The organism is Streptomyces sp. NPDC006872, from assembly GCF_040635845.1.
Classification (GTDB): Bacteria; Actinomycetota; Actinomycetes; order Streptomycetales; family Streptomycetaceae; genus Streptomyces.
Genome location: NZ_JBEYIL010000028.1, coordinates 1 through 55,710, shown reverse-complemented (window position 1 = coordinate 55,710; position 55,710 = coordinate 1). Strand labels below are relative to the sequence as shown.

54 protein-coding genes and 2 pseudogenes (1 of these 56 only partly in view) are annotated in these 55,710 nt (G+C 69.3%); 22 read left to right on the top strand and 34 right to left on the bottom strand.

The window, feature by feature from the left end:
- The 3 genes in view from ABZ725_RS47940 to ABZ725_RS47930 are tightly spaced (at most 44 nt apart) and all read right to left on the bottom strand, a layout consistent with a single transcriptional unit that may run on beyond the window.
- Window positions 1-286, bottom strand: partial view of a PaaI family thioesterase gene (locus ABZ725_RS47940; protein WP_358808672.1) — the beginning only. The gene continues 398 nt to the left of window position 1, outside the view; only the first 286 of its 684 coding nucleotides appear in the window; the start codon lies at window positions 284-286; the stop codon falls past the left edge of the window.
- A gap of 44 nt (window positions 287-330) precedes the next feature.
- Window positions 331-1,341, bottom strand: a complete 1,011-nt coding sequence (locus tag ABZ725_RS47935; RefSeq protein ID WP_358808671.1) for an alcohol dehydrogenase catalytic domain-containing protein — start codon at window positions 1,339-1,341, stop codon at window positions 331-333.
- Window positions 1,334-1,765, bottom strand: coding sequence for a tautomerase family protein (locus tag ABZ725_RS47930; RefSeq protein WP_358808670.1), 432 nt, complete (start codon window positions 1,763-1,765; stop codon window positions 1,334-1,336). The genes ABZ725_RS47935 and ABZ725_RS47930 overlap by 8 nt, the downstream gene beginning before the upstream one ends.
- A 103-nt stretch (window positions 1,766-1,868) precedes the next feature.
- Here ABZ725_RS47930 and ABZ725_RS47925 point away from each other — a divergent pair, with 103 nt between their 5' ends.
- Window positions 1,869-2,462, top strand: a complete 594-nt coding sequence (locus ABZ725_RS47925) for a TetR/AcrR family transcriptional regulator (protein WP_358808669.1) — start codon at window positions 1,869-1,871, stop codon at window positions 2,460-2,462.
- Window positions 2,463-2,485: 23 nt separating this feature from the next.
- Here ABZ725_RS47925 and ABZ725_RS47920 read toward each other — a convergent pair whose 3' ends face one another.
- Window positions 2,486-2,962, bottom strand: a complete 477-nt coding sequence (locus tag ABZ725_RS47920; protein ID WP_358808668.1) for a tautomerase enzyme — start codon at window positions 2,960-2,962, stop codon at window positions 2,486-2,488.
- A gap of 180 nt (window positions 2,963-3,142) precedes the next feature.
- Between ABZ725_RS47920 and ABZ725_RS47915 the strand changes: the two genes are divergently transcribed.
- The 3 genes and pseudogenes from ABZ725_RS47915 to ABZ725_RS47905 all read left to right on the top strand — a co-directional run bounded on the left by ABZ725_RS47915 (window position 3,143) and on the right by ABZ725_RS47905 (window position 4,454).
- Entirely contained in the window at window positions 3,143-3,346 is a 204-nt protein-coding gene (locus ABZ725_RS47915) for a hypothetical protein (protein WP_358808667.1), read from the top strand.
- A gap of 33 nt (window positions 3,347-3,379) precedes the next feature.
- Window positions 3,380-3,823 (top strand): annotated as a pseudogene (locus ABZ725_RS47910) (hemerythrin domain-containing protein); the annotation flags it as partial.
- Window positions 3,824-3,953: 130 nt separating this feature from the next.
- Complete coding sequence (locus tag ABZ725_RS47905; protein ID WP_358808666.1) at window positions 3,954-4,454, top strand: SRPBCC family protein; 501 nt, start codon at window positions 3,954-3,956, stop codon at window positions 4,452-4,454.
- A 45-nt stretch (window positions 4,455-4,499) separates the two neighbouring features.
- Here ABZ725_RS47905 and ABZ725_RS47900 read toward each other — a convergent pair whose 3' ends face one another.
- The 12 genes from ABZ725_RS47900 to ABZ725_RS47845 all read right to left on the bottom strand — a co-directional run bounded on the left by ABZ725_RS47900 (window position 4,500) and on the right by ABZ725_RS47845 (window position 17,994).
- A complete protein-coding gene (locus ABZ725_RS47900; protein WP_358808665.1) occupies window positions 4,500-4,670 on the bottom strand; it encodes a hypothetical protein in 171 nt (56 codons plus the stop codon).
- Window positions 4,671-4,703: 33 nt separating this feature from the next.
- Window positions 4,704-5,066, bottom strand: coding sequence for a PRC-barrel domain-containing protein (locus ABZ725_RS47895; RefSeq protein ID WP_358808664.1), 363 nt, complete (start codon window positions 5,064-5,066; stop codon window positions 4,704-4,706).
- Window positions 5,067-5,460: 394 nt separating this feature from the next.
- Window positions 5,461-6,282: an RNA polymerase sigma factor SigF gene (locus tag ABZ725_RS47890; protein WP_358808720.1), complete on the bottom strand. Its 822-nt coding sequence runs from the start codon at window positions 6,280-6,282 to the stop codon at window positions 5,461-5,463.
- A gap of 264 nt (window positions 6,283-6,546) precedes the next feature.
- A complete protein-coding gene (locus ABZ725_RS47885; RefSeq protein WP_358808719.1) occupies window positions 6,547-7,587 on the bottom strand; it encodes an acyl-CoA desaturase in 1,041 nt (346 codons plus the stop codon).
- A gap of 214 nt (window positions 7,588-7,801) precedes the next feature.
- Window positions 7,802-9,736 (bottom strand): glycoside hydrolase family 9 protein, encoded by a 1,935-nt coding sequence (locus ABZ725_RS47880; RefSeq protein WP_358808663.1) that lies wholly within the window; start codon window positions 9,734-9,736, stop codon window positions 7,802-7,804.
- Window positions 9,733-11,070, bottom strand: coding sequence for a HAMP domain-containing sensor histidine kinase (locus tag ABZ725_RS47875; RefSeq protein ID WP_358808662.1), 1,338 nt, complete (start codon window positions 11,068-11,070; stop codon window positions 9,733-9,735). Before ABZ725_RS47875 ends, ABZ725_RS47880 begins: the two co-directional genes overlap by 4 nt.
- Entirely contained in the window at window positions 11,067-11,738 is a 672-nt protein-coding gene (locus tag ABZ725_RS47870) for a response regulator transcription factor (RefSeq protein WP_358808661.1), read from the bottom strand. Before ABZ725_RS47870 ends, ABZ725_RS47875 begins: the two co-directional genes overlap by 4 nt.
- Window positions 11,739-11,806: 68 nt before the next feature.
- On the bottom strand, window positions 11,807-13,234 hold the full coding sequence (locus tag ABZ725_RS47865) for a cellulose binding domain-containing protein (protein WP_358808660.1): 1,428 nt from the start codon (window positions 13,232-13,234) through the stop codon (window positions 11,807-11,809).
- A gap of 50 nt (window positions 13,235-13,284) precedes the next feature.
- Window positions 13,285-14,808, bottom strand: coding sequence for a beta-N-acetylhexosaminidase (locus ABZ725_RS47860; RefSeq protein ID WP_358808659.1), 1,524 nt, complete (start codon window positions 14,806-14,808; stop codon window positions 13,285-13,287).
- Between the two features lie 32 nt (window positions 14,809-14,840).
- Window positions 14,841-15,704: a carbohydrate ABC transporter permease gene (locus tag ABZ725_RS47855; RefSeq protein WP_358808658.1), complete on the bottom strand. Its 864-nt coding sequence runs from the start codon at window positions 15,702-15,704 to the stop codon at window positions 14,841-14,843.
- On the bottom strand, window positions 15,701-16,693 hold the full coding sequence (locus ABZ725_RS47850; RefSeq protein WP_358808657.1) for a sugar ABC transporter permease: 993 nt from the start codon (window positions 16,691-16,693) through the stop codon (window positions 15,701-15,703). Before ABZ725_RS47850 ends, ABZ725_RS47855 begins: the two co-directional genes overlap by 4 nt.
- Before the next feature lie 32 nt (window positions 16,694-16,725).
- Complete coding sequence (locus ABZ725_RS47845) at window positions 16,726-17,994, bottom strand: extracellular solute-binding protein (RefSeq protein ID WP_358808656.1); 1,269 nt, start codon at window positions 17,992-17,994, stop codon at window positions 16,726-16,728.
- 285 nt (window positions 17,995-18,279) lie between these two features.
- Between ABZ725_RS47845 and ABZ725_RS47840 the strand changes: the two genes are divergently transcribed.
- The gene (locus ABZ725_RS47840; protein WP_358808718.1) at window positions 18,280-19,119 is read left to right on the top strand and encodes a GntR family transcriptional regulator; all 840 of its coding nucleotides are present in this window, start codon (window positions 18,280-18,282) and stop codon (window positions 19,117-19,119) included.
- A 132-nt stretch (window positions 19,120-19,251) separates the two neighbouring features.
- On the opposite strand, the gene ABZ725_RS47835 is transcribed toward ABZ725_RS47840, so the two are convergent.
- From ABZ725_RS47835 to ABZ725_RS47815, 5 genes are all read right to left on the bottom strand, one after another.
- Window positions 19,252-20,241, bottom strand: a complete 990-nt coding sequence (locus ABZ725_RS47835) for a zinc-dependent alcohol dehydrogenase family protein (RefSeq protein ID WP_358808655.1) — start codon at window positions 20,239-20,241, stop codon at window positions 19,252-19,254.
- Complete coding sequence (locus ABZ725_RS47830; RefSeq protein ID WP_358808654.1) at window positions 20,238-21,125, bottom strand: carbohydrate ABC transporter permease; 888 nt, start codon at window positions 21,123-21,125, stop codon at window positions 20,238-20,240. Before ABZ725_RS47830 ends, ABZ725_RS47835 begins: the two co-directional genes overlap by 4 nt.
- Window positions 21,122-22,087 (bottom strand): sugar ABC transporter permease, encoded by a 966-nt coding sequence (locus ABZ725_RS47825; RefSeq protein ID WP_358808653.1) that lies wholly within the window; start codon window positions 22,085-22,087, stop codon window positions 21,122-21,124. The genes ABZ725_RS47830 and ABZ725_RS47825 overlap by 4 nt, the downstream gene beginning before the upstream one ends.
- Window positions 22,088-22,173: 86 nt before the next feature.
- A complete protein-coding gene (locus ABZ725_RS47820; RefSeq protein WP_351913326.1) occupies window positions 22,174-23,547 on the bottom strand; it encodes a sugar ABC transporter substrate-binding protein in 1,374 nt (457 codons plus the stop codon).
- Between the two features lie 146 nt (window positions 23,548-23,693).
- A complete protein-coding gene (locus ABZ725_RS47815) occupies window positions 23,694-24,455 on the bottom strand; it encodes a DeoR/GlpR family DNA-binding transcription regulator (protein WP_358808652.1) in 762 nt (253 codons plus the stop codon).
- Between the two features lie 522 nt (window positions 24,456-24,977).
- Between ABZ725_RS47815 and ABZ725_RS47810 the strand changes: the two genes are divergently transcribed.
- From ABZ725_RS47810 to ABZ725_RS47800, 3 genes are all read left to right on the top strand, one after another.
- Window positions 24,978-27,281 (top strand): MMPL family transporter, encoded by a 2,304-nt coding sequence (locus tag ABZ725_RS47810; protein WP_358808651.1) that lies wholly within the window; start codon window positions 24,978-24,980, stop codon window positions 27,279-27,281.
- A 95-nt stretch (window positions 27,282-27,376) separates the two neighbouring features.
- Window positions 27,377-28,570 carry a sensor histidine kinase gene (locus tag ABZ725_RS47805; RefSeq protein ID WP_358808650.1) on the top strand — a complete coding sequence of 398 codons (1,194 nt, stop codon included), beginning with the start codon at window positions 27,377-27,379 and terminating at the stop codon, window positions 28,568-28,570.
- A complete protein-coding gene (locus ABZ725_RS47800) occupies window positions 28,567-29,250 on the top strand; it encodes a response regulator transcription factor (RefSeq protein WP_358808649.1) in 684 nt (227 codons plus the stop codon). Before ABZ725_RS47805 ends, ABZ725_RS47800 begins: the two co-directional genes overlap by 4 nt.
- Window positions 29,251-29,364: 114 nt before the next feature.
- On the opposite strand, the gene ABZ725_RS47795 is transcribed toward ABZ725_RS47800, so the two are convergent.
- Entirely contained in the window at window positions 29,365-30,480 is a 1,116-nt protein-coding gene (locus tag ABZ725_RS47795) for an N-acetylmuramoyl-L-alanine amidase (RefSeq protein ID WP_358808648.1), read from the bottom strand.
- A 419-nt stretch (window positions 30,481-30,899) separates the two neighbouring features.
- Between ABZ725_RS47795 and ABZ725_RS47790 the strand changes: the two genes are divergently transcribed.
- The 5 genes and pseudogenes from ABZ725_RS47790 to ABZ725_RS47770 all read left to right on the top strand — a co-directional run.
- Window positions 30,900-32,102: an FAD-dependent oxidoreductase gene (locus ABZ725_RS47790; protein WP_358808647.1), complete on the top strand. Its 1,203-nt coding sequence runs from the start codon at window positions 30,900-30,902 to the stop codon at window positions 32,100-32,102.
- 237 nt (window positions 32,103-32,339) lie between these two features.
- On the top strand, window positions 32,340-32,819 hold the full coding sequence (locus ABZ725_RS47785; protein ID WP_358808646.1) for a hypothetical protein: 480 nt from the start codon (window positions 32,340-32,342) through the stop codon (window positions 32,817-32,819).
- Between the two features lie 108 nt (window positions 32,820-32,927).
- Entirely contained in the window at window positions 32,928-33,779 is an 852-nt protein-coding gene (locus tag ABZ725_RS47780) for a MerR family transcriptional regulator (RefSeq protein WP_358808645.1), read from the top strand.
- A 56-nt stretch (window positions 33,780-33,835) separates the two neighbouring features.
- Window positions 33,836-34,570 (top strand): hypothetical protein, encoded by a 735-nt coding sequence (locus ABZ725_RS47775; protein WP_358808644.1) that lies wholly within the window; start codon window positions 33,836-33,838, stop codon window positions 34,568-34,570.
- Window positions 34,571-34,586: 16 nt separating this feature from the next.
- Window positions 34,587-34,709 (top strand): annotated as a pseudogene (locus ABZ725_RS47770) (IS5/IS1182 family transposase); the annotation flags it as partial.
- Between the two features lie 94 nt (window positions 34,710-34,803).
- Here ABZ725_RS47770 and ABZ725_RS47765 read toward each other — a convergent pair.
- From ABZ725_RS47765 to ABZ725_RS47750, 4 genes are all read right to left on the bottom strand, one after another.
- On the bottom strand, window positions 34,804-35,325 hold the full coding sequence (locus ABZ725_RS47765) for a hypothetical protein (protein WP_358808643.1): 522 nt from the start codon (window positions 35,323-35,325) through the stop codon (window positions 34,804-34,806).
- 222 nt (window positions 35,326-35,547) lie between these two features.
- Window positions 35,548-36,426, bottom strand: a complete 879-nt coding sequence (locus tag ABZ725_RS47760) for a carotenoid biosynthesis protein (RefSeq protein WP_358808642.1) — start codon at window positions 36,424-36,426, stop codon at window positions 35,548-35,550.
- A 272-nt stretch (window positions 36,427-36,698) separates the two neighbouring features.
- A complete protein-coding gene (locus ABZ725_RS47755; protein WP_358808641.1) occupies window positions 36,699-36,866 on the bottom strand; it encodes a hypothetical protein in 168 nt (55 codons plus the stop codon).
- Window positions 36,867-37,420: 554 nt separating this feature from the next.
- Window positions 37,421-37,780, bottom strand: coding sequence for an excisionase (locus ABZ725_RS47750; protein WP_351920824.1), 360 nt, complete (start codon window positions 37,778-37,780; stop codon window positions 37,421-37,423).
- A gap of 68 nt (window positions 37,781-37,848) precedes the next feature.
- Here ABZ725_RS47750 and ABZ725_RS47745 point away from each other — a divergent pair, with 68 nt between their 5' ends.
- The 3 genes from ABZ725_RS47745 (at window position 37,849) to ABZ725_RS47735 (ending at window position 41,730) form a co-directional block, all read left to right on the top strand.
- Window positions 37,849-38,820 carry a Clp protease N-terminal domain-containing protein gene (locus ABZ725_RS47745; RefSeq protein WP_358808640.1) on the top strand — a complete coding sequence of 324 codons (972 nt, stop codon included), beginning with the start codon at window positions 37,849-37,851 and terminating at the stop codon, window positions 38,818-38,820.
- A 364-nt stretch (window positions 38,821-39,184) separates the two neighbouring features.
- Window positions 39,185-40,300: an FAD-dependent monooxygenase gene (locus ABZ725_RS47740; protein WP_358808639.1), complete on the top strand. Its 1,116-nt coding sequence runs from the start codon at window positions 39,185-39,187 to the stop codon at window positions 40,298-40,300.
- A 551-nt stretch (window positions 40,301-40,851) separates the two neighbouring features.
- Window positions 40,852-41,730 (top strand): PhzF family phenazine biosynthesis protein, encoded by an 879-nt coding sequence (locus tag ABZ725_RS47735; RefSeq protein WP_358808638.1) that lies wholly within the window; start codon window positions 40,852-40,854, stop codon window positions 41,728-41,730.
- Window positions 41,731-41,823: 93 nt separating this feature from the next.
- On the opposite strand, the gene ABZ725_RS47730 is transcribed toward ABZ725_RS47735, so the two are convergent.
- The 5 genes from ABZ725_RS47730 to eno form a co-directional block, all read right to left on the bottom strand.
- Window positions 41,824-42,744, bottom strand: coding sequence for a hypothetical protein (locus ABZ725_RS47730; protein WP_358808637.1), 921 nt, complete (start codon window positions 42,742-42,744; stop codon window positions 41,824-41,826).
- Window positions 42,745-42,881: 137 nt separating this feature from the next.
- Entirely contained in the window at window positions 42,882-44,186 is a 1,305-nt protein-coding gene (locus ABZ725_RS47725) for an erythromycin esterase family protein (RefSeq protein ID WP_358808636.1), read from the bottom strand.
- 459 nt (window positions 44,187-44,645) lie between these two features.
- Window positions 44,646-45,662 (bottom strand): DNA-directed RNA polymerase subunit alpha, encoded by a 1,017-nt coding sequence (locus ABZ725_RS47720; RefSeq protein WP_351920991.1) that lies wholly within the window; start codon window positions 45,660-45,662, stop codon window positions 44,646-44,648.
- 217 nt (window positions 45,663-45,879) lie between these two features.
- The gene (locus ABZ725_RS47715) at window positions 45,880-46,011 is read right to left on the bottom strand and encodes a hypothetical protein (protein WP_358808635.1); all 132 of its coding nucleotides are present in this window, start codon (window positions 46,009-46,011) and stop codon (window positions 45,880-45,882) included.
- 135 nt (window positions 46,012-46,146) lie between these two features.
- Window positions 46,147-47,430, bottom strand: coding sequence for a phosphopyruvate hydratase (eno, locus tag ABZ725_RS47710; RefSeq protein WP_358808634.1), 1,284 nt, complete (start codon window positions 47,428-47,430; stop codon window positions 46,147-46,149).
- A 103-nt stretch (window positions 47,431-47,533) separates the two neighbouring features.
- Between eno and ABZ725_RS47705 the strand changes: the two genes are divergently transcribed.
- The 4 genes from ABZ725_RS47705 to ABZ725_RS47690 all read left to right on the top strand — a co-directional run bounded on the left by ABZ725_RS47705 (window position 47,534) and on the right by ABZ725_RS47690 (window position 51,677).
- The gene (locus ABZ725_RS47705) at window positions 47,534-48,403 is read left to right on the top strand and encodes a winged helix-turn-helix transcriptional regulator (protein WP_358808633.1); all 870 of its coding nucleotides are present in this window, start codon (window positions 47,534-47,536) and stop codon (window positions 48,401-48,403) included.
- A 140-nt stretch (window positions 48,404-48,543) separates the two neighbouring features.
- A complete protein-coding gene (locus tag ABZ725_RS47700; protein ID WP_358808632.1) occupies window positions 48,544-49,476 on the top strand; it encodes a LysR family transcriptional regulator in 933 nt (310 codons plus the stop codon).
- Between the two features lie 105 nt (window positions 49,477-49,581).
- Entirely contained in the window at window positions 49,582-50,742 is a 1,161-nt protein-coding gene (locus ABZ725_RS47695) for an NAD-dependent formate dehydrogenase (RefSeq protein WP_358808631.1), read from the top strand.
- Window positions 50,743-50,831: 89 nt separating this feature from the next.
- A complete protein-coding gene (locus ABZ725_RS47690) occupies window positions 50,832-51,677 on the top strand; it encodes an MOSC domain-containing protein (RefSeq protein WP_358808630.1) in 846 nt (281 codons plus the stop codon).
- A gap of 222 nt (window positions 51,678-51,899) precedes the next feature.
- Here ABZ725_RS47690 and ABZ725_RS47685 read toward each other — a convergent pair whose 3' ends face one another.
- Entirely contained in the window at window positions 51,900-52,151 is a 252-nt protein-coding gene (locus tag ABZ725_RS47685; protein WP_358808629.1) for an SUKH-3 domain-containing protein, read from the bottom strand.
- A 365-nt stretch (window positions 52,152-52,516) separates the two neighbouring features.
- Between ABZ725_RS47685 and ABZ725_RS47680 the strand changes: the two genes are divergently transcribed.
- Complete coding sequence (locus ABZ725_RS47680) at window positions 52,517-52,951, top strand: VOC family protein (protein WP_358808628.1); 435 nt, start codon at window positions 52,517-52,519, stop codon at window positions 52,949-52,951.
- A gap of 177 nt (window positions 52,952-53,128) precedes the next feature.
- Here the strand turns inward: ABZ725_RS47680 and ABZ725_RS47675 are convergent, their stop codons facing one another.
- On the bottom strand, window positions 53,129-53,689 hold the full coding sequence (locus ABZ725_RS47675; protein ID WP_358808627.1) for a DUF3291 domain-containing protein: 561 nt from the start codon (window positions 53,687-53,689) through the stop codon (window positions 53,129-53,131).
- A 324-nt stretch (window positions 53,690-54,013) separates the two neighbouring features.
- On the opposite strand from ABZ725_RS47675, the gene ABZ725_RS47670 reads away from it, so the two are divergent.
- Window positions 54,014-54,367, top strand: a complete 354-nt coding sequence (locus ABZ725_RS47670) for a helix-turn-helix domain-containing protein (RefSeq protein WP_358808626.1) — start codon at window positions 54,014-54,016, stop codon at window positions 54,365-54,367.
- Between the two features lie 241 nt (window positions 54,368-54,608).
- Here the strand turns inward: ABZ725_RS47670 and ABZ725_RS47665 are convergent, their stop codons facing one another.
- Window positions 54,609-55,340, bottom strand: coding sequence for an alpha/beta hydrolase (locus ABZ725_RS47665; RefSeq protein WP_358808625.1), 732 nt, complete (start codon window positions 55,338-55,340; stop codon window positions 54,609-54,611).
- Window positions 55,341-55,710 lie beyond the last annotated feature (370 nt).

Below are 55,710 nucleotides of genomic sequence, written 5' to 3'. Positions count from 1 at the left end.
CGGTGACGGGGCTGTACATGCGTACCCCTCCGGGGAACCGGTCCACGGCCGGGATCTCCGCTCGTACGCGTCGGCGGCCCGTCAACTGCCCGGTCAGCCGGCGCACGCCGTCCGTCACGCGGTGCAGGACTTCGGTCGAGGCCGCGGTGCGTACGGTGGCGTCCACCAGTGCTCGCAGTTCGTGGCCGAGACCGGCGATCGCCGCCCGTTGGAGGTCCAGTTCCTCTCCTGTCGGTCGTACGGGGTCGGGGTTCGTCGCGGGGGATTCGGTGGCTACTACGTTCATCAGGTTTCTCGGTCGGGGCGTAGTGGGTCGTGGTCGCGACGCCGTCAGCGGTCGGCGCGGACGAAGACGGGCTTGAGGTGCTTCTCGGGCAGGGCGTCGGGGAGTTGTTCCCAGTCGAAGACGTGGGAGACGACCCGCGCCGGGTCGACCTTGCCCGAGCGGGCGAGGTCGAGGGCGTCGGGGATGTGGTTGCGGACGTTGTCGCGGGCGACGCGCAGGGTGACGCCGGTGAGGTACATGTCGAGGAGGGGCAGTTCGCCGGGGCGGAAGTGGTTGCCGGCGGACTCGCAGATGCCTTCCGGGGCAAGGGACTTGACGGCCAGGGCGAGCTGTTCGACGCGGCCGGTGGCCTCCACGGCGATGTCGAAGCCGTGCCGGACCGGTTCAAGCGTCTCGGCGGTGGCGGCACCGTAGCCCCGGGCGATCTCGCGGTGTCTGGGGTCGGGGTCGACGTACAGGACGTCGGAGGCGCCGAGTGCGCGGGCGATGTCGCACACGTACAGGCCGATGCTGCCGCGGGCGACGACCAGGACGCTGGCGCCGGGCCTGTTCTTCAGGTGGGGTGCGACCAGGCGCCAGGACAGGGACCAGTTGTCGCTGGCCGAGGCCATGGCGACCGGGTCGAGGCCCTCGGGCAGGGGGACGAGCATCGCGTCGGCGAAGGGCACCCGGACCAGGTCGGAGAAGAGACCGCCCCAACTGCCGCCGATCGGCGCGCCGTACATGGCCATGTGGGGTACGGCGGTGCAGTGGGCGGTGAGTCCGGCTCGGCAGTGGTCGCACGCCCCGCAGTTGATGGACCACGGGACGACGACGAGATCGCCGGGGACCACGGTCGTCACGGTGTCGCCGACGTCGACGACCCGGGCGACGCACTCGTGGCCGAGGGCGAACGGCGGGTCGATGAAACCGTGTCCGGCCAGGATCGCGGAGTCCACGTCGCAGGAGGTGGCCGCGACGGGCGCGACGACGGCCTCCTGGTCGGACTGGAGCTTGGGGTCGGGTGCCTCGCGCCATTCGACGGTGCGGCGGGCGACGTAGGTCAGTTCACGCATCGGTGCGCTGCCCCTTCGCCAGGGCGACGAGGTCGGCGTAGCGGATGACGGAGCCGCCCGCGCCCCAGGTGCCGTCGGGCTGTTCGTGCACGAGCACCCACACCCACAGCGCGTCGTCCGGGGTGAGTCCGGCGGCGGCCAGCACGGTCTTCGTCGCGTCCTCGACCAGGCCCGCCTTGCGGCGCTCGGACAGCGCGCCCTGCGGGACGGTGACGTCCACGAGGAAGCGGGGTGCGTCGTCCTCGGCGGTGACCTGCGCCCCTTCGGGCAGCTCGACCAGGTAGCTCCATGCCTGGGCCCGGAAGAACGCGGTGTCGGGTGCCCCCTCCCAGCGCAGCAGTACGGCAGCCAGGTCGCGCTGGACGGTCTTACGGCCCTCCTCGGTCAGCGAAGCGGGCGGGACGGTGAGCCGGATCATCGGCATGACGGAATCTTTCCCTTCAGCGGGCGCACGGTCTATGACGACCGTTATAACCGGGGTTCAAGCTAGACTATGACGAGCGTTATATCCAGAGGGGAGTGCAGCCTTGGCCAAATCCAGCGCGCCGTCGCGCGAGCGCATCGTGGCAGGCGCGGCCGACATGATCAGCAGGCGCGGCCTGAGCGCCACGAGCATCCGGGACCTGGCCAAACACGCCAAGGCCCCGCTCGGCTCGACGTACCACTACTTCCCCGAGGGCAAGCAGCAGTTGGCCACCGAGGCGGTGCGGTATGCAGGCGGAGCGGTCGCCCGCATCCTGCGCGCTGAGCTGCGTGCGGGCGGCCCGGTCGCCGGCCTGCAGGCTTTTCTGGGCCTGTGGCGCGGCATCGTCGTCGAGAGCGACTTCCGCGCCGGCTGTCCCGTGCTGGCCGTCTCCGTCGAGGAACCGCCGGCCGACGAGACCCCGCCCGCCCTCGCCGCCGCCGCTGAGGCGTTCGAGGGCTGGGAGCGGCTGCTCGCCGAGTCGCTGGGGGAGCGCGGGGTGGCCCGCGATCAGGCCGAGGGTCTCGCGGCCCTCATCGTGGCATCGGTCGAGGGTGCCACCGCGATGTGCCGCGCCAAGCGCGGCGCGCAGCCCCTGGATCAGGTCGCGCAGCAGCTCGAAGCGCTGATCGTCGGCGCGATCGACCGTCCGGCCTGACGGTGGGGGAGCGGCTCCGGGGCTCAGCCCTCGATCGCCGCGCGGATCGCCTTGGCCTTCTCCTCGGTGAACACCCCGCTGTCGAGGAGGGAGAGGACGGAGAGCACGCCGCCGCTGGAGCCCCAGCTGCCCTCGTCGATGGCCCGGAAGTTGACCCACCAGGCCGGCGACGGCTCCGGCAATCCGCAGGCTTCGGCCAGTGCGGCCAGGAGGCGCTCGATGACCTCGGCCCGGACCTCCCGGCGCCAGTCCCCGTCCATGACCGCCACGTCGATCACCATGACGTCGAGCCCCGGACCGCTGTCCGCCAGCAGACGGCCGCCGATGGCCATCATGTCGGGCTCGCGCTCCACGAAGTGCACCTGGAACCCGACCCGCGCGGCCGGCGCGAACTGGCCGACCTCCGGGACGAGCACTGCGTCCGTCAGCGTCTCGGCCAGCACGCGGCGCTCCTCGAGGCCCAGGCGTCCCTTTGGGGTGTTCACGGTGATGACGGTCACGACTGCCTCCTATGACGAGTGTTATAACGTGACTCTACATCAGATCTATAACGAGTGTTCTACTCGCTTGGTGAGGTACGGCTCGGGTCACTGGTGTCGTACGCCGAGGCGTGGGTCTCTGCTGGGCCGAGTACTCAGTGCCTGGCGCGAACCCGGGCCCTCGGCCGTCAAGAGGGCGTTGTGAGCGGCTGCGTTCACGCGCCGGCGATCGACCTCGCGCGGTACGACGTCACGGTCAACGCCCTCGCCCCGAGCGTCGTGCGTACCCCGACCACGCTCCGCGAACTCGACGATGACTTCTTCGCGCATCACGTGCAGCTGCAGAACCCCGCCTTCAGCACCGGCCAGGTCATCTTCGTCGACGGCGGACTGATCCACCGCTGACAGTGGTCGAACGACCTCCGCTGGCCCCGGCTCGCGGCACGGACGGCGGGGCAGACCGAGGCGATCGCGCGCATGGAGGAACAGCACCACCGGCTCGAAGAGCTGGTCACGCAGGTGACGGGCGCGCTGGACGGACTGGCCGCCGACCCCCGGCAGCCCCTCTGTGAGCAGGTGGCGGCGCAACTCAGCGAATTGGGCTCGGTGTTGAACGCGCACATGGACGAGGAGGAGAACACCATCCTGCCGTTGGCCGCCGAATGTCTGAGCGTCGCCGAATGGGAGGAACTCGGCGAGGTCAGCCTGGCGAAGCTGGACAAGAAGCATCTGCTGCGCGCCTTCAGCGCGTTGATGGCAGTGGCGACTCCTGAAGAGCAGCGAACGCTTCTCACCAAGGCGCCACTGCCCGCCCGCCTCCTGTGGCGCCTTTCCGGCCGCCGCTCGCACGCCCGTTGGGAGGCCCGCCTGTACAGGGCGTGAGCCGGATGACCGGACCCGTGATCCACGAGCACTCCACAGGACGCAACGTTCAGTGCCTGAATGTCCCCTTTTGGTTGGAAGCCGTCGATGCGGGCACTCGGCGATGGACGTGACGACCCGGGAGGTGCTCGTGGCAGTTCGGCATCGGTTGGTCAAGGCGAGTCCATGGACGGTGTGGGCCGTCCTGTCGGACGGCGACCGCTACACGGAGTGGGTGGTGGGAACCTCGGCGTCACGGGAGAAGCGGGGTCGGTGGCCGGAGGTGGGCGCCGCGCTCTCCTACGAGGTCCGGCTCGGCCCGCTCCGCCTGACCAACGAGACGGTCGTACGGCGGTCCGAGGAGCCGAGCGTTCTGGAGTTGGAGGCGAAGGCGGGCACGGTCGGGACGGCGCGGATCGCGTTCGAGCTGCGCCCCTGGGGCGAGCAGTGTCTGGTCATCGTGGACGAACATCCGCTGCGCGGCATCGGCGGACTGCTGCACAACGCGGCCGCGGAGGTCGTCATCCAGCTCCGGCACCGTGCCGTGCTGGCCCGCCTCGCCCGTATCTGCGAGACGGAAGAGCAGATCACCGAGGCCGGAAACGCGGTCTCGGCGCGAGCAGTGCGGGGAACAGCGCCAGGGATCCCGTAATGGGTCAGGGCCCGCGCCCTCAGTCGACCGCGGCCGGCACTGGTGTCATCGTAGGGGGCGGTCGTGCAGGCGGCGGGAGGACCGCACGCCAAAGAAGGCGATGTCGGCCACCACGATCACGATGCCGATGATCAAGAGATAGAACAGGCCGTCCGCCACCGCGCCGATGAGTCCCAGGACGACGGCCACGAGGAGCAGGAACAGGAAGATCGCCATCGGGGTGCATCTCCTCTGCCGGGGTTTCGGGTGTCAGCGGCGCGCGAGCTGTCGTTCGCCGGCCGCGCCCGGCTGATAGGTCATGTCGTAATGGTGGAAGATCGCTTCTTCCTGCTCGGCGGGCAGGATGTCGTCGGTGCCGATGGCGGGGGCCTTCTTCACCAGCGCCTTGGAGTGCGCGACCTTGACGTAGTCCGGTCCCAGAATCGCCTGGTCGAGGGGGACGAAGACGAGACGGTGTCGAGTGGGCAGCCCGGTGCGGACGGTGGCCATGGCCGGCTGGTCGGTGGCGGTGTCGACGTAGATCGCCTCCAGCGAGCCGATCCTGTGCCCCTTCGGGTCCACGACGTCATGGTCGCGCCACTCGCGGACATCGGCTGAACGGATCTCCGGCATCAGGCGTTCACGTCCTTCGTGTCCGGTTCTGCTGGTGGTCGGTCTCGTGGGATTCGGCGGTTCTTCCCTCCGCCTTCCGAAGTCGGCCGATTTCATGGTCCCGGGTACCCCCATTTTAACCGCCTATCCAATGTGGGAGGGTTTTGGATTTGCGCGTGGTTCGGAGGTCGAAAAAACATGGTTCCCCTGCTTCTCGTCAAAAGGATCCCGGATCCCACGGGGGAGTGAAACCGGGGACGTTGGGCACCCCAACGAAGGCGGTCACGGAAACCGCCGCGAACGACGCACGGAAAAAGGAGGAATGGCGGGGCACTCCCTGCTGCCCTCCGTTTACCCGAGGAGTCCGACCCCACGCACGCCCTGAGCACCGCGGCCCCGCGAACGAGGCCGGCTGTCAAGCGGTGGACGATCCGGGCACGAGACCGCTGCGGAGTTTGGTCAGGGTGCGGGTCAGCAGGCGGGAGATGTGCATCTGGGACACGTTCAGCTCGCGGCCGATGTCCGCCTGGGTCATCTCCTGGCCGAAGCGCATCTCGATGATGGCCCGCTCCCGGTCGTCGAGCCGTTGCAGCAGGGGGCCGAGCGAGTACAGGTCCTCGAACAGGTCCAGGGCCGGGTCGACGTCGCCCATCGTGTCCGCGTATGTCGGCGCGCTGTCGGCTTCGTCGTCGCCGCCCGGGGTGTCGATGGAGCCGGCGATGTAGCCGTTGGCGGCCACGAGGCCCTCGATGACCTCGTCGTCGGTCCGCTCCAGGTCGGCCGCGAGTTCCTTGACCGTGGGCGCGCGGCCCAGCGTGGTGGTGAGTGTCTCCTTGCTCTTGGCGAGCTCGACGCGCAGCTCCTGCAGGCGTCGTGGGACGTGGACGGCCCAGGTGGTGTCGCGGAAGAAGCGTTTGATCTCGCCGACGATGTAGGGGATCGCGAACGAGGTGAACTCGACCCGACGGCTCAGGTCGAACCGGTCGATGGCCTTGATCAGACCGATCGTCCCGACCTGGATGATGTCCTCCATCTCGCCGCTGCCCCGGTTGCGGAAGCGGCGAGCCGCGAAGGACACCAGGGACACGTTCATCTCGATCAGCGTGTTGCGGGCGTACTGGTACTCGGGGGTGCCCTCCTCCAGCGTCTGCAGCCGGTCCAGGAACAGCTTGGACAGCACGCGCGCGTCCTTGGGGGCGACCTTGCTCCCGTCCTCGATCCACGGCAGGTCATCCATGACGTCGGGTGTTTTCGTGCTGACAGCGGTCGGTTCGCGGGCGTTCACGGAAAAGGTCACGGTGCCGCCTTAGCTGGAAAGCAAGAGAAGCGTCTCCTGCCCCGTCCGGCCGCATACATGTCCGGACAGTACGAGTCCTGACGGTCGGTTCGCTGGACGGCCCGGGGCGTTGCCACGCGCGTCGTGCAGCCACAGCAGGGTGGTTCGACCGCCGCGAGGCTCCTCGCCGCTTCCGGCGCGAGAAGCGGGCGCTGCGGGCGGGCTTTACGCGGCGGACTTGGTGCGGCGCAGCGGGGCACCGGCCTGGTGGAGACTGCGCAGCGCCTGCCCGTAGGAAGCGGCCAGGCTGGTTTGCAGGTAGGCGACGCCCAGTTCCTCGCAGTAGCGACGGACGATGACCTGCGCCTTGCGCAGATTGGGGCTCGGCATGCTCGGGAAGAGATGGTGCTCGATCTGGTAGTTCAGGCCGCCCAGCGCGACGTCGGTGAACCAGCCACCGCGCACATTGCGGGAGGTGAGGACCTGGCGGCGCAGGAAGTCCGGGCGGTCCTTGCCGGTGAGAACCGGCATGCCCTTGTGGTTGGGGGCGAAGATCGAGCCCAGGTACAGCCCGAAGAGGCCCTGGTGGACGGCGAGGAAGACGACCGCCATACCGGGCGGCAGCACCAGGAACAACACGGTGAGATAGCAGGCCAAGTGCCCGAAGAGCAGGACCCCCTCCGCGAACCGGTTCCTGAGCGAGCGGTCTGCCAGCGCCCGGACACCTGCCACATGCAGGTTGAAGCTCTCCAAGGTGAGAAGGGGGAAGAACAGGAAAGCCTGCGCACGGCCGATCAGCCGGGGCAGTCCCCTGGCGGCGCCGGCCTGGGCCCGCGTCCAGACCAGCAGGTCGGGGACGATGTCGGGGTCGAGCTGCTCGTGGTTGGGGTTGGCATGGTGGCGGGTGTGCTTCTCCTGCCACCAGCCGAACCCCATACCGATCCCGGCGTTCGCGGCGATGCGTCCGTACCTCTCGCTCGCCCTGCGCAGCCGGAACACCTGACGGTGGGCGATGTCGTGGGTCACCAGGGCGACCTGGCCGAAAGCCACGGCGAGCAGCGCCGCGACCGCCAGGGTCCACCAGCTGGCGCCGATCAGGACGAAGGCGGCCCATCCGCCCGCGTACAGGGCGGCCACCGCGGTGATACGGGCGGTGTAGTAGCCGGGGCGGCGGCCCATCAGACCGCTGTCGGCGATCGCCCTCGACAGCCGGGCGAAGTCACTGCCAGGGCTATGTGCAGGATGGACCGGGGAATCAGTGATGATCACGGACGCGACCCTTTCGGTGGATGCCCGGGCAGTGCGCTCCGGAGTTCACTCCACGCAGCCGTCGGCGGGATCACGGCCGAGTCGCCTCCGCGGGGAGGCGGCCATCGAGGCCTGCGAGAAACTTGGCTTTGCTCGGTTACCCCGGAAACGGCTTCCCGAACATCCGTCCCGCCTCCTGTACATCTGCGGGTACGAGACCGGAGCGCCGGGACTACTGGCCTTCGCCTTCTGCGGTCAGGGCGAAGGCCAGCAGTGCCGTCGTCGTGAAGTCCAGTGCGGGTTCCACGGTCTGCCAGGCGCCCACGTCGTCGACGTACCGCGAACCCTTGCCGTCGAAGTCGGTCCAGGCTCCTGACGGCGGGGCGGCCGTGCACTTCTTCATGGTCGGGAAGCCGTTCAACTCCTCCAGCTTCGAGGCGGCGTTGGGGCCGTTGACCACGGCGCCCCGCAGGATGGCGCCCTTGCCGTCGTTGCTGCCCCTGAGGTTGGCCAGCTGGTGTTCCGGGCAGTGCGGGTAGACCTCGCCCGTGCCGATCATGAAGCTGGTTCCCCAGGGGTTGGCGCCGAGGGCCCAGCCGCGCTGCCGGCCGGCGAAGGCCGCGTAGCGCGTGTCCCCGGTCGCCTTGGCGTAGAGGCGGGCGGTGGCCACCAGCCCGAAGGTGTGCGGTACGGCGTCGAAGTCGTCGTAGACAGCGCCTGCACGGAAGGGGTCGTGCCCGGCGCGGGTGACTCCGTCCTCCAACTGGCGGCGCAGGTCCTCGTACAGCTCCTCGGCCCCGATGCCGTTCGCCCGGGTTCCGTTCAGGACGGTGGCCAGGTCAGCGTGGGCCAGGGCGCTGACGTCTGCGACGCCGAGGGTGCCCTGAACGTCGGAGTCCAGATAGGCACTGGCCCAACCGGCCGCGGCGTCGGCCCAGTCGCCCTCCCGGTCGTCCCCGAGTTCCCGTGCGGCCAAGGCCAGTTCCGCACCGCCGAACTCCATGTCGTCCTGCCAGGAGTCCTCGGGATAGAAGGCGTCGGGGAACGCGGTGAGGAGGGGTTCGTCGGGGTCGGGCTCGGGGTCGGCCAGGTCGTAGACGGCGGCGGCCTTGTCCAGCCAGGCCTGGGCCTCCTCCGGGTCTGTGTCGGCCGCACGTTGTGCGGCGAGGGCGAAGACCGCGGCCACCCGGCCCGCCAGGTTGGGGCTGATCGGCTCGCCCGGGTCGGCCGCGCGGAACACCGGCCGGTGCTTGATCGTGTAGTCCGGGTCACCGGGGGACACATCGAGGCGGTCGTCGGCCTCCGGAAGCCGCCACACGTCGTGATCCGTCCGTACGGCGTCATTTCCCACGCCGACGCCGACCTGGGCGTAGAGGGTTTCGCGGTCCTCGTCCCACATGCTGTCCACCCAGTCCAGCCCGTGCGAGGCCTCGGCGGAGAGCTCGGTCATGTCCGGCAGGTCGCGCTCGGCGAGCAGGAGTTCGGCGACCGCGTAGGAGGTGGTGCCGGTGAACTTGAGGAAGTCCCCCGCGTCGAACCAGCCTCCGGAGACGTCGACCTGGTCGCCGGTCGGGGTCAGCTGCTCATCGAGGAGTTCGGTGCCCTCCTCGTCGTATTCCGGGTCGGCGTAGACCGTCGCGTCCTCGTCGGCCAGATGGGAAGGCCCGTGCTGCAAGGCACCGGGCAGCACGTCGGCTCCGTCGCGCTGCGCCTGGAGGAAACGGACGTTGTCGCGGACGAGCGGGGTCATCAGCTCGTCGGCGTCGGCGATCCGGAACGCGGGGGAGCGGCCGGCCGCGGTCCCGGTCAGGACGATGCGGTAGGTGCCGGGGGTGTTCAGCGCGGAGAGGTCGGCGGTGCGCACCGAGGGGTACTTGGCGTTCCAGCGGCCGGTGACGGCTCCGAGCCGCCCCGCCGTGACGACCTTGTTCTCGGCGTCGACGACCTTGAAGCGCGCTCCCGCGAGAACCGCCTTGGGCCCCATGACGTAGGCCTGCTTCGCCTCGCCGCGGACATAGCCGACCTGGTCGACCCGAATGGCCACCTTGGTCGAGGCAGGCCTGGTGTCGCCGCCGAAGGGCAGGCCGTGCAGGTTCACGGCGAGGAGCAGGGCGCCAAGTCCCGCGGCGGTGCCGACCAGCAGCCGAGGGGTGAGCGATGAGTTCATGCGCCCACTGTGCCGCGGCCTTCATGAGATGAGGATGAGGACGACGCGCGGGCCGGGTCCGTCGGCAGCCGAAGCTCGGCGAGCAGGCCGCCTCCGGGCGCGTCCGCGAGGCGAGCGGTGCCGTGATGCAGCTCGGCGACCCAGCGGGCGATGGCGAGCCCCGCCCCTGTTCCCGAAGCGGCTCCTGTTCCCGAGGCGGTTCCCGTTCCCGAGGTGGTTCCGGATGCGCCGGTGACACCCCGGGCGAAGACCCGCTCCCGGTCCGCGAGCGGCACACCCGCTCCATGATCGCGGACCGCGACGAGGCCCGGTGTGACGGTGACCTCCACCGGCGACCCGGCCGGGCCACCGTGCCGCTGAGCGTTCTCCACCAGGTTCCGTACCGCCTGGGCCAGCAGGTCGGGATCCCCGAGCACCACCACCGGCTCGGAACTCACCGTGACGCTCTCATGGTCCGGCAGCTCCTCGACCGTGGTCTCCACCAGCTGGTCGAGGCGCAGGGGCACCAGGTCGACCCGCTGCGCACCGGCCTCCATACGGGCCCTGGCGAGCAGCCCGGTGACCAGTCGGCTCAGCCGGTCCACCAGCCGCAGGGCCTCGTCGGACGAACCACCCCGCTCCACCACCAGCCGCAGCGTCGCCAACGGCGTACGCAGCTCATGCGCCGCTTCCGCCAGGAACTGCTCCTGTTGCCCCAGCCCACGCAGGGCGGGACGCATGGCCCGGCCGGACAGCAGGTGTCCGACGGCCGCCGCGCAGCAGACCAGGGCCGTGCAGCCGAGCGCCAGCCAGCGCACGAGGACGTCGTGATCGCGTTCGCTGCGTGCCAGCTCCGTGCCGACCAGCACGGCCGCCCCGATCCGGTCGCCGTCCCAGACCGGAGCAGCCGCCCACCTCAGCCGCCCGCCCTCGGAGGACGGGGCGCTGAGCAGGACGGTGTCCTGTTCCTCCAGGACTCTCTGCCAGACCTGGTCGAGCCGGTCCTGACCGGGCAGCGCCGAGCGCCCGGGAGCGACGTTGCGAACCGACGGCGACTCTCCCGGTATCGCCTGCAGGACGGCCGACACCTGTGCGCCCCGCGCGAGTTCGTCCTCGCGCAGCGGCTCCAGGTGCAGTGTCCCCGCGTCGAACCAGACCGCCCGCGACAGGCCGACGGCGCGGCTGCCGACCTCGTGGTCGAGGCCGGAACGGCGGGATCCGGCGTCGATACGGATGGCTACAGTGGCGAGTACGACGAGACAGGCGGCGGTCGTCGAGGCGAAGAGGAGGGTCATCAACCGGCGGGTACGCCGCAGCCGGGCCACAGCTGGTGAAGGGGAGTCCTGGCGGATCATGCCTGCGTCCCGTCGCCCAGCCGATAGCCGACGCCACGCACCGTCCCGATCGGATCGGGCGGCCCGAGCCGCCGCCGCAGCTGGCCGATCAGCACATCCACCACGTTGGACATCGGCTCGCTCGCCTCGTCCCAGCAGCTCTCGATCAGCTCGGTGCGCGTCACCACCTCGCCCGCGCGCAGCATGAGCACTTCCAGCACCGCGAACTCCTTGGCGGACAGGCTGAGCAGCACCCCGGCCCTGGACACCCGGCGCCGAGGCAGATCGACCTCCAGATCACCGGCCCGCAGCACCGGAAGTCGCGCGGGCTGCTCCCTGCGGCACAACGCACGCACCCGCACGACCAGTTCGGCGAAGGCGAAGGGCTTGACCAGGTAGTCGTCCGCCCCGTGCTCGAAGCCGGCCACCCGGTCGCTCACCGCGTCCAGCGCCGTCAGGAGCAGAAAGGGCAGCGCCGATCCCGTCCGCCGGTGTGCGGCGAGCAGTGTGAGCGAGTCGCCGTCCGGGACCGAGCGGTCGGCCACGACACAGTCGTAGCTGTTGACGGAGAGTTTGAGATCCGCTTCGGCCAGAGTCCGCGCGAGGTCCACCGCGAACCCCTCACCACGCAGCTGAGCAGCGACGACGGGTCCCAGTTCGGGGTCGTCCTCCAGGACCAATACGCGCATGGCCCGGAGCTTAGACGGTGTGGGCCGGGGCCCGTTGATCCACCGGACCCCGGCGCCGTGCACGGGGATCAGCTGCTGGGGACGGTGTCCTGGAACGTGGTGCCCGCGCTGCGGTACGCCGTCACCTTGGCGGTGACCTGGGCGGGCGTGAGGACCTGGTCCTTGACGTGCAGGACGTAGTCGACCTGCTGGTCGTACGCCCGCGCGGTGCTGCTGGTCAGGCCGCCGAAGTCGATCAGCCACTGGTTGAAGTTGATCGACATCGGCCGCTCCGGCAGGTACGCGGAGTCATGCGTGCCGAAGAGCCGGCCGTCGATGTAGTACTTGATGGTGCTGTTGTCGATGGTCAGCACCAGGTCGTGCCAGCCGGCGTAGCTCTGGCGGCTCTCGGTGTGCTGGTTGACCGCCACCCACGGGTCGGCCTGGTAGGTCTCCCAGGACGTCGTGTAGAGGATGTTCGACGGCTCGCCCCAGCCGCCGTTGGGCAGGTACTCGAAGTCGTACTCGGCGTAGTCGTCCGCCAGCGGGGCGGTGAGGTCGTTGATGGTGAAGAACGTCTGGACGAGGTGGTCGCCGTCCGGACCGTACTTGGGCGCGTCGTTGAACTTGACGCGGGCCGCGTAGGTGCCGTTCTTGAACTTCCTCGCCCGGGTGAGGATCTCGGTCTGTTCGGTGCTCGCTCCGGTGCCGGAGGTCGAGGTCTCCAGGTTCATGATGGAGTTGCCGCTCGTGGTGGCGAAGGTGACGTTCTCGGGTGCCCAGGTGGCGCCGGACACGCCGGGGCCGCCGGAGTTGGAGCGCACGCTCCAGCCGTTCGCCGAGATCTTCGGGTCGCTGTGGCTGCTGTAGTTGAAGTCGTCGAACAGCGTGGCGTCGTCCGTCGGAGGATCGGTCGGCGGATCGGTGGGCGGGTTCGTCGGGTCGTTGCCCGTGGGGGCCGTGCCCCACCGGGTGGTGCCGGACAGCTGGGCCGTGACCTTGGACCAGTCGCCGTACGAGGTCTGGGAGGCGCCGAAGGAGTAGTCGTCGCTCTGCTTCAGCGTCTGCCACGTCGACCGGTAGAAGCGCAGCTGCATGTCACTCGTGTCGGCGCCCGGGGCGAGCGAGCCGGCACCGGAGGTGAAGCCGATCTCCAGGTAGCGGTCGGCGGTGGCGGTCGGGTTGGCGAGTGTGCCGAAGGTGCCCGTGACGTTGGCGCAGCCCTTGACGGCCCAGGAGCAGGCGAAGCGGTAGGTCGCGCTCGCCGAGTCGGCCTTGAAGTAGTAGCGGATCTTGACGTTCGCGAGCTGCACGGTCGTCGTGCCGGTGTTCTTCACCTTGAACCAGGGTTCGGACTGGTCGGCGGTGGCTCCCGTGGCGCTCGTGCGGTACTGGACGCTCAGCCCGTCGCCGGCCGCGCTCGCGGTGGTCGGGAGTGCGGTGAGCGCGGCGGCGCCGAGGGCCACCGCGACGGCGGCGGATGCGGTGGCGCGCAGCCGGTTCTTGGTGAATCTCATGGTGGTTCCCTTCCAGAAAAGGTGGGGGTGATTCCCGGAATCGGATGGGGTCAGGGGTGGCGCCGGACGCCGAGCGCGTCGAGCCGGGCCGTGTGCCCGTCGAGGCGGGAGCGGAAGTCGGCCCAGTCCGTCGCGCCGCTCCAGCCGCGGTCGGCGAGGGCACACAGCCGCGGGTAGGTGAGGTACTCGATGTGGGCGGGCGTGGAGACGAACTCGGTCCATAGCTGGACCTGGGTGCCGAGCACCCGCCCGGCCGTCTCGATGTCGGCGTCCTCGGGCACGGGGTCATGGTCATGGACGGCGCGCAGGTCGACGACCGTTCCGGGCTGGGCCGGCGGCTCGTGCGGGTCGTCGGACTGGGCGTAGTCGAGGTAGGTGGCCCGGTGATACGCGCTGACCACGGGGTGGCCGCGACGGGCCGCCGCCAGGGTGTGGGACGGATCGCGCCAGGTCATCACGGTGAAGTCCAGGGGCAGTTCCGCGCCGGTCTCGGCCCAGCCGACCGGGTGGCGTCCGTTGCGGACCAGGAAGTCGCCGATCTGTCCGAGGAACCAGCCGTGCAGCGCCTCGGGGTTCGGCAGGCCCTCCGCCGCCGCCCGTTCGCGTGCGGCGACGCTGTGCGTCCACTCGGCGGTGGGGCACTCCTCGCCGCCGACGTGGATGTACGGCGAGGGGAAGACGTCCATGACCTCGTCGAGGACGGTTCGGCAGAAGTCGAGGACCTCGTCGTGGACGCCGAGAACGGTGTCGCACACGCCCCAGCGCGTCCAGACGTCGAGGGTGCGCTCCGGGTGGTTGCCCAGCTGGGGGTAGGCGGCGAGGGCGGCGCGTACATGTCCGGGCATCTCTATCTCCGGCATGACGGTGACGCCGCGCGCGGCCGCGTACCGGACCAGATCGGTGAGTTCGGCCCGCGTGTACGACCCGCCGTGCGGGACGCCGTCGTACGTGCCGCTGCCCGCCGGACCGATCTGTGACTCGGCGCGGTGGCCGCCGATCTCGGTGAGCTTGGGGTAGGCGGCGACGGGCATGCGCCAGCCCTGGTCGTCGGTGAGATGCAGATGGAACACGCTGATCTTGTGCAGGGCCAGCAGGTCGACGTACCGGCGCAGATAGGAGACGGGCTGGAAGTGGCGGGCCACGTCCAGCATCGCGCCGCGCCAGGGGTGATGCGGGACGTCGGTGATGTCGACGCACGGCAGCAGCCACCGCGTACCGGGCTGCGGGATCTCCGACAGGGCTTGTGGGGGCAGGAGTTGACGGATCGTCTGGATACCGCGCAGCAGGCCGGTGGGGTGCGCGGCGCGTAGCAGTACGGCGTGCGGGTCGACGATGAGGACGTATCCCTCTTCGCCGAGGCCGCCCAGGTCGCCGAGGCCGGGGTCGAGCGCCAGGGTGAACCGGCCGTCCGGGGAGGGGCGTAGGGACAGTCCGGTGGCGGGGGAGAGCAGGGTGCGCAGCAGTTCCGCGGCCGGTTCGGCTCCTGCGCCGATGTGCAGCGCGGTGTCGTCGTCGAGGGTGAAGTGGCCGGGCCGGAACGCGGCCTCCGTGGGACGCGGTACGAGTGGGGGCATGGATCATCTCCGGAACGGGGTCGTGTGGGTGGTCAGCCCTTGACCGCTCCGGCCGCGAAGCCGGAGGTGACGTGGCGCTGGAGCAGCAGGAACACCACAAGTGCCGGGACGGCGAAGAGAGTCGAGGCGGCCATGGTGGCGCCCCAGTCGGTGCCGAAGACGTTCTGGAACGAGGACAGCCACACGGGCAGGGTGCGGTTGTCCTGCTGCTTGATGATCAGGAAGTTGGCGTACGTGAACTCGTTCCAGGCCGTGATGTAGCCGAACAGCGAAGTGGCCATCAGACCTGATGCCAGCAGCGGGAACGCCACGTGCCGGAACGCGCCGAGCCGGGTGCAGCCGTCGACCTGGGCGGACTCCTCCAGCTCCGGGGGGATCGTGGCGATGAAGCCGCGCAGGACGATGACGGTGAAGGGCAGCGTCATCATGAAGTAGACGAGGGTCAGGGTCGGCAGTCGGTCGAGCATGTCGGTGTCCCGGGAGATGATGTAGACCGGGATGATCAGTGACTCCCAGGGCGCCATCTGGGCGATGAAGACCATGAGCATGAACTGCCGGCGCCCCTTCCACCTCATCCGGGCGACCGCGTAGGCGGCGCCGAGCGCGATGACGAGAGCGAGCAGGACGGCGCTCAGCGTGACGAGGATGCTGTTGCGCCAGAACAGGCCGAAGCCGGCGGCACCGACGGCGGTGCGGAAGTGGTCGAGCGTCCAACTCTCCGGAATGAACCGGGGGCTGTCGGACTGGATGTCGCGGGTCGGGGTGAACGCGGTGGCGACCATCCAGTAGACCGGGAACAGACAGACGACGACCGTGACGACGGCGGCGGCGTTGAGGGGCAGACGGCGGATGCGTCGGATGCGGGGCCGGGTGGTGACCGGGCGAGTCGTGCTCATGCGAGCTCGTCCTCCTGGCGGAACATCTGGCGGAAGTAGAAGACGAGCACGCCCGACATCAGCACGACGGTGACCATGGAAGCCGCCGACCCGAGGTCGTAGCGCTGGCTCGACAGCGCGGTCTGCACCGCGTACACGGGCAGGATCGTGGTCGCGTCGCCGGGCCCGCCGTTGGTCATCACCCAGATCTGGACGAACGCCTTGAACGTCCAGATCACTTCGAGCGAGAGCACGAGCATGAAGATCGGCCGGACCAGGGGGAAGGTGATGGAGCGGAAGATCCGCGGCCCCGACGCCCCGTCGAGCCGCGCCGACTCGTACAGCTCGGTGGGGACGGTGGTGAGGGCCGAGTACAGGGTGATCGCCGCGAAGGGCACGGACTGCCACACGACGAGTACGACCACGATGGCGAAGGCGGCCGGACCGTGCGCGAACCAGGGGTAGCGCTCGAAGGACTCGAAGCCCATCGCCGTCAGTGCCGCGTTGACGATGCCGAACTCCGAGTGGAACAGCCACTGGAAGACGGTGGTCGCCGAGACGACGGGCATCGCCCAGGTCAGCACGAGCGCGCTGAGGACGGCGGTGCGGCCGAACCGGCCTAGGCGCTCGATCATCAGCGCGACCAGCGTGGACAGCACCATGATCAGGACGACGTCGACCGCCATGAAGAGGAAGGTGCGGCGCACGACCTCCCAGAAGCGGCCGTCGCCCAGCAGCGTCTCGTAGTTCTTGAACCCGACGAACTGTGCGTCGCCCAGGATGAGTTGGCGCAGTCCGAAGTCCTGGAGCGAGATCACCACGGCACGGACCAGGGGGTACACGAGCAGGTAGAGCGTGCCGAGGACGGCGGGCGCGATCAGGACGTACGGCCAGATCCCACGGCCTGCGATCCTCGACGGGCGGCGCGGTCCCGGGCCGGGGGAGCGCCGGGGCGGCCCGGTGCCGATCGATGGACGACGGGCGGTCTGTTCTCGGACGGCGGCCGACACGGCGCTCCTCCTTCCGGTGCGGGGACGACAGTTCAGGAGCCGGAGTTCATCGCCGCGGTGATGGCCTCGGACGCGGTGACGGCTTCCTTCCGGGGGTCGCCTCCGGTGAGTACGGCCGTCATGTAGTCCTTGATCGGGTTCTTGGCCTCCACGGCGGCCCAGCCGGGGGTGTTGGGCGTGGCGTGGCCCTCGGCCGCGCCGACCGCCATGGCCGCGGCACCCGGGTCGGAGGCGACCGCGCCGGCCAGGGTGGTCTTGTTCGGGACGTAGCTCATGGCGACGGCAAGCTTCTTCTGCCAGGCGCCGCCGGTGAGTTCCTTGATGAAGGTGTAGGCCGCGTCCGGTTTGGCGGAGGCCGTGGGGATGACGAGGTCGGAGCCGCCGGTGAAGACCGCGCCGGGTGTGGCGGCGGTCTTCCCCGGGATCGGGAAGAAACCGAGTTTGCCCTTCAGTTCGGGGTTGTTCTCGATGACTGCGGTGGCGCCGCCGGGAGACGAGATGACCTGGGCCACCTTCCCCTTGGCCATGACGTCCGCCTGCGGGGGATTGGCCTCGTCGGAGTCCTTGGGACCCCTGCCCAGGGCCTGGAGTTTCGCGTAGAACTCCATGCCACGGATCGCCTCGGGGGTGTCCAGGCTGCCCTTCCACTTGCCGCCGGACTCGAGGGCGAGGTCGCCGCCCTCGTCCCAGACGAAGCCTGCGAGGGTGAACCAGTTCTGGCCGGGCAGGTAAATGCCCTGCGTGTCGCCGGTGTTGAGGCTCTCGGTGGCGGCGATCCACTGGTCGCGGGTCTTGATGGCGGCCGCGTCGATGCCCGCCTTCTTGAAGAGGTCGGTGCGGTAGATGACGACGCGGTTGGCGGCGTAGTACGGAATGCCGTACTGCTTGCCCTCGTAGGCGCCCGGCTCGGCAAGGCCCTTGAGCCAGTCCTGCCCGCCGAGTTCGTCGACCTTGTCGCTGAGGTCGAGCAGGCCCCCGCTCTGCGCGAACTGGGCGACCTGGGTGTTGCCGGTTTCGATGACGTCCGGTGCGTCGTTGCTGGCGAGGGCCGCGGTGACCTTCTCGCCGATGCCGTCCCACTCCTGGATCTGCACCTTGACCTCGATGTCCGGGTGAGCGGCCTCGAAGCCCTTGACGAAGTCGTTCTGGAACGCGGCCGAGACACTGTCGCGCATCAGCCAGACGTCGATGGTGGTGCTCCCGCCGGAGCTTTCGCCGGAGGTATCGGAGGAGCTACTGCAGGCACTCAGCCCGGCCGTCACCACGAGCACGGACACACCGGCAAACAAGCGGAGCTTCACGGTTCACCTCGGGAGGACATGACCTGACCACCTGACCAGTGAAGTCCACTGGGCAGCTCACCTGTTGACGTGGGGATGAAGGTGGCATAGACCAATTGGGGGCGTCAACCCCCTGTGCGCAGAAGGGTTTTGGCGCGCAGGCCAGCCGGTATCTGGACGATCACCGATCGGCGGCAGTTACACTTCCCCGACGGGGAAGGTCGTTGCGGGCGACCACTGGTCAACTGGTCAAGTGCTTAACCGGGGATTCCGCGTATGAGGGAGTGCAACATGGAGGCCGATGCAATGAAGGCCGACGAGCCAGGTGCGGTGCTCAAACGGGAGCGGGTCCGCGACTTCATCCTCGACCTCGTGGAGTCACACCGTCCGGGGGACGCGATCCCCTCCGAGCGTGCCCTGTGCGCCCAGCTGGGTGTGTCCCGTCCGACCCTGCGCGCGGCGGTCGACGAGCTCGTCGCCGCGGGGCTGCTGGTACGGGAACACGGTCGCGGCATGTTCGTAGCACCCGAGAAGATCACCCAGGAACTCGTCTCCGGTCAGCAGGCCATGACGGTGCCTCAGGCCTCCGGGACCTGGTCGAGCCGCCTGCTGGAGTTCACCACCATCCCGGCAGGCGCGCGCGTGGGCCGCAGACTGCGCCTGTCACCGGCCGCCGAGATCGTGTACGTGGCACGGCTGCGCCTGGTCGACGGCGCTCCGATGGCCATCGAGCATCTGCACATCAGGGCCGATCTGGTCCCCGCCCTGTCCGCCCAGGAACTGGAAGCCGGCGACCTGTACGAGCACCTGCGCGAACAGCACGGCGTGCACGTTCAGGAGGCCGTGCAGGCGATCGAGCCGACCGTCGTCACCCGGGCCGAGGCCGAGCTGCTCGACGTGCCCGAGCTGTCCCCGGCGCTGCTCTTCGAGCGGCTCACCTCGGACACCACGGGTCAGCCCGTCGAATACGTCCACTCGATCTACCGCGGCGACCGCTACCGCATCGTCTCCCGGCTCACCCTCGGCCCCTCGGCCGCGGCACCGCCGGCCCGGCTGGGACACCACCCCGGCATCCCCCCGGGCGACTTCGCCCACCGCGACACCATCGCGTCCTCCACACGCGGGGACATCCAGTCGGCACCGTAGGCCACTTGACCGAGCACCGGCTGATCGCCGGTGACCGCAGCGTGCGTGCGGCCCGTACCGGAGCGTGCCGGAGCGTGCCGGACGCGGTTCACTGGTACGGGCCGCAGTGGCCACGAGGTACAGCCCCCTATGTCAGGGCGCTATGACGATCTTCCGGCCCTGGCCCGCCGCGAACTGGGCGAGTGCCTGCGGGTAGTCGTCCAGCGGCAGACGGTGGCTGATGAACACCTGGGGGTCGAGCACTCCGGCGGCGAAGAGGTCCGCCGCGCGTTCGAAGCTGTGCAGGACGGCCATGGAACCGGTGATGGTGATCTCCTGGTTGTAGATGCGGTAGGGCGAGATGGTCGCCGTCGTCGCGTAGTCCGCGACGCCGAACTGCAGGAACGTGCCCGCCTTCGCGACGCGGTCCAGGCCGTCCTGGATGGCGGCCGCGTTGCCGGTCGCGTCGATCACCACCTCCCAGCCGCCGGGCTGCTGGAACTCCTCCGCCGAGGCAGCCGCCCTCGAGCAGCCCAGCTTCTCGGCTGTGGCGAGGCGCTCGGGGTTGAGATCGATGACGTCCACCGAAGCGGCGCCGGTGCGCTTGGCCAGCTCCAGCATCATCAGGCCCATGGTGCCGCTGCCGTAGATGAGTACCTTCGCTCCCACCTTGGCATTGAGCACGTCGTATCCGCGGACCGCGCAGGACAGCGGCTCGATGAGGGCGGCGTCCGCCACGTCGACATGTTCGGGCAGCCGGACGCAGTTGGCGACGGGGGCCACGGCGTATTCCGCGGCGCCGCCGGCGACGGTGACGCCGATCGCGGCCCACCGGTCGCAGAGGTTGTTGCGGCCGTTGCGGCAGTAGCGGCACTCGTTGCAGTACAGCGAGGGGTCGACGGCGACCCGGTCGCCGACGGCGAGTTCGGTGACCTCGGCGCCGATGCCGACGACCTCTCCGGCGAACTCATGGCCGGGGACGATGGGCAGCCTGGGGGCGAACTCGCCCTGGAGGATGTGCAGATCCGTGCCGCACAGCCCGCAGACGGCCACGTCCACGACGACCTCTCGCGGCCCGGGGGTGGGATCGGGGACCGTGGTGACGGTGACCTTGCCGGGGGCTTCGATGACGGCGGCTTTCACTTGACTGCTCCTAGGGACAGGCCGCGAACCAGCTTGTCCTGGGCGGCCCAGCCTGCGATGAGGACGGGCAGGGACACCAGGGTGGCGGCGGCGCACAGACGGGCCAGGAAGAGGCCCTCGTTGGTGATGAACCCGACGAGGAACACCGGGGCGGTGGAGGCGTTGGTCGCGGTGAGGTTGACGGCGAAGAGGAACTCGTTCCAGCTGAAGATGAAGCAGATCAGCGCGGTGGCGGCGAGTCCTGGCATGGCGACCGGGCCGACGATGCGCAGCAGCACGGTGGGCAGGCCGGCGCCGTCGACCTCGGCGGCTTCCAGGATCTCCTTGGGGACCTCGGCGAGGAAGGAGCGCATCATCCACACCGCGATCGGCAGGTTCATGGCGGTGTAGAGGATGATCAGCGTCCAGACGTTGTCCAGCATCCCGGCGTCCTTGACGATCAGATACACCGGCAGCAGCGCCGCGATGGCCGGGAGGAACTTCGTCGACAGGAAGAAGAACATCACGTCGGTCCACTTCTCGACCGGCTTGATGGACAGCGCGTAGGCCGCCGGCACCGCGAAGGCGAGGACGAGCAGCGTCGAAAACACGCTCGCCATGGCCGAGTTGAGGAGGTACGGGGTGATGTCCCGGCCCAGCAGCAGCTCGTACTGGTCCAGGGTGAGGGGCGCGAACAGGCTGGGCGGGTTGGTGGCGGCGTCGGCCTCCTGGTGGAAGCTGGTCAGCACCATCCACGCCACCGGGGCGAAGAAGGCCAGGGTGGCGAGCCAGGCGACGAAGGTCCACCCCGGTGTCAGCCGCGGCGGACCGCCGTGGTCGTCCTTGCGGCGGAGGAACTTCCTGAGCCCGGCCCTGGGGGCGGCGACTGCCGCGTGCGCGGTCATCGGGAGACCTCCTCGCGGAACAGGGACGCGATGGTGCGCAGGGCGAACGTGGCGACGACGATGGAACCGATCACCACGACCACACCGGCGGCGGCCGCCTCGCCGTACTCGTACTTGCGGAACATGGTCAGGTAGATCTCGTAGGGCAGGTTGGTCGTCTGCGAGCCGGGGCCGCCCTGGGTGATGGTGAAGACCGCGTCGAAGGTCTGCACGACGTAGATCGTGCCGAGCAGGACACCCAGCTCGATGTACTGGCGCAGATGCGGCAGCGTGATGTGGCGGAAGGTCTGCAGCGCCGAGGCACCGTCCACCCGGGCGGCCTCCAGCACGTCGCCGGGCTGGGCCTGGAGCCCGGCCAGCAGGATCAGCATCATGAACGGCGTCCACTGCCACACCAGCGCGACGACGACGGCGGGCATCGCCGAGTTCGACACCCAGTCGACGGTGGGGCCGCTCTCGGCTCCGAAGAGGCGGTAGACGGCGTTCAGGGTGCCGTTGAGGAGGCCGTAGTCGGGGTTGTAGATGGCGTGCTTCCACAGCAGCGCGGCCGCGACGGGCATCACCAGGAACGGGGCGATGAGCAGCGTGCGGGCCAGGCCCCGGCCGGGGAAGCGGCGGTCGAGGAGGAGCGCGAGACCCAGCCCCAGCGCCACGCTGACGACGACCACCGACGCGGTGAGCACGATGGTGTTGAGCACCGCCGTGCGCAGTCTCTCGTCGGTGAAGACGAAGGCGTAGTTGGACAGGCCGGTGAAGTGTCTCTCGCCGGGCTTGAGGATGTTCCACCGGAGGGTGGAGATGATCAGTGTGGCCACGAAGGGCAGCTGCGTCACGATGACCGTGAAGATCAGCGCGGGCAGCAGTGGGAGGCGCCGCCGCCACTTCTGCGCCGTTTCACGCTTGCCGGACTGACGTGGAGGGGATGTGCGCACCGCTGCGGGCGCGGGAGTGAGCGTGGTCATGAGGGGGTCCTTGAACCGGCCGGTGACGGCCGAGGGATGGGGAAGCGGTGCCCGGCCGGCGTCGGCGGCCGACCGGGCGGCGAGGGTCACTTCTGGTAGGTCTTGGCGACTTCCTCTGCGAGCTCCTGGCCCTTGTCCAGAGCCTTGTCCACGCTGGTCTTGCCGGCGATGGCCGCGGAGATCTCCTGGGTCACCTTGGTGCCGAGGTCCTGGAACTCGGGGACGGCCACGAACTGGACGCCCACCGTGGGCCGCGGCTGTACACCCGGGTCGGTCGGGTTCGCCTGCTCGATGGACTTCAGGGTGATGTCACCGAAGGCCGCGGCGGCCTTCTTGTACGCGGGGATCTCATAGGTGCTGGCTCGCTTCCCGGCGGGAACACGCGACCAGCCGAGCTTCTCGCCGACGAGGTTCTCGTACTTCTTGCTCGACGCCCACAGCATGAACTGCGAGGCGGCGTCGGCCTTCTTGGTGGTCTTCGGCATCGCCCACGCCCAGGTCCACAGCCAGCCGGAGCTGTCCGTCCTGTCCACCGGCGCGTACGCGTAGCCGACCTTGCCTGCGATCTTGCTGGACTTGGGGTCCTCCAGCGATCCGGCCGCGCTGGTCGCGTCGTACCACATCGCGACCTTGCCCTGGCTCAGCGCGTTCAGGCACTCGGTGAACCCGGCCTGCGGGGCGCCCACCTCACCGTGCTCCTTGACCAGGTCGACGTAGAAGTTCGTCGCCTTCTTGAACTCCGCACTGTTGACCTGCGCCTGCCAGTCCTTGGTGAACCAGGTGCCGCCGAAGGTGTTGACCACGGTCGTCAGCGGCGCGCCGAGCTCGCCCCAGCCGGCCAGACCGCGCAGACAGATGCCCTTCATCCCGGCGCGGGCGCCGTCCACCTTGGCGGCGATGTCGGCGACCTCCTGCCAGGTCGGCTTCTCGGGCACCGTGATGCCCTTCTCCGCCATGACCTCCTTGTTGTACATGAGCATCGAGGACTCACCGTAGAACGGAAGCGCGTACAGCTTCCCGTCGTCGCCGGACAGCGACTGAACCATCGGCTTGAGCAGGTCGGCCGCTTCGAAGGACGAGTCCTTCTCGGCGTAGGAGCTCAGTTCGTGCAGCCAGCCGTTCTTGTGCCAGATGGGCACCTCGTAGGCGCCGATCGTGGCGACGTCGTACTGGCCGGCCTGGGTGGCGATGTCCTGGGTGACTTTGTCGCGCAGCTCGTTCTCGGGAAGGATCGTGAAGTTCACGTCGATGCCCGTGTCCTTGGTGAAGGTGTCCTTCGTCAGCTTCGCGATGTCCTCCATCTGCGGATTGCCGACCATCAGCACATTGATGCTTTCGCCCCCGCCTCCGGAGCTCGACCCGCCGGCCCCGCTGCACGCGGCCAGCATCGTGCCTGCGGCCACGGCGGCGAGCACAGCGCGGGTGCTTCTCCGGACACGGGTGATTTTTCGGATGGGCATGGCTGACTCCAGAGGTGTTCGAGGGCATGGGAGGCCCAGGCCCGGTCGTGCGGGTGCGTGGTGGGTCGGAGAAAGACGCGGGGGAGAGAGGAGGAGGACGCGGGGAGAGAGGAGGAGGACGCGGGGAGGGAGGAGGAGGACGCGGGTCAAACCCGGATGACCTGCGGCCCCAGGAGGAAGTAGCGATGGGCTTCGGATGCGGGAAGCCCGGTGTCGGTGACGATCGCCTCGAAGTCGGCGATCTCGGCGAAACGACAGAAGCTGGTCGCTCCGAACTTGCTGTGGACGCCCGAGAACACCCGGCGTCGGGAAACAGCCATGACCTGCGCCTTCACATCGCTCACCGCGGGGTCCGGAGTGGTGAGCCCCCAGTGGCGAGAGATGCCGTTCGCACCGACGTATGCCAGGTCGATGACCAGGCCGGACAGCATGTCGGTCGCCCAGTGATCGACTGTCGCCAGCGTGGCGCCTCGGACCCGACCACCCAGTAGCAGCACGGTGACGCTCTCGACGGCGGCCAGGGTGCCGGCCGTGGCGAGGGAGGAGGTGACGACGGTCAGCGGCCGGTCGCGAGGCAGAGCAGCGGCGATGAGCTGTGGGGTGTAGCCCTCGTCGATGTACACCGTCTCCGCGTCACCGAGCAGTTCCACGGCGGCGGCGGCGATCCGCGACTTCTCCCCGACCTGACTGGTGGTGCGGTAGGAGAGTGTCGTCTCGAAGCCGGCGCTCTCGACGGGGTAGGCGCCGCCGTGGGTTCGCCGCACCAGTCCGTGAGCATCCAGCAGGTTCAGGTCGCGCCGCACGGTTTCCCTGGAGATGCCCAGGTCGGCGGCGATCTTGGCCACGTCCACAGAGCCGGCGCGGCGCGCCGCCTCCAGAATGGCGCGTCGGCGTTCTTCGGCGTCCACGGCGACACCTCCCTCCGCGTCTCCGGCCCGACACTCGGTCCGGCCGTTTGCGGTCCGGCGCGGATGCGCCTCCGCATGAGCCCGGCCCGTTCGGGCTCATGCGGACTATTTAGAAGCACGCCCAGCCTCATGAACAGGCTGGACGTCATGAATTCCGTGACCGTATGTGCCCGTTTCGCATGCGGTATTTCCGCAGGCAGGAGCCTTGTCCGGCCAACAGCGGAGCAAGATCCCCACCCGGGTCCGCTCCGAACGTGCCCGTTTGCTGCCTGAGCACTCACCTGTGGCTTCGAGCGGGGCCGTCCGAAAGCGGAATCGTCGCTGCTGCCGCGCGCGGGCGTCGGGTGCGGGACCCGGCGTCATACCCAGGTCGTACTCGCCACTCGTCCTCAAGGACGGCGGCGGCGCGGCGGCTCGTGCGACGGCACCAAGCCGGAGTGCCAGCACAGGCACGATGCCTCGACGCACCCTGTCCGCCAGGCTGGTGATCTACCCCACCCCAGACCTGGAGATCCGTTTCTCGTGGCTACCTTCCTCTACCGGATGGGCCGGACCGCCTTCCAACGGCGCTGGCTCGTGACGCTGTTGTGGGTCCTGCTTCTCGGCGCCGTCGGCCTCGGCGCCGCCAAGGCGCCCGCTTCCTCCGACGACGGCACGTCCTTCATGCCCGGCATCGAGGCCCAGAAGGCTTTCGACCTGATCGGAGAGCGCTTCCCCGGTACGGACGTCAACGGCGCCAGTGCACGCATCGTGTTCGTCGCCCCCGACGGCCAGAAGGTGACCGGGTCCGGCAACCGCGCCGCCATCGACGCGCTCGTGGCGAAGGCCGCCGACGGGCCGGAGGTCGCCAACGCGGTGAGTCCGTTCACCGCCGGCGCGGTGAGCAAGGACGGCTCCACCGCCTACGCCACGGTGAACTTCAAGGTGCAGGCCGGCGATCTCACCGACGCGGACAAGGCCGTACTGGAAAAGGCCATCGACGACGCCCGCGACTCCGGTCTCACCGTCGAGGTCGGCGGCGACGCGCTCGCCGAGCAGCCCGCGGCGGGCGGCTCCGCCGAGGCCGTCGGCATCGCCCTCGCCGCCGTCGTCCTGCTGATCACCTTCGGATCCCTCGCGGCGGCCGGGCTTCCCCTGCTCACCGCCCTCGTCGGCGTCGGCGTCAGCATGGCCTCGATCCTGGCTCTGGGCAGCGTCTTCGGCCTCTCCCTGACCACCGGGACCCTGGCCACGATGCTCGGACTGGCGGTCGGCATCGACTACGCCCTCTTCGTGGTCTCCCGCTACCGGGAGGAACGAGCAGGCGGCCACGCTCCCCACGAGGCGGCCGGACTCGCCACCGGTACGGCCGGCTCGGCCGTGGTGTTCGCCGGCCTCACGGTCGTCATCGCGCTGGCGGGCCTGTCCGTGGTCGGTGTTCCGATGCTGACCAAGATGGGTCTGTGCGCCGCGGGCGCCGTGGTCGTCGCTGTGCTGGTCGCTCTCACCCTGGTCCCCGCCCTGCTCGGGATGTGGCCGAACGCCGTGCTCTCCCGCGCCACGCGCAAGCGCGGCCGCGCAGCCGGCCGGCCGGCCGAAGCCGCGAACAACAGCGGTGCGGACTACCGCGCTACGGACAACACCGGTACGCACAACGGCGGTACGGACAACACCGGTACGCACAACGGCGGTTCCCGGTGGGCTCGGTTCGTGCTGCGCCGCCCCGTAGCCGTGCTGGTGGCGTGCGTCGCGGGCCTGGGCATCCTGGCCCTGCCCGCCGCGAGCCTGGAGATGGGCATGCCGGGCGCCGAGTCCAAGCCCGTCTCCTCCACCGAGCGGCGTGCCTACGACGCGCTGGCGGACGGCTTCGGAGCAGGCTTCAACGGGCCACTGACGATCGTGGTGGACGCCAAGGGGGCGGCAGACGCCAAGGCGGCTGCCGACGAGATCGCCAAGAAGATCGGCGCGACCCGTGGGGTCGTGTCCGTCTCTCCCGCGCGGTTCAACCCGGCCGGTGACACCGCGCTGTTCTCGGCGGTCCCGACCGCCGGCCCCAACACCGAGGACACCAAGAACCTCGTCAAGACCATCCGCGCGGAACGCGCCGACCTCGAAGGGGCGACGGGGGCGACGTTCGAGGTCACCGGCAGCACCGCGATGAACATCGACATCGCGGTGGCCCTGCAGGACGCCCTCGTGCCCTACCTGACCGTCATCGTCGTGCTGGCCCTGATCCTGCTGCTGGTGGTCTTCCGTTCCGTACTCGTGCCGGTCAAGGCCGCCTTCGGGTTCCTGCTGTCGGTACTGGCCGCCCTCGGCGCGGTCGTCGCGGTCTTCCAGTGGGGCTGGGGCGCGGAACTGCTGGGCGTGGAGCAGGCCGGTCCGATCATGAGCCTGATGCCGATCTTCCTGGTGGGCATCGTGTTCGGCCTCGCCATGGACTACGAGGTGTTCCTCGTCGCCCGGATGCGGGAGGCCTACGTCCACGGCGACCGGGCTCCCCAGGCGGTCGTCACCGGATTCCGGCACAGCGCCCGCGTGGTCGTCGCCGCAGCGGTGATCATGATCGCGGTGTTCTCCGGGTTCATCGCCTCCGGAGAGTCGATGATCAAGACCATCGGCTTCGGTCTGGCCGTCGCGGTGCTGTTCGACGCCTTCGTCGTACGGATGGCGCTGGTGCCCGCGGTGCTGGCCCTGCTCGGTGACAAGGCGTGGTGGCTGCCCGGGTGGCTCGACCGGCTGCTGCCCCGTGTCGACGTCGAGGGCTCCGGGCTCGCCGCGTCGCCGACGGACCCCACCAGGCCGGAGGGCAGCGAGCCCGCGCACCAGGAACCGGCCCGCGTCTGATGCGATCAGCACGTGTTGTCCGCGGCGCCGGACACAGCGGCGCCGCGGCCCACGCAGGTCCAAGTACTCTGCCAGGGGAACCGTATCGAGGCGTGATGAGCACATACTGGCAGCGCAGGGCAGCGACCCGTCCGAAGGTCGTCGAAGCCGCGACACTGAGCTTGCTGTTCGCCGTCACTGTCGGTGGCCTCGCGTTCACCCGCACGGTCATGCCCGTGACACCGGCCCTATGGCCCGGCGTGGCCTTGTCCGCCGTCTCCTGCGCGGCTCTGGTCCGGCGCCGCGACCGACCGCTTCCGGTTGTCGCCGTCACCCTGCTGTGCACCATGGGCCTGGGCGCTCTGGGCTACCTCCTGACTCCCGGGCTGATGGGCGCGCTCCTGATCGCGCAGTACTCCGTCAGTGTGCGCACCCCGCGCCGAACCACCTGGAACAGCGCGCTGGCGGCCGCGGCAGGCATGATCGTCGCCGGTTTCTTCCTCCCCTCCTTCTACGACTCCCTGATCCTCGCCATCGTCAACCCGGCGGCCTGGGTGCTGCTGTCGGCGGTCTTCGGCAGCTACGTCCGGGTGCGCCGTGAATTCGCCGTGGCCCGCGCCGAGCACGCAGCGCGCGAACGGGAGGAAGAGGCACGGCATCGGGTGATCCAGGAGCGCATGCGCATCGCACGGGAACTGCACGACGTGGTCGCCCACCACCTCACCCTGGCCGACGCCCAGGCCGGCACCGCCGCCCACCTCGCAAGGACCGACCCCGACAAGGCTTTTGAGATCGTCGGGAGACTGCCGGAGTCCACGGCGGCGGCGCTGCGCGAACTCAAGGCCACCGTAGGACTCCTGCGTCAGGACACCGACCCCACGGACGAGCGGGCCCCGGCACCCGGGCTGGAACAGGTGCCGGACCTGGTCGACGCCTGCTCGGCGGCCGGGCTGCAGGTGACCGTCACCAACGGAGGACAGCCGCACCCGCTCACCTCCGTGATCGACCTGACCGCCTACCGGATCCTCCAGGAAGCGCTCACCAACGTCACCAAGCACGCCGCCACCCGCACGGCACAGGTCCGGCTCGACTACACACGCCGCCACCTGACCCTGACCGTCACCAACGACACCCTGCCCGACCGACCTACCACCGCACACCGCTCCGGTGGCGGCTTCGGCCTGCGCAGCATGCGCGAGCGCGCGACGGCGGTCGGCGGCACCTTCCACGCCGGCCACCACCCGCAGGGCGGCTTCGAGGTCGCCTGCACCCTTCCCCTCCACGGAAACGACGAGAGCCCCGCCCCATGACCATCCGCGTCCTGCTCGCCGACGACCAGGCCCTGCTCCGGGCCACCTTCCGCATCCTCATCGACTCGGTCGCGGACCTGACCGTCGTCGCGGAGGCCGCCGACGGCCAGGAAGCCGTCGACCTCACCGCCACCCACAGGCCCGACGTCGTCATCATGGACATCCGCATGCCGAACGTCGACGGCGTGGCGGCCACCGCAGCCATCTGCTCCCGACCGGAACTGTCGGGCACCCACATCCTGATCCTGACGACCTTCGAGAACGACGAGAACGTGGCCAAGGCCCTGCGCGCCGGTGCGAGCGGATTCCTCGGCAAGGGCGTCCGTCCGGAGGACCTGCTGTCGAGCATCCGCACCGTGGCGACCGGCGACTCGCTCCTGTCACCCACCGCCACGCGAGCTCTCATCACCCGCTTCCTGGCCACTCCGGACACCGACGGTTTCCTCGCGCTCCCCGACGCGGTCAAAGCCCTGACCGACCGCGAACGCGAGGTCATGGCCCTGGCCGCGCACGGGAAGTCCAACGCCGAGATCGCCGCCGAGATGGTGCTGAGCCCGCTGACCGTACGCAGCCACATCCAGCGGGCCATGACCAAACTCCACGCCCGCGACCGCGCCCAACTCGTCGTGATCGCCTACCAGAGCGGCCTGGTGAAACCGCATCCACATCCCAACGGCTGACCGAGCGGAACTCGCCGACCCGCCGCCGGCGGCCGAGGAGACCGCCGGCGGCGCCGGCCTGATGTCGCACGTGCCGCCCCGCCCGACCGACAGCCCGGCAGCCCGGTCCGGCCGTCAGACGTGGGGCTGCAGCAGCTTCGCCGCGACGTCCTTGCGCAGGGCGGGAAGGTCGCCGTACAGCGTGGTGCCGGGGCACTCGGTGGCGAGCCAGTCACGGTGGCCGCTGATCATCTGGACGTCCTTGCGGACGCCGTTGACCGGGTTGACGAAGGTGACGGCGGCCTCGGGGTCGAAATTGTGGTAGGCGGACAGCGCGGCAAGCAGCCGGGTGAGTGACTGACGGGCCGCGGCCGTCGGGGGCTGTTCGTTCGAGTTGCCGAGCAGGGCGATGCCGAGGTTGCCCGAGTTGTAGCCGGAGGCGTGGAAGGCGGTCACCATCTTCCCGCTCACGTCATGGGCGGGGATGCCGTCCGTGCCCGAGTAACGGCCCTCGTAGATGAGGCCGGCCTCGTCGATCAGATAGTGGTAGCCGATGTCGCCCCAGTCGTTCGTGATCGCGTGGAGGTAGTAGTACGCCCGGATGGTGGCCGCCGGGTCGGGGTCGCCGTTGACGCCCGCAGTGTGATGCACGGTCATCGTCTGGGCCGGGTAGTAGGTCTGCGGCGAGTTCTCGGTGCCGTCCGCCTTGAAGCGGAGGGACTCGTCGGCGCCCCATCCGGCCCGGGTGATGTACTCGACGCCTGCGATCCGCCCCGCCTTCGCGGCCGTGGCGACCTCCTTGGACGGCCCGTTGACCGTGTCGATGGCGGTGGAACGCACGTCGGTCGCGCCGTCCGGCAGTTGCAGCTCGTACCCCGCGGCCCCGTCGGCCGGCACCAGCACGCTCACGTTCTTCGCCGGGTCCCCGGAATCCCCGTCGGCGCCGGCGCCACAGACCGGCTGCAGCGCCGTCCACTCGCCACGGCTGCCGTCCTGGCCGATCAGCCGGATGCTCGCGCCCCGCCTGGACCCGGTCCAGCTGACGCCGACGTGCTCCACGGGGAATTCGGCCTGTACGGTCCGCGCGGCGGTACCGGTGACGGACTTGGCACGCGTACGCGGCACACGGACCGCACGCGCGCCCGAAGTGGCTGTGGCAGGGGTGGTCGCACCGATCGCCGGCACGGCTGCCAGGCCGGCGACGACGCCGGTCGCGGCACCGGCCGCCATGAGGACGGCACGACGGTTCAAGAGAAGCTTCTTGCGCACAGGGGATCCTTTCAAGTGGCGCAGAACGAGGGGAACTTGCCGCCCCCGCCCGCCCCCGTCCGCCCACGGATCGCATGCCGGGCAGGTCGCAGGGGAGGACAGGCAAGGCGCTCTCGCTCAGTGCTGACACTTTATACGAGTCACAACACACGCTGTCACACGTTGGGGTGACACCCTGTCAGTGACCATGTGGACGCTACTTGGTGGTCACCATGTCGATCCGTTCGTCGGCGTCCCGCTTGCGGACGTCAATCAGTCCGTTCCACTGGCCGCCCACCGTCACGAGGAAGGGGCGGCGTTCCGCCGCGTCCGGTGTGCGCTACGTCTCATCCGCGGGGTTGTTACGCCGGGCGGGCGGCCGGTGTCTCCATGTCGAGTCCACCACAGCACGAGGAGACATCATGAACACGAACGTCGAGGTAGTCGTCGTCGGCGGCGGGTACGGGGGCGTGACGGCGGCCAACAAGCTGGCCCGGCGCGACGGCGTGTCGGTGACCGTGGTCAATCCGCGTGCCGAGTTCGTCTCGCGGATCCGGCTGCACCAGCTGGTGACCGGCTCCGACGACGCGGTCGAGGGCTTCGGCGAGGTCCTGGGCGCGAACGTCCGGCTGGTGGTCGACACCGCGACCCGGATCGACGCCGCCGCGCGCCAGGTGTCCCTCGCCGGCGGCGGCACGCTCTCCTACGACTACCTCGTCTACGCGGTGGGCAGCGGCGCTGCCGACCCCGGCGTCCCCGGAGCGGCGCAGTTCGCGCACTGGGTGTCGGACTTTGAGGGAGCGCAACGCCTGCGGACGGCGCTGGAGGCGACGTCCGCGTCGGATCCGGTGACCGTGGTCGGCTCCGGCCCGACCGGCCTGGAGACCGCCGCCGAGCTGGCGGAGACGGGCCGCAAGGTCACCCTGGTCTGCGGCCGCGTCCTCGGGCCCTCCCTGCACGCCCGGGTCCGCCGCCCCGTCGCCCGCCGCCTCGCCAAGCTGGGCGTCCACGTCGTCGAAGGCCCCGGCGCGCGCGTGACGGAGGTGACCCAGGACGCCGTGCAGCTCGACGACGGCCGCACGCTGCCCAGCGCGGTGACCGTCTGGACCGCCGGATTCCGCGTCCCCGACCTGGCCGCCCGCAGCGGACTGCGCACCGACGACGACGGCCGCCTGCTCACCGACACCACCCTCACCAGCTACGACGACGAACGCATCATCGCCGCCGGAGACGCCGGAGTCATGCCCGACCACCCCTTCCGCATGAGCTGCCAGGCCGCCACCCAGCTCGGCCCGGCCGCCGCCGACACCGTCCTGCGCCGGATCGCGGGCAAGAAGGCCGCCCCCGTGCGGATGTTCTTCGCCGGACAGTGCCTCAGCCTCGGCCGCAACGAAGGCGTCACCCAGTTCTCCTACCCCGACGACAAGGTCAACGCGCTCAGCATCAGCGGACGCACCGGCGCCGGCGTCAAGGAGATCGCCTGCCGCTTCACCCTCAACAAACTGCTCTCCGGAGCGCGCAAGGCCAGTTCCCGCGCAACCCGCGCGTCCCACGGCGACAGCACCAAGGGCCTGGACACGCCTGGGGAGGGACAGGCTCCGTCCAGCAACGGGCGCGCCGCTTGACCGCTCCTCCTTCCTTCGGCCGGACAGTCGGTCCGGCCGAAGGAAGGAGGAGCCGCAGTGACAAGCAGACAACGCCTCGCATTCCGTGCCGGGATCCGGGGCGTAATTTCCGCCAGCTCGCCCCACCCGACCTGACCAGTGGCGAGGCCGCCAATGACCCCGGCATCAGACCGGGTTCATGTTCAACGGCCTGCTATTGGCACATGGGGCCGACCGCGAGAAAGCGAAACACACGACATGAACGACCACGTCTCCGCCCCCGCGACCCACGCCGGCACCTGGCTGCCCGAGTCCCTGCTTGCCACGCCAGAAGTGGCCGAGGACCTCGAACGGTTCGAGAACCTGTCACGGGCACGGAATTCGTTTCAGTCCGCCCTCGAGACCCAACACCTGCAGGGATTGCTCGACATACTCGCCCCGAACGTTGTTTTCGTCAGCGACGGCGGCGGTCTTCAGCAGGCGGCCGTGCGGCCCGTCGTCGGCGCCGACAAGGTGGTCCGCTACCTGGCCGGCCGGGTCGGCAGGGCCGACGGCACCTTCACCAGCGAGCCCACGACAGTCAACGGCAACCCGGGACTCATCCTGCGCGTGGACGGCGTGATCGACGGCGTACTGGCCTTCCGCGTGGACAACGCCCGAGTCACCGGCCTCTACTACGTCCGCCACCCCGAAAGGCTCACCGGGCGGCGAGTCCGAAACCCCCTCACCTCCAGCTGACCATCCCTTCGTGACACGGCCGGCCATCTCCCGTGACGTCTTCGATGCGATTCAAGACGTGGGTGCCGGGTTTGAGGTTCCCGCGGGGCAAGGTTCTAGGTTCAGGGCATGGTGGATGGACCTGAGCTGATCACGGTCGGTCAGCTGGCACGCCGTGTCGGCCTGACCGCGAAGGCGCTGCGGCACTACGACCGAGTGGGACTACTGGCACCTGCCGTGGTCGACCCCGACACGGGCTACCGCTTCTACGGACCCGACCAGGTTGCCCATGCGCGGCTGGTGCAGGCCCTGCGCTCGGTCGACGTCCCGCTGGAGCAGGTCCGTGCGTGCCTGGCCAAGCCGGACGACGCGGCCGCGATCCAGCAGGTCCTGATCCAGCACAGACGACGGCTCCAGGCACGCCTGGACCGGGTCCGCGGCGATCTCCACCAGACGGACCATCTGATCGAGGACGGAGTCACCGCAGCGATGACCGACCAGGACACGCAGCAAAGGACCGAGGGAGCCGCAGGCGACGAGCGGCGGGTGGCCGTGGATCTGTTCAACGGGGTGTGGCGGTTGCTGGAGCAGGAGGACCGCAGCGTCGAGGATGACGACCGGATGCTGCACATGGCGCACGCCTCGCGCTACCACTGGGGCCAGGTGGGCGCCCCGGTGAATCTCAGCCGCGGCGAGTGGCAGTGCTCACGGGTCTACTGCGTGCTGGGCCGGGCCGAGCCCGCCCTGCACCACGCCCGGCGCGGCCTGGAGATCTGCCAGGCGCACGGCATCGGGGACTGGGACCTGGCCTACGCCTACGAGTCCCTGGCCCGAGCCCACGCGGTGGCCGGCGACAAGGAGCAGGCCCGTGCCTGGACCGAGCAGGCCTTGGCCGCGGCCGAGGATATCGCCCAGGACGAGGACCGCGAACTTGTCCTCACCGACCTGGAGGCCATCCCCGCCCAACCGCGCTTCTGGTGACCCGCCCAACCACCGACCCGCCCGGACCGCCACAGGTGACCTGGAGGAACAGCACCGTGAACAGCACCGCCCCCGACCTCCCCGTCCAGGCCGACCTGGGGCAGTTGCGCAACCAGGCCAAGGACCTGCGCCTGGCCGTCCAGGGCGGTAAGCCCGGCGCCGCCGAGCGCGCGGCCAAGGCCGGCCCGGTGGACCCGGTCCATTTCTCCATACACGACGCGCAGCATGTCATCGCCCGCGAACACGGCTTCGCCCGCTGGCAGGACGTGGTCTCCGCGTTCGGCAACCGCCAACCGCGCGAACGCGATCTGCACCGGTGGTTCGCCGTCGAGCTCAACAACGCGCTCGGGGACCTGCTCTTCGACCTCACCCCCGCCACCCCGCGCGCCGAGCAGGACCGCGCCCTCTACCAGGCCTACGCGGCGTGCTACCACTGGCTGGAGGCGGGCACCCCGGCCAACCACGGCCGCGGCGAATACACCATTGCCCAGACCGCCCTGGCCATCGGCCGCCTCCAGGTCGCCGCCCACCATGCCCCGCGCTACGCGGAGTTGATCGCCGAGCACCCGGCGGCCTTCACCGACTGGGACCGGGCCTTCGCCACCGAGATCCGGGCCCGGACGGCCGCCGCCACCGGCGCCCCGGACGCGAGGGAACTCAAAGCCCGCGCCCGGCGCCTCGCCGACCGGGTCGTCCACCCCGACGCGCGCGAGGTCGTGCTGGACCGCCTGGACCGCGGACCTTGGTTCGCACTGGAAGGGCAGTCCCACGCCACGGGCCCCACGGAATGACTATCCGTCAGTCTGCGCTCTCCTGCACTGACTCCGCCGACTGCACATCCGTTGGGAGATCCGAGCCGACATCCACCAAGCCTTCCTCACCCTCGGCTGCGCGATCATCTGCTGGCGATGCTTGAAGACCTCATTTTGATTTGAGTTCTTAGCCGGATCCCGGTGCCGATAGCGGTGCCCCTCGATCCTTGCCGCTCACTACGAGCCTCGCAGCAGGGCTGATCGGATTCCCGCTACTGGCCTTTCGTCCCAGGTGAAACATCGCTCGCTCCGGAACGCGAGCTTGCGTTCCCGGTGGGCGACGGCGCCAGCAGTGCGGCGGAGACCAGCGTCAATGAAGAAAGCAGGCCCACAAGCGCGATGCGTTCACCCGAGGTGAACATGCTGAGATGCTGCAGGTGGTAGAGCAAATGGAAGACGCAGAAGGTGAGCCAACCCGCGCCGACCGTGATGACGTACCGGTCGCTGTCGGCAAAACGCCAGGCCGCGGCTGTCACGACCAAAAGGGCCATGTACAACGCGGACATGTCCGTGACCAGATGCTCGTTGTACGGACCGAGGCGAGGCTGCCAGGGTCGACCAATGTGAGGAAACGTGTCATACCAGAGCTCTGGCGCGAAGTAAGCCCACACATGACCCAGGCATGCGAGAACCAGAAAACCGAGAAGTACCCGTCGTGTCACAATCTTTCCCATGGTCATAAGACCGTGGCCGACCCTCATATGTGACACGCGATTAGGTGTGATCGTCGCCATACTGCTACGGCAAGCGTCATTCCCAGCAGGACACCACCTGCCGGGGGCCACGGGCCGTTCAATGGCACATGGTTGTACAGCCGCAGCCGCAGCCGCAGCCGCCGAACGGCTCTGCTACAACCGGGCATCGTCGCGGCGGAAAAGGGACTCACCGCATTCGTCGGAAAACACCGCGAACGGCCGCCGGAAATCCGGCCGGCGGCCGTTCTGCGTCAGTCGGAATCAGCGGCGCAGGGCCAGGTCGTTGCGAGCCAGCTTGACCGCGGCAAGAAACGCAGCGAACACCATGCCGAACAGGTTGATCGTCATCAACGTCTCGTTGATCGCATCTGCGCTCCAGCTGACCGAGGCACCGTCCTTGGCCATGTCAGTGGAGGCTCCGATGAAGTAGGGAACCGAGCTCAGCCCCAGCGCCCCGTAGAAGAGCACGTTCTGCGCCAACACCCCCCGCCCCTCGGTCCGTACCGATGCCGACACCGAGGTCGACGCCGGCTGGCGCTTCATCAAATACAGCGCGAAGATCTGGAAGTAGAGATAGGTGACAAACCACCAGCCCAAATAGTTGGTGTACGGCACCCCGAACACCCCGCCTCCATCTTCCCAGACCCAGACCCGCTTCACGGTGGAGGCGACCGAGTCGACGCCGAGGTCGAACATGGTCATCAGTGCCGCGGCCACCATCGGCAGCGCCACCACCTCGACCCGGCCGGCGAGCGACCCGGACGAGCCGTTCAGGCGGCTGTCCGCCTCGTCGAGCAAGGTGTTGGCCACCTGCCAGCAGATGTAGCCCAGACCGAAGTAGATCGGTCCGATCTCGATGGGCACATGAATCAGCTGCGGATGGCCCGTGTAGTGGTAGTTGCCGAACGGGAACCCGGTGGAAACGCTGAGGTTCTCGAAGAAGTTGCTCACCACCAGGGTCACGATCAGAAAGAACAGCAGCGTCCGCCACCCGTACCTCCGCACCCCGTGGATCAGCGCGAACGGGACGGACAGCAGCAGTATCGGCGTCGTGACGTGTGTCCCGGTCAGTGGGACGGTAAGGCCCACTATTGCCGCGGCGGCTGATAGCAGCCAGAGGACGCGGTTCCAGGCGTTCATTTTGATTCTCCTGTGATAATAAGTTCAGCTGCCGCTGCGTCAGGGACGGGGTCCGTGCCCGGACCGGGGTTGGCGTCCGGTGCGACCTCGGTGAACAACAGCTCTTCCGCAGACGCGCCCAGCGGCCGGGCAGCCGCCGAGTCGCGGTACTTGACGCCCAGCCAGGTCATCCACGGCACCGGCAACCATGTTCACCAGCGAAACCCGGTCGCGCCGGCGCCGGGCGCGTTGAAGGTACGTACCGACATCGGTCTCGCGGCTTCCGATGCGCTTCACCAGAGCCTGCCGAGAATCGGCTCAGCCAATTCATCTTTGCCGGAGCCGTCGCCCAGATGTTTGCCAGCGGCCCCGAAGTTCTCGACCGTGTCATCGGAACCGGTCGGAAGCTGGTGCAGACGGATTTGCTCGACGAACCCGGGACGCGGATCGACCACGGTCACCGGCGCACCATCGCGCCGAGCCAGGCTGCCGGCCCGCCGTCACGCCCTGTACCAGCCACCGGCAACCACCGCGCTGGGCGTTCCCGCTCATCATCTCTCCCCATGTCGTGGACTCGGCATCAAGACACCAGCCAGCCCTCTGCCGTAACAGCGCACGGATGAGACGTAGCGCACACCGGAGGCAAGGGAAGCCGTCCCTTTCCTCGGGCGGCAGTTGGGGCATGAGTGCTCAGTCTGACGAACTCGAAGCCAACCGCTGACAGACAATCTGCTCCACAGACCGCCGCTCACGACCAGGAACTGGGCCCGGTTCGGGAGATCAGCTACAACGACGGCCGCGTCGACTTCACGGCCGGCCTCACGCTCCACTTCTCCAGCGGGAGCGTCCGCCTGCTCAGTCTCGACGACGACCTGGTCGTCGCTCAGGATCAGCACCTGGGCGCCGTCGAGGCCCACCTGCACGAGGACGTCGCGCGACGCCGGCCAGAAGCAGCGTCAGGTGCGCCGGGCCCGACCGTAGCTGTCCTGGCGGCCGGCCGGTACCGCTTCGATCGTCACTTCCGCTCCAGCGCCGCCAGTCGCAACTCAAGCTGGTCAACCCGGTGCCGTAGCAAGGTGACCTGGGCTTCCAGGCTGACTTCTCGTTCCGCCCTGCGTTGAATGCGCGGTGACGCGGCCGCGCGCTCGATCACCGCGTCCAGCCGGACCAGGCGCTGCGGCCCGTTCGGGCCGTCCACCAGCCGGGACTGGATCTCGCCGTTGCGGTACCAGGACCGCAGCGCCGAGCGGGAAACACCGGTCTCGGTTTCCGCCTTGGCCAGCGTGACCCAGGGTGTCTCGTCCAGCTGCTCGAACAGCTCCAGCTCGTTCTGCCAACGTGCGAGCCGGTCCTCCCAGTCCGACGGTGTCTCCATCGCACCCTCCCTTCAGCACGGTGACCCTATCAATAACAGTGTATTGACATGGTTGAGACCATAGAGCCATGCCATTTGAAAGGTTCACCGTGGAAGCCCGCAAGGCAGTCGTCGCGGCCCAGGAGGAGGCGAGGCTGCTCAAGCACGACTACATCGGCACGGAGCACATCCTGTTGGGGCTGCTCGCCGCGCCGGACAGCATGGCGGCGAAAGTCCTGCACCAGCTCGGGTACGACAAGGCGGCGGCGCAGGTCGATATCGCCGCGGTGGTGAAACCCGGCACACAGGAGCTGACCGGCCATATCCCGTTCGCGCCGCGTGCGAAGAAGACACTGGACCTCGCCCTGCGCGAGGCGCAGCAGCTGCACCACACCTCCATCGGTACGGAACACATCCTGCTCGCCCTGGTCAGGGAAGGTGAGGGCGTCGGCGCGAAGGCGCTTGCCGAGCGGATCAATCCGATCACCAAGATCCGCGCCGCGGTACTGGCGGCACTGGAGGGATCGCAGGACGTCCCGACCGGCCCATGGCCGGCCGGCACACCTGCCACCGAGGACACCGTGTCCGCCGCCGGCGCGCTGGCCGGTGGCGCACCGGTCGGCAGCCATCATCTGCTGGAGGCGATGCTGCAGGCGGAGAACAGCATGGCGGCCAGGGTGCTGCGCGAACTCGGGGTCGACCCGGCCGCGGTCGCCGCCAAGATCGACGAACTGGATCCGGAGACGACCACGGACGCGAACCCGGAGGAAGCCGCCGCCCGAAAGATGGAAATCCGGCTGGTCGACGATGAGGTGCACCTGATCCTTCGGGACCCGACAACGGTCACGGCCGCCAAGAAGGTCGCCGAGCTGTCCGGTGGCCCGATCCAGGGCGTCGGGCCGGTCGCCGGCCTGTTCGTCCCGCTCTGGCGGTCGACCAACCAGCTGCTCCTGCAGATCCAGCGCGTGCTGGAACCGGAACCCGGAGAAGAAGGCGGATCCGCTGCGAGCAGCGTGGCCAAGGTCGTGCGCACGGTCCTCGCGCCCCGGCTCCGCCGGTGAACCGCCTGACCAGCGGGCCGTTAACTGTCGGTGGGACAGGCGCGGACGGGCGCGCGGTGAGCGACGATGCGCTGGCGCCGTTCTCGTCGGCGACGGCTGGGCACCGCCGACCCGCTGCTGACGGATCTGTCGGCACGCTGCCGAGTCCTGTGCGTCTCGCCGCCGAAAGCGCTGGCGATGGACGTCGCGTGCAACCTGCGGGCGCGCAGGCCGACATCCGTCAGGGCGACATCCGTCAGGCCGACATCCGGCCCGGCCTGCCAGAGTCGGCGATCACGCTCGGCATGCGCACCGCCCGTGGTGGCTCGCGCGCACCACGGGTCGATCTCCCGCGAGCGGGCAATACGGTGCATCGGAGGCAGCCATGACCATCACCATCGTCGGAGCCGGCTTGGGCGGCCTGGCCCTTGCCCGTGTGCTGCACGTGAACGGCATCGACGCCGTCGTGTACGAACGTGAATCGTCGCGCGGTGCGCGCGGTCAGGGCGGAATGCTTGATCTGCACTCCGGGACCGGGCAGCGGGCGTTGCGCTTGGCCGGCCTGATCGACCAGTTCCACGCGATGGCCCGTGGCGAAGGCCAGGACCTGCGTCTTCTCGAGCCGGACGGCACCCTGCTGCTGCAGGAGGACACGCCCGACGACGCCCCGCTCGAGCGACCTGAGATCGACCGTGCCGATCTGCGCAATCTGCTGCTGGACTCTCTCCCGGACCACACGGTGCGCTGGGGGCACGCCCTCGAATCAGTCGACAGTGGCCTGCTGCGCTTCGCCGACGGCAGCAGTGCGACGTACGACCTGCTGGTCGGCGCCGACGGCGCGGACTCCCGGGTCCGCGCCCTGCTCACCGACGCCCGACCAGCGCACACCGGCCAAAACGTCGTTGAGCTGGGCATTCCAGATATCGACCGCACCCACCCCGACCTCGCGGCGATGGTCGGGCGGGGCAACTACTGGGTGCTCGGCAACGGACAATCCCTGTCGGCACAGCGCAACGGCGACGGCCGCGTACGCATCTACCTCAGCTTCTACAACACCACCGAGGACTGGTTCGCCACCAGTGGGATCCCGTTCGGCGACCCGGCCGCCGCGAGGGTGCGGCTGATCGGCCTGTTCACCGGCTGGCACTCACGGTTCACGGCACTGATCGCAGCCTGTGACGACACGGTCCTGCCACGGTCGATCACCACTCTCCCGGTCGGCCTGACCTGGCCGTCGACGCCAGGCGTCACGCTGCTCGGCGATGCCGCGCACCTGATGCCGCCGGTGGGGCAGGGCGCCAACATGGCGCTGCTCGACGGCGCCCTGCTCGGCCTCGCGCTGGCCGCGCACCCGGACGACTCTCCCGCCGCCGTCAAGGAATGCGAACGCGAGATGTTCGAACGCACCAGCGCCGCCGGCCGGCAGTCCGCGCACGTCCAGGAAATCCTGACGTCGCCGGACGCCGGCCGGAAAATGCTCGCGTTCTTCCAACCGGGCTGAAGGCGACCGAACACGACCAGGCGGCCGGCCGTCGAGCGGAGATGCCGTCGAGAAGGTAGGCGCCGACCATGACGGCCATGTTGGCGGCGCTGAGTCCCGCGCCGCGAACGACGAGTGCGGCAGCAAGGATGAGCCCGTTGGCCTGCCGGCCGCCGTAGGCGAAGGGAAGGGTCCCCAGCGCGGTGAGGGCGATGCCGACCAGGCTCTTCAGGAGTCCTTCGACCGCGTCGACGAGGGGATCGCCCTGGGTGGCCCGGTGCCGGAGCAGCCCGAGTTCCACGCCGGGCAGTTCGGGCAGTCCGCGCGTCGCCATGCCGTGTTCGACCTGGGCGGGAAGGAGGGCCGCCGTGCCCAGCCCGGCGCGGACCGCGCTTGCACACCGGGCAGGCCGGTGCTCTCGAAGGCGATACGCCAGTCGCGTCCGCTGTCCAACCGGATACGGTCCGTCGTGACAACGCGGTCTCCAGGTCCGACCCCATAGGCAGCGGTTATGTCCGCCCCTCGAAAGTCGCCGGTTCCTTCCGCCTGCACCGGACCGTAGTGTCCGAAACGTGCACTACCTACACGTTGATGTCTTCAGCCCTCAGCCCTACAGCGGCAACAGCCTGGCTGTGTTTCCCGACTCCGCGGAGCTCAGCGCGGAACAGATGGCCCGCATCACCCAGGAGATGCGCCACTTCGAGTCGGTCTTCCTGGCGCCCGACCGCACCGGCAGGCAGTCCTGGCATGCGCGCGTCTTCGACCTCACCGAAGAGCTCGACTTCGCCGGCCACCCCCTCATCGGGGCGGCCTGCGTCCTGCACGCTCTGCACGGCAGCGACGACACCGAGACCTGGCGTCTCGAACTCAAGGCCCGCACGGTCGACGTCACCACCCGGCGCCGCGCCGCCGGTCGGTACACCGGCGTCCTCGACCAGGGCCCCGCCTCGTTCCTCGGCCGCCCCCACATCCCCGAACTGGCCTCCTGGTTCTCCCTGGACGCCGACGACCTGGACCCGGATCTGCCTCCCGAGGTGCTCTCCACCGGACTGCGCTACCTGATGGTCCCCGTACGCGGCGACGCACTCGAGCGCGCCCGGATCGCCCGGGACCTCGAAGCCCTGCTGGCCGCCCTCGGCGCCCAGTTCGCCTACCTGCTCGACGCCGCCGCACCGGAAGGACGTCACTGGAACAACGACGGCCTCCTGGAAGACGTCGCCACCGGCTCCGGCGCGGGCTGCGCCGCCGCGTATCTGCGCCGCCACGGCCGTATCGAGGACGGCGAGACCGTCGTCCTGCACCAGGGACGCTTCACCGGCCGCCCCAGCCGGATGACCATCGGCGCACACGGCCAGGGACAGGGCATCCACCGTGTCACCGTGGGCGGCGACGTGGCGTTCGTCGCTGAAGGACACCTCTCGGAGCTGCCCGCAGGACCGCGTCCGCACTGACCCACTACGGGCCGACGCCATCCGCGCCACCATCGGATACGAGGACATCCTGGACGACGGTGACGCGGTTGGTGTGTTTGCGGTCGGCCGCCGCTAGGGGTGGATGGTCGCCCCCGGCGGTGCCGGGTCGGGGCTGATGATGAAGTCCTCCGGCCAGACCGTGAGTTGGATGTCCTGGCCCGCGGCCTCGATCACGTCGTGCAGGTTGCCGTGCTCGCCCTGGTCCAGGAGGAAGAGGGGATCGTCGCGGTGCACCGGGTCACTCCGCAGCCAGGCGTCGAAGCCGTTGAAGTCGGTGGCTCCCGACGCGAGGTAGGGCACGATCCGCCGGAACAGCTTGGGCCACATCACCAGCTGCTGCAGCGCGTCGAGGTCCGGGACGCCGGCCTTGCCGTTCGGGTCGGCCTTCGAGCGGGGCCACACCCCCACCGGCGGTGTCCGCGCCGCTTGGGACGTCGACGCCAGGTGGGTGCGGAGCGCGGCGGGCAGCGTCGCGTAGAACGCCGGGTAGGCCAGGCCCTCTGCGAGCAGCGCCGCGTTGGCGGACTGGTCGACCCTGGCTTCGTTCAGGAACACGTCCGCCCCGTCCGGCTCGGTCGGGTCGTCCGGGTAGACGAACCCGATCATGCGGCCGTTGGCGTCGATCCCGTTGGAGAGCACATATCCGCGGATGCTGTCCTGGTCGGCCGACTTGACCTTGTTCGGATGGTCTTCGAAGAAGGTGACGTTGGTGAACCCGAGGAGCTCCAGCAGCCTTTCGCGGGCTTGGTTGGCGCCGGCCAGTTCCTGGTGGGTCTCGCCGAAGTGCGTCTCCAGCGCGTCGATCGCCTCCAGGCGCACCGAGATGCCTCGGGCGCTGATGTCCGGGGGCGTCCCCGACGGCCGGCGCAGGCCTTCGACGAGGGCGGGTGAGTCCGGCTTGAACTTGACCGTGTCGCCGTCAGGCTCCGGCCCCTGCCGCGGCAGGTCGGGATATCGGATGACGAACAGGCCGCGCAACAGCGTGTAGCTCATGGCATTCCTCTCGTCGATGACTAGGCAGATAATAACCTAAAGGGAGCGAATGTGTACTCTCTGTAACAGGGGTGCAAGGGCGCGTCGGACTCCGGGCGAGTCGGCCTCAGGCCGCACGGACCTTGCGGCGACGGCGGTCAGGGCTCGTTCAGGAGACGGACGGCCTGTACTCGGTGCAGGTGGATGAGGATGTCGTAGGAGCGGGCCAAAGCGATGTCGTACTCCGGCTCGGGGTATGCCGTACCGATGCTGCGGGTGGGGCGGGCCGTCGTCAGCCAGTCGCGGACGACGGCGGGAGCGGTGCGCAGATCCAGGACATAGCGGAGGTGGCGTACCCGGTCCAGGACGTACTCGTTGCCGCCCGGTGCCGGGGGGCCGACCGTCTGGGTGAGCATCATGGTCTCGGCGGGGTCGGTGGCCTTGAACGAACCCTGGCCGAAAGTGAACCCGATGGCCGTGTACCCCGTGCCGAGCCGATCGCGGAGGAAGGCTCCCTGGGTCTTGGGTTGTTTCAGCGGGTCCTCGGACTCGTAGGCGACGTGTCCGTTGTGGGCCGACAGCAGGACCCGGGTCCCGGTCCGCTCCTGCCACCACACGACGTTGTCCGCCATGGCCGAGTCGCGCCAGCGCATGATGGCGGCCACCTGTTCCGGATCGGCGGGGTCGAACGCGTACTGGTGGGCGGTCTGGTCGATCGCCGTCGCATCCCGCAGCGCCCACGCATGCTCCTCGCGCGCCTGCGGGCCGGCCGCGGCGGGCGGCGCGAGACCCGCGAGCAGTGCCACGGCCTGCCCGGTCCGGTCGGCCATCTCCTGGCGCTCGGTCAGCGGCCGGGCGAAGTACGCCTTCTGGTAGGCGCCGGAAGGCAGGGTGGGCGGCAGGCCGCGGTACAGCTCGGCGATGCGCTCCCGGAGCTCGGGGTGTGCTGCGGCGACGTACCCGATCACCCGGTCGTAGAGCTCCGGGCCGGTGTAGCCGAAGTCGTCGCCCATGATCCGTACCGGATCGCCCGGGTGCCGGAGGTTGTAGGCCCGCATCCATTCCACCAGGTCCAGATACTCGGCGCTGTTCCAGAGCTCGTACGCGTACTGGAGGTCCTCGCTCATGATGCGGCGCGGATCCCCGTGCCCGTGCACGAGGTAGGCGTCGAGGCGCCGCCCGGTGCTCCAGGGCGCCTCCAGGGCGACCGTCCGAAAGCCCTTCTTCTCCACGAGGTACCGGAAGACGCGGTGCTTCATGGTGACGAACTCGTGGGAGCCGTGGGTCGCCTCGCCGAGACCGACGACCCGTGCCCGGCCCACCATGGCCCCCACCGGACCGAGGTCTTCCAGACCGTCCCTAGGCTCGGTGGAGTGCAGCGGCCGGGCCGCGCGCTGGACGGCGGCCACGATCGGCTCGTCCCCGTCGTGAGATGCGGCGGCGGCCGGACCTCCGACGATCATCGCCGCGATCAGAACCAAAAGGTGAGGAAACTTTCGCACGCACACGTGTTGCCCGAGGCGCGGTCGGAGAAATCCGCGGCCCCGGGCAATCCGCTCGCATGGACCACGGCAGCGCCCGCGTACGCCGTGCCCGTCCGAGGTGCGTGGCCGCCGGGCCCCGGTGGAAGTACCAGGCGGAGTCGGCGGCCGATGCACTCCTCGAAGAGACAGCGGTCTCCTGCAGGAAGCCGGATCCGAAGCCGGATCCGAAGCAGGTGACCGTCGGCCGGTCGAGCAGCGGGTTGAGCGGGTTGTACGTGGAGCGCCGGTGCTGCGCCGTGTTGTCGCCGGCTGCCTTCGCCCGGGGGCGTGCCCAGGGTCGTGCGCGGGGGCGGGCCCGGCCGAGGCCGCCCAGCGGGCAGCCTGGAGGGTCTCCCGCCCCCGTCGCGAAGTGCCTCTATGGCCGGCGCAGCGCGGCGCTCAGTATTGCTCGGTCTCCACGAAACCCGCGTCCGCGTCGTTGTCCACACCGATGGCGGCGGCGGTCGGGTCGAATCCGGCCGGGCTGTCCTTGAGGCCCAGGCCCATGCCGGCGAGCTTCTCCTTGACCTCGTCGATGGACTTCGCACCGAAGTTGCGGATGTCGAGCAGGTCCGCCTCGGAGCGGGCGACGAGCTCACCCACGGAGTGGACACCCTCGCGCTTGAGGCAGTTGTACGAACGGACGGTGAGGTCGAGCTCCTCGATCGGCATCACCAGATCGGCGGCAAGGGCGGCGTCCACCGGGGACGGGCCCATGTCGATGCCCTCGGCGTCGATGTTGAGCTCACGGGCCAGACCGAACAGCTCGACCAGCGTCTTGCCGGCCGACGCCATGGCGTCACGCGGACGCATCGCCTGCTTGGTCTCGACGTCGACGATCAGCTTGTCGAAGTCGGTGCGCTGCTCGACACGGGTCGCCTCGACCTTGTACGTGACCTTGAGCACCGGCGAGTAGATCGAGTCGACCGGAATACGACCGATCTCCTGCCCCACCTGCTTGTTCTGCACGGCGGAGACGTAACCGCGACCGCGCTCGACGGTCAGCTCCATCTCCAGCTTGCCCTTGCCGTTGAGCGTGGCGAGGACGAGGTCGGGGTTGTGCACCTCGACACCGGCCGGGGGCGCGATGTCGGCGGCGGTGATCAGACCCGGGCCCTGCTTGCGCAGGTACATGACGACCGGCTCGTCCTGCTCGCTGCTCACGACCAGCTGCTTGATGTTGAGGATCAGGTCGGTGACGTCCTCCTTGACGCCCGGCACGGTGGTGAACTCGTGCAGCACGCCGTCGATGCGGATGGACGTGACCGCCGCACCCGGGATCGAGGACAGGAGGGTTCGGCGGAGGGAGTTGCCGAGGGTGTAGCCGAATCCCGGCTCCAGTGGTTCGATCACGAACCGGGAGCGGAACTCGTCGACGACTTCTTCGGTCAGGGACGGACGCTGAGCGATCAGCACGGGGTGTTGCCTCCAGTGGTTTGGCGCCCGCTATGTGACGCCGTAGACACCATGAAGGGTACGGGCGATCCGGACGGTTCGGCCTCCGAAGAGGCCGAACCGCTCGGCTCCGACCCGGCGAGAAGGCTTCGGACCCCCCTTCCGGGGCATCCGCGGCCATGGCTGAGTCGGGGCTGAGGCCATCAGCGACTACCCGATCACCCCGCTGGCGGGGCGCTCAGCCGTCGTAGCCGGTGCCCGGCTCGTAGTCGTCGGGGACGTCCTCGTTCGTCTCGGTGTCCTCGTCGGCCTCTGCCTCTTCGGCGGTGATGCCGGGGTCAGCGCCGCTGTAGTCGTCGCTCTCGGTCATGTCCCCTGCTCTCGGTCGGTGGGATCTGGCACCCGCTCAACGAGCCGTCGCGGCAGGGAGACGTTCGGCTGGACGTGTGAGTCGGGCCCGGCGGGTCGGGCCGGGCGCGTCGAGGACGGCCGTCGCGGGCAGCCGCTACCGGCGCAGGCCCAGTGCTTCCCGGCCCGCGTAACGGGCCTGGGCGCCCAGTTCCTGCTCGATGCGCAGGAGCTGGTTGTACTTGGCGGTGCGGTCGGCGCGGGAGAGCGAGCCGGTCTTGATCTGGCCGCAGCCGGTGGCGACGGCGAGGTCGGCGATGGTGGTGTCCTCGGTCTCGCCGGAGCGGTGGGACATGACGACGGTGTAGCCGGCGCGGTGGGCGGTGGCGACGGTGGCCAGGGTCTCGGTGAGGGTGCCGATCTGGTTGACCTTGACCAGGATCGAGTTGGCGATGCCGTCCTGGATGCCGGCGCGCAGGAGTGTTTCGTTGGTGCAGAAGACGTCGTCGCCGGTGAGCTGGCAGCGCTCGCCGAGCCGGGCGGTGAGATGGCGCCAGCCGTCGTGGTCGTCCTCGGCCATCGGGTCCTCGATGGAGGCGACGGGGTAGCGGTCGACGAGGGCGGCGAGGTAGTCGGCGTGTTCGGCGGGGGTACGGCGGACGCCTTCGCCCGCGTAGTCGTAGACGCCGTCGTGGAAGAACTCCGAGGTGGCCGGGTCCATGACGAGGGTGATGTCGGCGCCGGGCTTGTAGCCGGCCTGCTCGATGGCGCGTACCACGAAGTCGAGGGCCTCGTCGGCGGTGCGCAGATCGGGCGCGAAACCGCCCTCGTCGCCGACGTTCACGCTGTGGCCGGCGGCGATCAGGTTGCCGCGCAGGGTGTGGAAGACCTCCGAGCCCATACGGACGGCCTCGGCGAAGGTGGCCGCGCCGATCGGGGCGATCATGAACTCCTGGAAGTCGAGCGGATTGTCGGCGTGCGCGCCGCCGTTGACGATGTTCATCATCGGCACCGGCAGCAGCCGGGCGTCGACTCCGCCGACGTAGCGGTACAGCGGCAGCCGGTGGGCAGTGGCGGCGGCCTTGGCGGTGGCCAGGGAGACGCCGAGCAGGGCGTTGGCGCCGAGGCGCGCCTTGGTGTCGGTGCCGTCCAGTTCGATCATCGTGCGGTCGACGGTCGCCTGGTCCTCGGCGTCGAGTCCGGTCACCGCGTCCGCAATGGTCTCGTTCACGGCGTCCACGGCCCTCCGCACGCCCTTGCCGTGGAAGCGGGCCGGGTCGCCGTCGCGCAGTTCGACTGCCTCCCGGGCGCCGGTGGAGGCGCCCGACGGCACGGCGGCGCGGCCGAGCGAGCCGTCCCTGAGTTCCACGTCCACCTCGACGGTCGGATTGCCCCGGCTGTCGATGATCTCCCGTGCGACGACCCGGCTGATGGCGGTCACGGTGCAGCTCCTCACGCTGGGCCCGCGCGGTGGCGGGCAGTAGACCTTATTAAGTTCCATCCGGAAACAAAGTGAGTCCCGAAAAGGAACCTACTATGGGGGCATGAGGATGCACAACGCCGACGAGACCTGCGGCATCGCCCAGGCCGCCATGGTCCTGGGGGACTGGTGGAACGTTCTGGTCCTGCGCGAGGTCGCCCGCGGCCACGTCCGCTTCGACGCGCTGGCCGCCGAGATCGGGCTGTCCCGCAAGGTGCTCACCGAGCGCCTCGGCCGGCTCGTCGCCCAGGGAGTCCTGCACCGCAGCCTCTACCAGCGGCGTCCGGTGCGCTACGAATACCTGCTCACGGACTCCGGGACCGCGCTGCTGCCGCTGCTCGTCGCCATGCAGGACTGGGGCGACCGATGGGTGCTGGGCGACGGCAGCCTCACGGCGACCGCGGCCGAGGACGGCGCCGAGCACGCCCGGGTGCACGCCCTGGCCGGCACCCGCCTGCCCGACGGCCTCGAACTGCCCGGCACACAGGGTGCCGACCTGCCCCTGGTCGCACCGGACGCCGCCGCGACCGTACTGTTCACCTACCCCGGCACGGGCATCGAGTGGGGCGAGCCGCCGATCCCCGGCACCGCCGGCTGCACGCTGGAGAACAGGCTCTTCCGCGACGCCTGGCCCGACTTTCAGCGGGCGGGCGTGGAGGTACGCGGCATCAGCACACAACTCGCCCACGAGCAGGCGGAGTTCGCTCGAGTCGAGGACGTCCCGTACCCGCTTCTCTCCGACGCCGGCCACCGACTGGCAGCAGCTCTGCGACTGCCGATGTTCCGCGGCACGGGACGGCTGCGGCACAAACGCCTGGTCCTGGTCGTCGACGCCGAACGGACCGTACGCCACACGCTGTTCCCGATCGACGACATCCCGCACGCGGTCACCGAGAGCCTGCGCCTGGCCGCGGACTGCACCCGGAGGGCGTGAGCGGCCCGGCGAACGCGTCGCGCACGGAGGTGAGCGGTGTGCGGTCTGCGGACTCATTCCCAGCAGGCGCACGGCTTGGCCGATGCTGTACGTCGGCACCCCCGAACCCTGGCCGTGCGATCCCCCTGCGGAGGCCGCGTATGCTGCTGCGCCAACTGGAGTACCTCGTCGCGCTCGCCCGTGAGCGGCACTTCGCCCGCGCTGCGGCGGCCTGCTACGTCTCGCAGCCCTCGCTGTCGGCCGCGATCCGCCGCCTCGAACACGAGCTGGACGTCCCCATCGTGCGGCGCGGCAGACGGTACGAGGGCCTGACCCCCGAGGGCGAGGTCGTCCTGGCGTGGGCGCACCGCATCCTCGCCGAACGGGACGCCCTGCAGCAGGAGTTGTCGGCCCTGCGCGGCGGGCTGACCGGCACACTGCGGCTGGGCGTCGTCCCCACCGCACTCCCGGTAGCCTCCCTGCTGACCACACCGTTCTGTGACCGGCATCCGCGGGCGGGGGTGGCCCTGGAGTCGCTGTCGTCGGCACAGATCACGCGCGGACTGGCCGAGTTCGAGCTGGACGCGGCGATGACCTACCTGGACGACGACACGCTCCGCCAGGTGCGCCGTCATCCGCTCTACGAGGAGCGCTATGTCCTGCTCACCCCGGTCGACGGTCCGCTGGGCGCGGCCGACGCGGCGTCGTGGGCGCAAGCCGCGACCCTGCCCCTGTGCCTCCTGGCCCCACGGATGCGCAACCGGCGGATCATCGACGAGTGCTTCGCAGCCGAGGGGGCCACGGCCGCGCCCGCGATCGAGTCGGACAGCGTCGCCGGACTGTACGCCCACCTCCCCGGAGGCCGCTGGTCCAGCGTGATCTCGCACGCCTGGCTGCACATGTTCGGCGTACCGGACGGGATGAGAGTCGTACCGCTGGAGGGGCCCGCGCACGGACCGCGGGTCGGGCTGGTCGTCGCCCGCACCGAACCCGCCTCGGTTCTCGCGCAGGCACTGGTGACGGTGGCGCGGGAGGCGCGGGTGCGGGACGCACTGGACGAGCTGCTGCACTCCTACCTGGGCGGACGCGGCTGATAGAAGCGGGCTATGAAGGCATAGCAAGGATCGCTTTGACCAGGACGAACGACCCCGAGGATCGTGAACGGCACCTACCCGCAACGCCAGTTGAGGAGCCGCGACATGGCCAAGGTGCTCTGCGTTCTGTACGACGACCCCGCCGACGGATACCCGACCACGTACGCCCGCGACGACCTCCCCGCGATCGACCACTACCCGGGCGGCCAGACGACCCCCACCCCCGAGGGCATCGACTTCACCCCCGGCCACCTCCTCGGCAGCGTCTCCGGCGAACTCGGCCTGCGCACCTACCTGGAGAAGGCCGGCCACACCCTCGTCGTCACCTCCGACAAGGACGGCGCCGGGTCGGTCTTCGACCGTGAGCTGGCCGACGCGGACATCGTCATCTCCCAGCCGTTCTGGCCGGCGTACCTGACGCCCGAGCGCATCGCCGCAGCGAAGCACCTGAAACTGGCGGTCACCGCGGGAATCGGCTCCGACCACGTCGACCTCGACGCGGCCATCGCCCACGGCGTGACGGTCGCGGAGGTGACGTACTGCAACAGCATCAGCGTCGCCGAACACGTCGTGATGATGACCCTGTCCCTGGTCCGCAACTACCTGCCCTCCCACCAGGTCGTGCTCGACGGCGGCTGGAACATCGCGGACTGCGTGGCCCGCTCGTACGATCTGGAGGGCATGCACGTCGGCACGGTGGCCGCCGGCCGCATCGGCCTCGCGGTCCTGCGCCGCCTCGCCCCCTTCGACGTGAAGCTGCACTACACCGACCGCCACCGGCTGCCCGAGGACATCGAGCGCCAGCTGGGCCTGGTCTTCCACGCCTCGGCCGCCGAGATGGTCCCGCACTGCGACGTCGTCACGATCAACGCGCCCCTGCACCCGGAGACCGAGGGCCTCTTCGGCGACGAACTGCTGGCCACGATGAAGCGCGGCGCGTACCTCATCAACACGGCACGAGCGAAGATCGTCGACCGGGACGCCGTCGACCGCGCCCTGCGCAGCGGCCAGTTGGCGGGTTACGCGGGCGATGTCTGGTACCCGCAGCCGGCCCCGGCCGACCACCCCTGGCGGACCATGCCGCACCACGGCATGACCCCGCACATCTCGGGCTCGTCGCTGTCCGCGCAGGCCCGTTACGCGGCGGGCACCCGCGAGATCCTGGAGTCCTGGTTCGCCGGCCGTCCCCTCCGCGACGAGTACCTGATCGCCGACGGCAGCGGCTTGGCGGGAACCGGCGCACATTCGTACTCCGTCAAGAAGTGATCCTCGGCGCGGAGGCCACCGTCCGGTGGCGTCCACGCCGACCTTTGAAATCCATGCCAGCACGGGGTGGCGAGCGCCATGATTGATCCATGGGGACTGTGACAGCGCTGTACCGGTATCCGGTGAAGTCGATGCTGGGTGAGGCCGTGATCGCCGTGTCGGTCACGGAAGGCGGGCTCGCCGGGGACCGGGTGTACGCCGTGCTCGATGAGACGGGCGCGGTGGGCAGCGCCAAACACCCGCGGAAGTGGGGAGAGTTGCTGCGTTGCCGGAGTCGCCTCGACGACTCCGGCATGCTCCGGGTCGTACTGCCGGACGGCGCTGCCCTGTCCGTTCAAGACCCTGACCTGGACGTGGAGCTGTCCAAGCTGTTGGGCCGTCAGGTCTTCGTCTCGGCCGCCGTGCCGGAGCACACCAGACTCGAGCGCGCCGTGCCTGAGTACGAAGGCGGTGTCCCGGAGGCTGCACGGGAGTCGGCAGCCGTCGATGTCACCGGGGAGAGGATCACGACGGGCAGTGTCGCCACGGGGACGTTCTTCGACTTCGGGCAGGTTCATCTCGTCACCACGTCCGCTCTGGCCCGTATGCGGACGGTGTATCCCGCCGGGGACTTCGACGCACGACGCTTCCGGCCGAACCTGGTAGTGGAGACCGGGGGAGGGCCGGGTTTCCCGGAGGACGCCTGGCTGGGGTCACGGCTGCGCGTGGGGGAGGCGCTGTTCCGCGTCGTGGTCCCCACACCTCGCTGCGTGGTCCCCACCCTCGGCCATGACGAACTGCCGCCGGACCCTGGCATCATGCGCGCGGTTGCCCGCGACCACCGCATTCCGGTGTTCGACCTGGGCCGGCTGTCGTGCGTCGGCGTGTACCTGGAGGTTCTGGAATCAGGGACGGTCCGAGTGGGCGACTCGATCTCGTTGCAGGAGACTGCCTGATCGGTTGCAGGGGGCTTGCTGACCGGCGGCTGGAGCCGGCGAGTCCGTCAGCTCACGATCAGGGCCGCAGGGTCTGGTGGGCGAGGACGAGATCCTGCTTGATCCGGGTCCCTTGCCGATTCGGCGTTCCCGGCGGACGGCGAGGCGCTTGAACCGGTGGAGCAGGGCGAAGGTCTGCTCCACGACGTAGCGGAGCCTGCCCAGGCCCTTGATGCTCCGGGTTCATGCCCTAGCGACTGTTTCCGGAGCAACACCCAGGACGAGCTTCTCCAGCGCGTCCTGGGCCGGACCGAAGGTCGCGACCCACGTCTCGACCAGATAGATCTCGTTGCTCTGATCGATGCCGAGGAAGAAACGGCCTTCGTCGAGTTCGCCAATCGGGAAGAGATCGCGTCCGATCGTTTGGCTGAAACCCGTCACCACGCCGGCTCTCCTCGGGGGCGTCGCCGTCGCATCCACCCATGCCTCGGCCAACGTGGTGTCCTCTGCCAGGACCTGCCCGTGCTCAGCCGGCCAGCCAGGCCGCCTCCCGGTCGCCCCGTGTTCGGAACCTTGGTCACCCTCCCCTGAAACCGCTGCCCGAACCGCAGGCCACTGCGGATGCGATGCCACTCTTCAAGGTTCACCACCCCGGGCATCCTCGCACCCCACTCAGACGAGGCAGGTGGAAACTTCGTTGAGCCCTCGGGTGATCATGTGGCAGGCTCGCCAGCCTTGACCGAGATCACCAAGTCGTACGACGACGGGGTGGACATCGAGGCGTCCCTGGCGGCGCGTCTGCTCTCCACGCGGCGATGACATCCGGGGCTTCGGTGAACAGCACGCGTTTGGGAGGGCTGATGGCATCGATCAAGCAGTTCCAAGTCACCTTCGACTGCGCAGAACCTGAGCGCGTCGCTCGGTTCTGGTGCGAGGTGTTGGGATACGTCGTACCGCCGCCGCCGAAGGGGTTTGCCACTTGGGACGATTTCAAGCGCTCGCAGCCCCCTGAGCAGCGGGATTCATGGTTCGCCTGCAGTGATCCCTCAGGTGTGGGCCCGCGACTGTACTTCCAGCGCGTCCCCGAAGGGAAGGCCGCCAAGAACCGGCTGCATCTTGACGTACGGGTCGGCACCGGACTCGTGGGTGAGGAGCGCCTGGCCGTACTTGAGGCCGAGTGCGCACGACTGGTCGCGCTCGGCGCGGTACGCGGGCGACTACTGCTTGCCGATGGAGTCAACGAGTCGACCCTCGTGATGCAGGACATCGAGGGCAACGAGTTCTGTCTCGACTGAGGTGCCGCGAACGTGTCCTCGTCCTGCCCCATGGGCCAGGACGAAGAACCGCCGGTGCTCGCGAGGTAGAGGGCGAAGCCCCAGGTACTGGCGGATCCGCCGTTGGCGCAGACACATCTGTTCGCCGTCGTTCAATCGAGGCGTTTGACGGCGAATCCAGTCGTTCAGGCTTCCTTGTCAGCGAACCTGGTCGCTCTTCGGCCCGATGCCTTTGATCCTGGTCGGAGTTCCGTCCGGGGCGAATGAGTGGTGGAAGGTGAAGGCGTGCGGCGCAGAGGAGCCGTGGTCGTGGAGGTGTTCCAGCCTGGAAACCCCGTCCTGCCAGGTTGGTATCTCGCCGTCGGAGACCCACCAGCACACGTAATTCGGGTGTCCTGTCCTCTCGAACCAGTCGTAACGCCTGTTCAGCGCCTCACGGTGCAGACCGGTGTAGATGGCGTCGAAGGCGGGGCGCAGGTCGGTCCAGAGTGAGAGGGTCGCGGCCAGGGCGGTGGTTTCCACCGTATGGCCCTTGCCGTACCAGGTCGGTACGGCGAACTCTCCCCATGCACCCCAGTCCGCCTCGAAGAGCATGCCCCGGTCACCGCCTGCCGCTTCAGCATGCGCGAGATACCCGGGGTGCTGACTGATCTTCCGGTAGACGGCCTCACCAATGTCGTAGAACTCGCGCGTGAGAGGTGCGGGATCGACGAGAGGTGACTTCAGGACGCCGAATGTGTACAGAGCAAGATGGGGCATGCGTCTCTCCCTGGTTGGGGCTGCCTGGCGTGGACCCGGTTCGGTGGCTTTCGTATGGGGGCGAGGGTTCGTGGGGCATGACCAACTCATCCCGTCGCGGGTGGCTCAGCCTGAAGGAACTCCTGCGCGACCGTGGGCGATCGCCGAAGACCAGGTGAAGGTAGCTGCCTCTGCGGGCCATGTCGAAGTTGCGTTTTCCCTGTCCAAGTGGCCTCTTGCACCGGTCATTGCGGGGGCTGGGGCTGGGGCTGGGGCTGGGGCGGTGACGGGCGGGGCAGGCTGCGGGGTACCAGTGATCCACTTCGGCCGATCGGTTCGCCTGCCATGCCCGTCCGCACCCCCTGTCCGACAGCCCCGAGTGCCGCCGAACGCGTGCGGTTGAAGAAGATGGCCTACGGCCACAGGAACGAGCACCGGCTGCGGGTGCGTGCACAGGTGGTGCTGCACGCCGCACATGGACGCTCCAACGCATGCATCGCCCGGGATACGGGGCTGCATTTGGACACCGTGCGCCGCTGGCGTGGCCGGTTCGCCCAGGCGGGCCTACCCGGGCTCAAAGACCGTCAACGCTGCGGCCGTCCCGCCTCGTTCACGCGCATGGCGGTCATCAGCTCGCCACGACGGCGGGGCGCGGCGGTGCGCGCGCGACGGGGCGGGACGGCCGACGGATTCCGTTGACCGCGACTGCCGACAGTGACAGTACGGCGACGGCCTCCACCACGCGGTCCGAGCCGCCGCGCACCTGCACAACCTCGCCCTGGCCGCGTGATCAGCACAGCCGTGGTCGGGCTTTGATCCGGGCGCTCGGGTGGGGACGGTGCTGCTGCAGACGGCGGACTTCTCTGGTGCCGCGTCAGGCAACGTTCGCCCTGGCGATGTACTTGCGCAGGCACCGAAACGGTTAGTACAGGTGGCGGTATCAGCCAAGGTGCCGGGCGAAGAACCGCAGCGTGCTGTCCATCTCGAATGCCGGGACCTCACCGTGCTTGCCGGGGTTGGCGTGCAGCGTTTTCTCGGTTGAGGCGAAGGCGTCGAACAGTGCCAGGCTCTGGGTCCGTGGCACTCGCTCATCGTCCCACTGCACGAGGAACTCCACCGGGACGGTGATCCGCGCGGCGGTCTCGGCTGGCACCTCAGCACCGCCCAGGCCCAGCACCGCCGCCCGGACCCGGGACTCGGCGGCAATGAGCGGGACGCCGATCACGCAGCCCAGCGACACACCCCAGTAGCCAACTGGGCCAATGCCAACATGACTGAGCTTCTGGACCGCGTTGAGCACGGTCTGCCATTCCGGCACAATCTGGCGGACAACGAGTGCATGGAAGCCGGCGATCAGCGGGGCCAGTTCCTCACCGGCCTCAAGCCGGGCCTCGTACTCGGTCGCGATCCGGGTGAACTCCTCATGTTCCGGCCGGTCACCGTGGCTGGGCGCATCGACCGCCACCACGGCGAAACCGCACTCGGCCACGAAACGGCGCGCACGGTCCACGACGCCAGGGGCTTTCTTGTTCTGACCGCCGCCGTGCCCCATGGCAATCAGGGGGCGGGTCCCGTGGGCACCTCGTGGAGTCCACAGCACGCCAGGGACGTCGCCGAGGAGAAAGAGCTGTTCAAGGACGCCGTCGGACGATGTCTCAGAGGTAAAGCGCATAGCGTTTCGGGCCTTTCGGGATGCCTGCTGCGGGCGCTTTCCAGTGTGATGCGCCGCACATCACGAGCAAGTTGCCAGTGCGGGGCCCGGTGCCAGGTCACCACCGACCCGTGCCGCGGCGGATGATCCGCAGCAACCGCCTGCCTTCATCGTCGTCGATCCAACAGACACATACTCGTTCAGCCATCCCCACAGCCTGACGGGCCGCACGCCGCCCGGGACAGGACCCGAGCGGCGAGTCACGTCACAACAGGGCCAACGTTGCTTGATGCGGCACTAGGGGCTGTCTCTAGTTGTGATCATTGGGCTTTGAGGAGGCTGCTGATCCAGATGGTCGCTGCGCGGAGGTGGAGTCCGGCGAGGTAGCTCT

Coding starts and splice junctions, on each gene's coding strand:
- ABZ725_RS47935 (WP_358808671.1), bottom strand. CDS start 1,341: ATGCGTGAACTGACCTACGTCGCCCGCCGCACCGTCGAATGGCGCGAG.
- ABZ725_RS47930 (WP_358808670.1), bottom strand. CDS start 1,765: ATGCCGATGATCCGGCTCACCGTCCCGCCCGCTTCGCTGACCGAGGAG.
- ABZ725_RS47900 (WP_358808665.1), bottom strand. CDS start 4,670: ATGGCGATCTTCCTGTTCCTGCTCCTCGTGGCCGTCGTCCTGGGACTC.
- ABZ725_RS47895 (WP_358808664.1), bottom strand. CDS start 5,066: ATGCCGGAGATCCGTTCAGCCGATGTCCGCGAGTGGCGCGACCATGAC.
- ABZ725_RS47890 (WP_358808720.1), bottom strand. CDS start 6,282: ATGGATGACCTGCCGTGGATCGAGGACGGGAGCAAGGTCGCCCCCAAG.
- ABZ725_RS47880 (WP_358808663.1), bottom strand. CDS start 9,736: ATGAACTCATCGCTCACCCCTCGGCTGCTGGTCGGCACCGCCGCGGGA.
- ABZ725_RS47875 (WP_358808662.1), bottom strand. CDS start 11,070: ATGATCCGCCAGGACTCCCCTTCACCAGCTGTGGCCCGGCTGCGGCGT.
- ABZ725_RS47870 (WP_358808661.1), bottom strand. CDS start 11,738: ATGCGCGTATTGGTCCTGGAGGACGACCCCGAACTGGGACCCGTCGTC.
- ABZ725_RS47865 (WP_358808660.1), bottom strand. CDS start 13,234: ATGAGATTCACCAAGAACCGGCTGCGCGCCACCGCATCCGCCGCCGTC.
- ABZ725_RS47860 (WP_358808659.1), bottom strand. CDS start 14,808: ATGCCCCCACTCGTACCGCGTCCCACGGAGGCCGCGTTCCGGCCCGGC.
- ABZ725_RS47855 (WP_358808658.1), bottom strand. CDS start 15,704: ATGAGCACGACTCGCCCGGTCACCACCCGGCCCCGCATCCGACGCATC.
- ABZ725_RS47840 (WP_358808718.1), top strand. CDS start 18,280: ATGAAGGCCGACGAGCCAGGTGCGGTGCTCAAACGGGAGCGGGTCCGC.
- ABZ725_RS47830 (WP_358808654.1), bottom strand. CDS start 21,125: ATGACCGCGCACGCGGCAGTCGCCGCCCCCAGGGCCGGGCTCAGGAAG.
- ABZ725_RS47825 (WP_358808653.1), bottom strand. CDS start 22,087: ATGACCACGCTCACTCCCGCGCCCGCAGCGGTGCGCACATCCCCTCCA.
- ABZ725_RS47820 (WP_351913326.1), bottom strand. CDS start 23,547: ATGCCCATCCGAAAAATCACCCGTGTCCGGAGAAGCACCCGCGCTGTG.
- ABZ725_RS47805 (WP_358808650.1), top strand. CDS start 27,377: ATGAGCACATACTGGCAGCGCAGGGCAGCGACCCGTCCGAAGGTCGTC.
- ABZ725_RS47800 (WP_358808649.1), top strand. CDS start 28,567: ATGACCATCCGCGTCCTGCTCGCCGACGACCAGGCCCTGCTCCGGGCC.
- ABZ725_RS47790 (WP_358808647.1), top strand. CDS start 30,900: ATGAACACGAACGTCGAGGTAGTCGTCGTCGGCGGCGGGTACGGGGGC.
- ABZ725_RS47785 (WP_358808646.1), top strand. CDS start 32,340: ATGAACGACCACGTCTCCGCCCCCGCGACCCACGCCGGCACCTGGCTG.
- ABZ725_RS47780 (WP_358808645.1), top strand. CDS start 32,928: ATGGTGGATGGACCTGAGCTGATCACGGTCGGTCAGCTGGCACGCCGT.
- ABZ725_RS47765 (WP_358808643.1), bottom strand. CDS start 35,325: ATGGCGACGATCACACCTAATCGCGTGTCACATATGAGGGTCGGCCAC.
- ABZ725_RS47760 (WP_358808642.1), bottom strand. CDS start 36,426: ATGAACGCCTGGAACCGCGTCCTCTGGCTGCTATCAGCCGCCGCGGCA.
- ABZ725_RS47750 (WP_351920824.1), bottom strand. CDS start 37,780: ATGGAGACACCGTCGGACTGGGAGGACCGGCTCGCACGTTGGCAGAAC.
- ABZ725_RS47745 (WP_358808640.1), top strand. CDS start 37,849: ATGCCATTTGAAAGGTTCACCGTGGAAGCCCGCAAGGCAGTCGTCGCG.
- ABZ725_RS47740 (WP_358808639.1), top strand. CDS start 39,185: ATGACCATCACCATCGTCGGAGCCGGCTTGGGCGGCCTGGCCCTTGCC.
- ABZ725_RS47730 (WP_358808637.1), bottom strand. CDS start 42,744: ATGAGCTACACGCTGTTGCGCGGCCTGTTCGTCATCCGATATCCCGAC.
- ABZ725_RS47725 (WP_358808636.1), bottom strand. CDS start 44,186: ATGATCGTCGGAGGTCCGGCCGCCGCCGCATCTCACGACGGGGACGAG.
- ABZ725_RS47715 (WP_358808635.1), bottom strand. CDS start 46,011: ATGACCGAGAGCGACGACTACAGCGGCGCTGACCCCGGCATCACCGCC.
- ABZ725_RS47705 (WP_358808633.1), top strand. CDS start 47,534: ATGAGGATGCACAACGCCGACGAGACCTGCGGCATCGCCCAGGCCGCC.
- ABZ725_RS47700 (WP_358808632.1), top strand. CDS start 48,544: ATGCTGCTGCGCCAACTGGAGTACCTCGTCGCGCTCGCCCGTGAGCGG.
- ABZ725_RS47695 (WP_358808631.1), top strand. CDS start 49,582: ATGGCCAAGGTGCTCTGCGTTCTGTACGACGACCCCGCCGACGGATAC.
- ABZ725_RS47690 (WP_358808630.1), top strand. CDS start 50,832: ATGGGGACTGTGACAGCGCTGTACCGGTATCCGGTGAAGTCGATGCTG.
- ABZ725_RS47680 (WP_358808628.1), top strand. CDS start 52,517: ATGGCATCGATCAAGCAGTTCCAAGTCACCTTCGACTGCGCAGAACCT.
- ABZ725_RS47675 (WP_358808627.1), bottom strand. CDS start 53,689: ATGCCCCATCTTGCTCTGTACACATTCGGCGTCCTGAAGTCACCTCTC.
- ABZ725_RS47670 (WP_358808626.1), top strand. CDS start 54,014: ATGCCCGTCCGCACCCCCTGTCCGACAGCCCCGAGTGCCGCCGAACGC.
- ABZ725_RS47665 (WP_358808625.1), bottom strand. CDS start 55,340: ATGCGCTTTACCTCTGAGACATCGTCCGACGGCGTCCTTGAACAGCTC.